The sequence below is a fragment of the Sphingobacterium puteale genome, from assembly GCF_050986225.1.
GTDB lineage: Bacteria > Bacteroidota > Bacteroidia > Sphingobacteriales > Sphingobacteriaceae > Sphingobacterium > Sphingobacterium puteale.
Window position 1 is genome coordinate 6,689,885 of the sequence record NZ_CP158959.1, and the last position, 57,671, is coordinate 6,747,555.

Sequence of the window (57,671 nt, forward strand, 5' to 3'; positions counted from 1 at the left end):
CAAGCAAAGTAAATCTCACAGACGGTCAGATTGCTGATAAAATAGCTCATCTATTTGATATGACTCCTTATGGTATCGAAACTCGTCTTGGTTTAAGAAATCCAATCTATTCAGAGACTGCAGCTTACGGTCACATGGGACGAACTCCAAGAAAAGTAACGAAAGAATTTGAAAGTTCCACGGGAGAAAAGAAACAAATCGAGGTCGAATTATTCACTTGGGAAAAATTGGACTATATCGAAAAAGTAAAAGAAGAGTTCGGTCTATAAAGGACTAGCTAATAAAATAAAAAAGAGATGCAAGAAATGTATCTCTTTTTTTGTACCTTAATGGTTCTAAACCGTATCATCAATGAAAAGACGCAATTTTTTATTTGCACCTATGGTGCTCGTCACCGCACCCACATGGGCAAATCCAACGCAGTCAGATAATGACCTGCCCCCCAATACAATTATTCATGTTGTTAATTTTTGGCTGAAGAAAGATATCAGTGAAAAAGATAAAAAGGATTTTGTCGGTTTCTTTGAAGAACTCCGCAAAATTGACACGATCAAAACACTCAATTATGGCATTCCAGCACCGACAAATGCGCGAGCAGTTGTTGATAATAGCTTTGACTATACATTGATTGTCACATTCAAGGACCTTAAAGATATCACTATATACGAAACACACCCGATTCACCTGAAAGCAATCGAAAAATATCAGCATTTTTGGACGAAAGTCATGGTCAAAGATACTTCCATCATTAAATAAGCCCGCGTGCTTTTATCTCCAAATATTTATTGACTGAGTTGATCGTTAAATTTTCGGGTGCAGTATAGATCGTTTGAAATCCATTGCGGATGAGCTCTTGCACAATAAGCTGTTTCTCGTAGATAAATTTCTCTGCAATGATCTGGTTATAGATTTCGATGGTCTTTTTCGGAGCGCTTTTGGCTAAATTTTCTACTTCAACATTTTTGAAGACAATAACAACAATGATATGGCTCCGGTTTAGCATGGAAAGGTAATTCATTTGCCTTCTCAAGGAGTCTAGTGTCTCAAAATTAGTATAGAGAAAGATCAGCGAGCGCTTATTGATATGAGCATTTGCATAGCTATAAAGTTTGCCATATTCAGGTTCCTCAAAGTTTGTAGTCACTTGATATAGCGCTTCCGAAATCTTGAGCATTTGGTTATTTCTCTTTTCAGCAGGTATAAACACATTCACATCTTTCGAAAAAGTCAACAATCCGGCTCGGTCCTGTTTTAATATTGTCGCATTTGAAAGAACTAATGATGCATTGATTGCATAATCCAGTAATGTGAGCCCATCAAAAGGCATTCGCATAGCGCGCCCCAAATCTATAAATGAATAGATCGGTTGTGATTTTTCCTCTTCATATTGATTGACCATTAACTTTTTGACCTTCGCTGTAGCCTTCCAGTTCATATGACGATAATCATCCCCCTGAACATATTCCCTGACGTGATCAAACTCCATGGCTGAGCCAATGCGACGGATACGCTTTATTCCTAATTCATTAAGTCTATTGCTCGTCGCCAAAAGCTGATACTTCCTCAATTGAATATATGATGGATAACAGGGAATCTGCTGCGCCTGATTGGTTAAAAACCTTCTCTTAAAAAACCCAAACCGCTTCACCAGAGTGATACATCGGCCAAACTCATATATACCTCTTTGCGTTGGTCGCATCAAATAAGAAATTTCAGTGCTTTGATATGCGGACAAACGCGTAAAAAATTCATTGTTCCGTATCTGCAACTGTATCGGAAATTCTTCCAAGATTTCGATGGAAGCAGGAAATGGATAAAAGGAATTGATCATTAATTTCATCGGATTTTCATCGCCGTTGGATAATTTCTCTGGATATATCCTTGTAATTTCGACACGTCCGTTGCCGGAGAATAATACAATGAAATCAAAAATCAATACCGCCAGCCACAGCCAAAACACAATCCATGCAACAGTAAACAATCCCCTCATAAAAAAAGAGATTGCAAAGAACATCGCTATTCCCAACAAGGAATAGAAAAACTGATTGGTCAGAAAGAGCTGCTTTATTTTCGCCATTATCTTGGAATTTCTACCGAATTAATGATTTGATCTATCACATAAGTCGTTGTAAAGCCTTCCATTTCTCGCTCGGGAGTCAACATGACCCGATGACCTAATACCGCAGCAGCCACTCTTCGAATATCCTCGGGTGTCACAAAATCTCGTCCGCTCAACGCCGCAGATGCTTTGGACGACTCCAGTAGCGCAATAGAAGCCCTCGGCGAAGCCCCCAAAGTTAAGCTCGGATTGGTACGTGTTTTTATGATCACCTGAGCAATATAATTTAACAATTCGTCATGTACAAAAATTGATTTGATCAGACGCTGAAAAGAGAAAATCTCTTCCGCCGAAACCACACTGCCAACTTGATCCTCTTTATTTGATGCTTTTTGTGCATGATGCTCCTTCAAAATTTCCAATTCGTGCTGAAGTTCCGGATAATCCACATTGATCTTAAATAGAAAACGATCCAACTGCGCTTCAGGCAAACGATAAGTTCCTTCATGCTCGATGGGATTTTGCGTAGCGAAAACTATAAATGGAACAGGCAAGAGATAGGTATTTCCATCGACCGAAACTTGATGCTCTGCCATACTTTCAAAAAGCGCGGCCTGCGTTTTCGCAGGAGCACGGTTGATCTCGTCAATCAAAACAATATTAGCGAAAATCGGCCCTTTGCGAAATTCAAATTCATTGCTCTTTAGATCCAGAATAGATGACCCGGTCACATCTGAAGGCATCAAATCTGGGGTGAACTGAATCCGTTTAAAGTCACTACTGATTGTTTTGGCAATTAATTTTGCAGATAAAGTCTTCGCGACACCCGGTAACCCTTCTATTAAAGAGTGTCCGGACGCTAAAATCGAAATCAATAACATATCAATCAATTGATCCTGTCCTACAATAACTTTTTTTACCTCCGACTTTACCTGAGCCATTTTTTCATATAAACCCGATATATCAATTCGGTTTTCAAAAGATATATATTTATCGAAGTCACTCATATCATTTTTGCTTTATGTTTAAAATCTTCTATAATTTCATTGATCTGTCTTAATTGGGTCAAGTCGTGCATTTGTGTTCCCTGCATTCGAATTATTAACCCAATGAGCTGTTGTGTTTCAGCAAGTGGAACACCTGACCGCTCAGCCAATTCTTCACAGAACCCGTTTTCTCTTAACTCCAGTGTATCCATATGAAAACGGCTCCGAAGGTCGTGCAGAAAATAATCTATTTTTTTATCAACCATATTGCCCGGCGTGCCGTTTTCATAATATAAAGTCGCAATTGTTTCACAAAATTCTTTGGAAAGATTCGGCTCCGGTTTGACAATCGCCACCGCACGCTGTTCTCTTTTACTCTTAAACACAAGTAAAAGAATAAGTCCCCCCAACAGCACATACCAAGCTTGTCGTAATCCTTCATTGGTCAATAAAACCCGCAATGGAGTACGATATTGATCCATATTCGCCTTGAAATCATACCAGGCAATCGGTTTATCGTTTAAATATGATAATGCTTTGGCAGCATAAGCATATTGAGAAGCGGAGTTCAGTAAATAATAATTGCCAAATAAATCGGGAGTCAAATGTAGATAAAGTCGACCTTTACCAACGCTCACTTCGACGAAATTAGGTAATAAATAATCTTGATAAGTAATTCCCCCTAAAATAGTCGCATTTTTTGGCAATTTACTAAACACCTCGCTTAAGTCCGATTTAGCATAATGAATTTTAATATTCTCATTGGCCAGCTTCACTCTTAAATGACTTTTAATATCAACACCTTTCTTGTAACCATAGAAATCCTCCACTTTTATGTTTAGGGAATCCAAAAGAGTATAGTCAATCGTTTCAGCGATAATCATTGCTTTCCCCCCTTGAGACACATAGTCAAGTAATTTATTGCTGGCTGCTTCACCCAAGGAAAAATACGAGGTATAAAACAGCAGATTCATTGCAGTTCCCTCTGTACTATCCAGGTATTCATAGAGCGGGCGCTTGACATCTACATTGCGCTGATCAATTATATACTTTAATTCCTGCCGGAGCACATAGGCTCCAAAAGGATTTTTATCTTTTGCATCGAAAGTTCGATCCCAAATTATTGGTTTCTTGCTCGTCATATCAATGACGCCAATCAGTAGCAAAACAGCTCCCAGCAATATCAATCCAAATTTTACTGATCCTTTCATTTAATTTGATTTTGATATTGGTTAAACAGTTGTTCATAATGACTAAAGTCGGACTCTTTTAATTCAAATTGTCCAAACCAGACGTAGTCAAATACCCGGGTACATTCCTCGAAGCCCACACGCAAATCCTTATCTTGGAGCTCATTCGCAAATTCTGCATTTGTTTTACTATGCTTCCATTTGATATAACCTGCTTGTGCCAACTTTTGAATATTCAATAATTGTAGGTAACGAATTCCCAGCGCATAATTTTTCTGCGCGACAGCATCCCTAATATACTGACTGAGATCGCTGTTCATCAAATTTCTTTCCACATACGCCAATGTATCCAAAGCGTCTGCTTCATACTCATGTTTAATGAAATACTGGTTTTTATTGTATAATATCTTATAGAGCATAAAAGCCAGCGCTATTAACGCCAGGAAGGCAAATACATAACCAAATTCTTTGTTAAATTTATATGGATTATCCGGCATGATATCCCCGAGCCATTCCGAAATACGTTGTAAGATACGTTGCAATACACTTATTTTATCTTTGATATTCTCAGAATACACAAAATCATCACGCTCATATCGTTTGATAATTTCCGGATAGGGATCCATCTTAAAAGCGCGTTCTTGGCTATATTTAGGAATAGAATCAAATAAATGCGGATCCCAAAGGTCATCTTTTCTATCCGCTGCTTTAGCCATCGCAACGGAATCCACCATAGCAGAATCCAAAAGGGATGCAACAGAATCTACAGTCACCGAATCTGCAGAATATCTTTCTGAATCTGTCTCACGCGGTTTTGGATCACAGGCGCTCAATGAAAGCATGTATACAAAGAAAAAAACAAATAGTAGCCTATTCATTTCCACCTCCAATCTGATCAATCATCCCATAAATACGTTCCCCGAATTTGAGGTCCTTGGCCGTTTCGTAAATTATCCCATTGGCCAAGACACCGGACATATATAAAAATAACGTAAATAGAGTAATAAACATCCCGCCCAAGGTCATCAGTAATTTCCCCCAGGATGAATCAAAGAAGGCCGCTTCCATCCCCAAAAAATTATAAGATATCAGCGAAACAATTATTAAAGGAATTACAGAGATCATCATAACAGCCATCTGGAAAATAAAATTGACAATATAAGCCGCTACACCATATTGGATCAATTTTTTGCTCAGCATAACATAAGCATCTGTAAAACAGCTTCCCAAATCTGAATAACCTTCACGATAAAATAAAAACGAACTAAATAACCAAATTCCGACCATTGACATTAATATACCAATTGCAAAGCTTCCGATAAACGGGATAAATGCCGAGATTACAGCAACGATGGCGAGTGGTATAAAAACAACGATCAAAGCCAAGATCATCGCAAATAAGAACATAAAATACTTACCTATATTTGCCCTAAAATTTCGTAAGACCTCCTTTCCTGTGAACAATGTGTTTTTACGTTCTTTCAGCAGAATAAAGTATTCGATAGAAATTCCATATACATATAATCCCAGCGCAATTAGAGCCATGATCAGTAATGCAGCCCAGGTAAATCCATCAATATCTTCAAATGAACTACTGTGTGCAGAGAACGTAATTTTTGTAGAAAGGAAATAATATACCAATGCTATTGCTGCTAGCGGTAATGCAGACAGCCCAAATATGGTCGTCACAAAATGTTTATAGATCAATTTAAAAAGATCAATAAAGCTCTGGACAAAATCGCCTATCTTTCGTTCTTTCTGAAATTCAAAATCTACTTCCATTGATATCGTTTTGCTAACCGATAGGGGTTAATAACATAAAAAAATAGTATTGCCAGCAATGACAGGAGTATGATGAATATACTGAACCAAACAGATACGTTATAATATCTTGTTACAAAACCTTCTAATGTACCGGCGACGATAAAAAATGGTATCGTGCTGACCAATACCTTCATGGATGTCTTTGCTGTCTGAACAAAAGAAGCCATCCGGGTATAAGATTTGGGAAACAAAATGCTATTTCCGATTGCAAGCCCACAGCCTCCAGCGACAACAATCACAGAAATTTCAATCGTGCCATGGATCCATATCGCAGACATAGCCTTCCCCATCACACCATATTGGAAAAACATCTGATGGAATGCCCCCAACATAATGCCATTGCTAAACAATATATAGCCCGTACCGATACTCAAAAACAGCCCAAAAGCAAAAGCCATAAAAGCCACACGGACATTATTGATTGTAATCCAGATCGCTGATCCAAAACTACTTCCTTTACCATAAACTGCAGCAGGATCGCCTGCTTTAATGCTCTCTATGGTGGAATCTACATAAAAATCTCCCAAAATAAGCCGAATAAAATCTATATCGTACATCGCCGAAAGGAAGCCAATCGCTGATGCAAGAACAAAAATCAATAGGGAATAAAAAAGCTGCCTACGAATTGACCAAATTGCCTGTGGAATCTCCTCGTTGATAAAAGACTTGAATCTACTATTGGAAGCCTTTCGATCCTTGTAGATTTTTTGATGTGCAGTTACAGCAAGTTCATTTAAATAATTTCGTACCTTACTATTGGGATAAAATGTCTGCGCATAAGCAAGATCATTTGTTAGCTCAATATAGTTCGATGCCAATTCATCTGGATCTACCTGTATGTTAATTGACAAATTATTTTCAATTAACGTCCATTTTTCTTTATTTCGTTCTACAAATGATGCTTCTCTCATTAATTTTTTTAACTGGCTAAACCAAATATATGAATAAGCTTGAGATAAACACAGCACAAAATGTAAAAATCCAGTATAATCTTGCTAGCCTAGGTTCGAGGATGATCGCATTTGCCATTGATTACTTTATTATTGTCTGTTACTTTTTCTTTTGTATGTTTCTGTTGGATGCATTAAATATCACAAGCAGCGACCCCTATCTTTTCTATGGTATTATAATGGGAATGACATTACCCGCATTTTTTTATACCTTAATTGCTGAAACAGCATTCGGCGGACAAACTATTGGTAAAAAGATTATGAAAATTAAAGTGGTGAAGCTTGATGGTTCACGCGCTGATTTTTATCAATACCTATCCCGCTGGACCTTATCAATCGTCGATATATGGATGACAATGGGCGGCATTGCAATTACCTCAATTGTGCTCTCCAAACATGGTCAGCGTATTGGGGATATTGCCGGAGAAACATCTGTCATTAGTTTGAAACCCAGTCTGAAGCTCAGCGATACCATTTATGAGGAAACTTTTGAAAATCATCCTATTTTGTTTCCTCAGGTCATCAAGTTAAGCGACAAAGACGCCAATGCGATCAAAGATGTCTATCAAACTGCATTTGATAGACGGGATGTAGGCATACTGACCGCCTTAGTTCAACGTTTAGAAACAATTATGGAGGTGAAACATCCCGAAAAGATGACCCCGAATGATTTCGTTCTACAAGTCATGAAAGATCACTATAGCATGTTTAAGGATAAATAGACCTGAATACCCTCTTAAGTTCTGCACTTACTTGGTTAATGCAACCGATATTAGTCAAGTATTACATCTTTTGTAGGTGTATAATTGAATTAGCAGCACACAGCTCCCATTAGAAGGCAAATGGAGATGTACCCATAATTTGTTTTTTGTGAAGAGCGCATTATGGGATTTAAATACAAGAAAGGACCGAATAATCGGCCCTTTATATGTTTTAGCTAGAAAATTATTAAGCTGTTACAGAAGCTGCCGAAGTTGGTATCTGACGATCCACTTTTTTAACTAAACCTTGTAAGACATTTCCCGGACCAACTTCCACAAATGCTGTGGCACCATCGGCGAGCATATTTTGTACAGTCTGTGTCCAACGAACAGCCCCAGTCAACTGTGCGATCAAATTTTGCTTAATAATAGCAGGTTCCGTTTGTGGCTGCGCATCAATATTCTGATAAATTGGACATCTCGGAGATAGAATATCCGTAGCTTCAATCGCTGTCTGCAATTCTACTTTAGCGGATTCCATCAGTGGAGAATGGAATGCACCACCAACATTTAATTTTAGTGCCCTCTTCGCTCCAGCCTCAGTCAATAAGGCACAGGCTTTATCGACACCTTCAATTGATCCTGAGATCACCAATTGTCCCGGACAATTGTAGTTTGCCGCGACAACAACATCATCCACTTTAGCACAAATCTCTTCTACGATGGCGTCCTCCAATCCTAAAATTGCCGCCATTGTTGAAGGTTGCAATTCACAAGCTTTTTGCATGGCATTTGCACGCTGGGACACCAATTTCAATCCATCTTCGAAACTTAAAGCACCCGCCGCAACCAATGCCGAAAACTCACCCAAGGAATGTCCTGCAACCATGTCTGGCTGAAAAGAGTCGCCTAATGCTTTCGCCAAAATAACAGAATGCAAAAAAATCGCAGGCTGCGTAACATTGGTCTGTTTCAATTCTTCATCCGTACCGGAAAACATAATATCCGTGATACGAAATCCCAAAATATCATTTGCTTTCTCGAATAAAGCTTTTGTTTCTTCATTTAAATTATACAGGTCTTGCCCCATCCCAACAAATTGGGCTCCTTGACCAGGAAATACATATGCTGTTTTCATCTGTTATATTTTTTCTTTAATGGCTGATAAGAGCTTGCAAGCTCGGTTTCATATTTAAGAATTACTGTAATCGCAAATATATAGAATTCTATCAAATATTAATCTTCCGGAACAAAACTCAACGACAACATCTTCCGGGGATCAAATACATCCTGTGCAATCGCCAAAAGGTTTGTACGATCTAAATGTTGTATTTTCTCGATCACTTCATTCAATAAGATAACGCGGTCATAATCCATCACATTCTTTGCCGCCGAAATAATCATACTCATTCTATTTTCTTCCGTCAGGGCAATTTGGCCAATAAATTTCTGCTTTGCCTTCTTCAATTTGATTTCGGAAAGTGGCTGCTCACACAGTTTATGTAGCTCTTTAAATACGAGTCTTTTAGCTTTTTCAACCTTTTCCTCATCGGTTCCCAGATAGATGCTAAATAATCCTGTATCTGAAAAAATCGTGTAATTGGATTCGATGGTATAGGCAATCCCGTATTTTTCCCGGATGGAGAGGTTAAGAATCGACCCCATTCCCATCCCGCCCAACATATTATTCAAAAGCAACAGGCCGGTTTTGCGCTCATCACGGTAGTCGTAAGCCAATGATCCGAGCATATAATGCACCTGATTAATGGGCTTGGGGACCTCAAGTTGCAGCGCTGTAATTGGTTTTACATCATTTCTGGAACGTGAAATTGCATGTTGCTCTATTTCTCCAAAGACCTTATGCAACAATTTCTCGACCTCTCGTAGACTGTAATTACCTGTGATACCGATCACCATCTCATGCGTATCGTAGTTTGAGCGCATAAAGTCTGTGATATCATTCCTTTGCAAGGCTAAAAGCTGATCTTCAAGTCCCAATATATTGTGTCCTAAACCAGAGCCTTTAAACACGAGATCTTCAAAATCGTCGACGATGGATTCTTCCGGGCTATCCAAATAAGAAGCCATTTCATCAACGATAACCGATTTTTCTTTGTCCATCTCCACCTCGGGAAAAGTAGAATGAAAGAAAATATCCTCAAATAAATCCAGCGCCCGGTGGAGATATGGTTGCAATATGGAGGCATGAACACAGGTATATTCTTTTGTGGTATAAGCATTCAGGTCACCACCGACAGACTCCAGATGATCGATAATCTGCTGCGTTGAACGTTTCTCTGTTCGCTTAAATAAAAGATGTTCAATAAAATGAGCAACCCCAAATTTACCCTCCGATTCGTCCCTTGACCCCGCATTGATGACCATACACACATGGGTTACCGGCAAATTTTGATATTGGAATACCACACGGATTCCATTTGAAAGTCTAATGATTTCGTACTCCATTCAGTTTATGAAATTTCTCTAATTGATGTGTTTACGCATAAATTTGCGCGGGTGAAAAGCAAAACCATTTTTCTTATACAGATGAATGGCCCGCTCGTTATGTTCCTCGACTTCCAGCAAGATCATTTTACAATTCTTTGATTCCAGGTAGGAAGTTACAAAATCGACGGCCAATTTTCCAAGCCCCATCCCCCGGGCTTTTTCGCCCACAAAAAGTTCATCGAGAAGCCCGACTCTTCCTTTGAATTCAAAACTAAAGAAATAAGCGACGATCATATAACCCAAAATATCTTCTCCTTTGCGAATCAACCAAGCTTGTCCAAGTTGAGGGTTATTAACAAAAAGATCAAAATTATCAATCGTTGTCTTGCGGTCGATATCGTACCCATCGATGGCATAAAACTCTTCCATCATAGCTACAATAGCCGGGATATCTCCAATTGCTAATTCATCAAACTTAATCATTTCGTATCTGTTTCTGCAAAGCTAGGTATTTTTAAATGCAAAACGGTCATAGTGAAATCACTATGACCGTCTTTTATTCGTTATAAGATCGTTATTATTTACATACGTGGTGGACGCATTCCTCCTGGGAATCTATTTTCCCCTTCAGGATTACCCATCGCAAATTTCTGGAACTTATACGTAAATAACAGCATAAAGTAGCGTCCGAGACGGTTGGTACGGCTATCAGTAGTTAAGAAGCCATCTACCGTACGAGACAGATTTGTTTGTTGATTTAATAAATCAAATGCTTGCAGACGTAATGTCCCACGTTGCTCTTTTAAGAATCTTTGTTCAACATAGGTATTGATAATGAACGGATTGGAAGACAAGCCCTGACCATATCCCTGATTGAAAGATTTAGAGAGATCGGCGCCAAAAATAGTATTCTTCAGAATATTGTATGAACCAACTAAGGTTGGTGTCCAAGTCTGAATATCACTATTTCGCTGTAACAGACTATTTTCTGTATGTGTAAACTGGTAACGAACCCCGGGATTGATTTCCAGATTCTCAGAGGGGTTATAACGGAACATTAGTCCCTGAGTCAGGACGAAATTACGAGCGACGTTTTTCTGTCCGATATTGTCATTTTCATCAATTGAAGAATAGCCAACGGTTTTATTTACTGAAATCCCCCCCATCAACATCACGTTAAAGGTTTTTTCTTTCCAGGATTTACCATAATGATAAAATGAATTGATCGCATACGGACGATCTCCAGTCTCGTTTAAATAGCGTGTCTCTGAGATCAATGCCGAATCAATTTTTCCTGTTGTGGGATCTTGTTGAATAGGGCCGTAGTACGATTTGTTTAAGCTAACAATTTTATTGTCTGCCAGTGAACCATTTAGGAACACAAAGAAATTGTTTCCTTTCTGAAAGTCATTTTTGCGAAATCGTAGTTTCAAATCGTGGTTAAATTCTGGACTCAGACTCGCATTTCCATAAACAATATTTGTCGAGCTTGTGCTCAGATTATATGGCAATATTTGCGATACACCTGGTTCTGTCGGAGATCCAGAGTAGTTTACGCTTAAATTGGATTGACGTGAAAATTTATATTCAAAACGAGCGATCGGCATCCAGTTCATATTCTTGCGGGAAATCGGAATAATCTCACCCGAATTAATCGCTGATCCTGTCAATTGGGAGGGTTGACCAGCCACACCCACAGAGTACGTCACTTTATCATTGCTGAAGAGATAGTTCGCTCCGATTTTATGCGTTGTAAAAGCATAGTCATAATTATAGTCAAGGTTTAGCTTCGCATTTTCAAATGCGTTTTCAATAATACTGCTATCCTTATCATAACCTATTTGAGTGATATTATTGTCGTATTTATTTTTGTTAAAATCATAGGTTATCTCTAATTTTCCGTTTTTGGATAGAGGTTCAGTATAATTTACCGAAGCTCCGGCATTCCAGCTCTTATTGAGCGCATCCTGAACCGTACGCTGGTAAATGTTACTCATGGGTTTGTTGATATTGGACGGGTCGTAAATATACCTGTCGAGTATCTGATTTACGTCTTTATCTGTTTTGGCATTATTGTAATTGAAATTGAAAAACAAGTTACGTCCCTTGTCATTCAGTTTACGGTTATATAAACCACTGATCCCAAACCTTGGCGCGGTGGAATTTGTTCCAGTTGTTAGTACTTGCTTATTATCCAAAACATTACTTAAATAAGTAATAGAATTGGTTATCGCATTATTATTCCCGTCATCATAGCCAAACTGTGGCACTAGCTTAATGTAATCCTTCGCGGTGGGCTTCCACTCTACGTTTGCCTCAAAACGATGATTTCCGCCAATGGTATTTGAATTTGCATCTACGCTATCCGCCTGCGACCGACCGGGCGTTGCATTCACAATATATCGTTGCGAGAGTGTTGTATTATTGCTATGGCTATAACTATAGCTACCATAGGCTGTCAATTTATCCGAAAAATCCTTACGAAAATTAAGTCCGATGGAGCCTATTTTGGTCAGACCGTCTGAGCCACCAAACATACCGCCGCCGCGACGTCCACCACCACCCTGGCCGCGCCGGGCACCGCCACCTGTGGTATTAAAATCAAACAGGGGCGCATTGGTGTTGTTTAAATTTCCGAGAACAGAAACCTGCTCGCCTTCGCGCATTCCCATCCACATTCCTGTTGCCTGATAACGGTCTTCGGTACCGTAGCCTGCACGGAGTGTCGTCATATGACCTTGGTTGTATTTAGGATCAATCTGAATGTTCAGTACTTTTTCGGAATCGCCATTCTTATTTCCTGTAATATTGGCCATGTCCCCGTAGTCATCGATAATCTGCATTTTTTGGATAATATTGGCAGGAAGGTTTTGAGTGGCGGTTTTTACATCTCCACCAAAAAAGTCCTTACCATTGATCCGCACTCGTTTCACCGATTCTCCCTGAGCAGTGACATTACCATCTTTATCCACCTCCACGCCCTGTAGTTTTTTTAAAGCATCTTCCGCAACGGATCCATCACGTAATTTCAGGTCCTTCATCGTGTACTCTAGGGTATCACTTTTCACAACTACCGTCGGCACCCCATCCACAACGACTTCCTCAAGCATTTGAGAATTCTGTTGTAAAGTCAGACTTGGGATAATGTATTTTACCTCTCCCTTCGGAAAGCCGAACTCTTTTTCAAAACGTTCAAAGCCTAAATTAGAAACAGTAATCTTAAATGTATCTGCCTTGATCTTATCAAAGATGAAAATCCCGGCCATATTTGAACCTGCAGTCATGGAATCCAATTTTGAAGTCAACCTAACTGTTGCTCCCGCAATAACGCGGTTTTTATCGTCTTTCAACATTCCTTGTACACTTCTCGTCTGACCATATACGGTGCATCCTGTTAACATACTCAACAAAAAAAGCATGAAGCCTCTCATAATACTTATTTTTATATTTCTATAATTGACAAATTCTTGACTGAATGATCCTGTTTTATTTAACCCATTCCTCCGCTGTCCATGCTCAACAGCACATTCAATATCTTTACAAAAGAAGAGATTATTAGTGTTAATTAATGTAAAAGGGCATTATTCACACAGAAGTTACAATGCAAAACTCTAATTTTATTTGTACTTTCGTTCATTTACAGAATAAAAGATGCTACTATCATATTATCAAGATCAACAGGTTGAAGCCGGATGTGACGAGGCAGGTAGAGGTTGCTTGGCAGGACCGGTCTTTGCGGCAGCAGTAATTTTCCCTGCCGATTACCATCATGAGCTTCTAAACGATTCGAAAAAACTAAGCGAAAAAAAACGCATGGCATTGCGCCCGATTATTGAACGGGAAGCACTCGCCTATGCTGTGGCGAGTGTCTCAGCGGAAGAAATAGACCGCATTAATATTCACAATGCCAGTTATCTTGCCATGCATAAAGCATTGGATATGCTACAGATAAAAGCAGAATATATTATTGTGGATGGAAACAGGTTTATTCCTTACCAAGAAATCCCCCACTCGTGCATCATAAAAGGTGATGGCAAATATCTTTCTATTGCAGCGGCTTCCATCTTGGCTAAAACCTACCGAGATGAATACATGGACAATATTGCTTCGGATTACCCCGCTTATGATTGGCTTAATAATAAAGGCTATCCGACAGTAAGACACCGGACTGCGGTGCTTGAATACGGGTCAACACCACATCATAGAAAAAGCTTTAGAATAACTGATCCACAGCTCAAATTATTCTAAAGCTTCAACCTTTAAAAAAGAAACAGCTGTGCTATGCAGCTGTTTCTTTTTCTGTCTCCCGTAACGAGAAATATGCTGCTGCCACTATTCCTAATCCAAGGATAATCGATGATATTAAAGTCAAAAGATTCCCCATCTTATGTGATTCCGGATCAAAGATAAATTCGACTTTATGTGTTCCTGATGGCAGCTGTAAAGCTCTCAGCAAATAATCTGCACGGATAATTGGTATTTCTTTTCCATCGACATACGCCTTCCATCCTTTATCATAAAAAACTTCAGAGAATACCGCAAATGCGTCATTGGTAGCTGTGTATTCGTACTGCATTTTATCAGGATGGTACGATGTCAGTTTAATTTCCCCTGTTGTAGCCGAGCTGGACGTTTTTGCTTTGATTTCATTCTGATACTGTTGATTCACAAAAGCTTCTTTACGTGGATCAAAAGAGCTGATCGCCTGCATTTCTTCCGCATTTCCTTTTACAAAGGTTATTTTATCCACAAACCAGGCATTGCCAGCCGCTGTACTCCGTCTCACGATACGCTGCGATTGATTTTGAGGATCTGTTGTGATCAAGTAACGCACATTGAACATATCCAGCACATCTTCATTGAGCGCTCCGTTGAATTGATTCTCCAAGATTTCCTGAAAACGCATTAATTTAGCGGCATGATACCCCCCTAATGATTTATGGTAATAGGAAGGACGGGCATCAGAAAATGGATCTGTTGTCAGGTCAAGGACGCGATAACTTGGGTCTTTATCCATCAAGATCAATTGGTCAACCTCACGTTGCTGGAATACCTGCTGTGCAGTCGCTCCCTTCTCCATAAAAGATTTATCATTCAAAAAGCGTTTATCTACGCTCCACAGATCGAATAGGAACAAGACAAGCAAAATCCCCAATAATGCCCCTTCACTGACTTTCCTTTTGAGGTAAAACCAAACAGCCCCAAATGTGAGCAATACAATAACAAAGGAACGATAGGCATCCTTACTTGCGATATCTTTACGGTCCAAAACCAGTTGATTCACCATCTCTGTCGCAAAAGATTTATCACCAATCTGTTGTGTGAAAGACTCTATTAAATTATTATGACCGGCATTTCTAAAATTCAAGAACAGATCCGGCAGCAAACCGATCAGCAGACAAACTCCACCGATACCAACAAAAGTATACAGCACTTTCTTGTCCAGGTTTGGAATTTCTTTGGCCCGTGTTAGCAACTCATTTACTGTCATAATAGCCATCAGCGGCACTGTAATTGAAACGAGTACCAAGATGGATTCCACGGCCCGAAACTTGTTGTACATCGGGAAATAATCAAAAAATAGATCCGAAACCAGTGTAAAGTTCTTTCCGAATGACAAAAGCAAGGCTAATACAGTGGTCGTCAGTATCCACCACTTTAGGCGGTTCTTAACAATGACAAGTCCCAGAATGAACAAGAAGAAAATGCCAGCCCCAAAATACCATGGCCCTGAAGTAAAACGCTTATCACCCCAATAGGTCGGCATTCCTTGCGCCATCTGTCCTGCCTGAACCGCAGATGCCCCCCCTTTTTCCATAAAGAACTTGGCTACATGTGACTTTTCATCCAATTGACCACCACTTGCTCCCCCATAAGCATTAGGAATCATAAAGGTCATGGTCTCGCCGACACCTTGGCTCCACTCGTAAGCGTATTCCTTATCAAGTCCTTTTTCTTTTGTATTGTTATTATCGACCTTTGTAATGTTGGCATGCCCGCGTGTACTCAGTTTACTATACTCCCAGGTAGGCAATAAAATAGAAGCGTTGACCATCAAAGCAATGATAACCGCAATCACTTGTCTCCCCGAGGCGATAAAGAACTCCTTTAGTTGTTTTTGCTTGATCGCATCGACTAAGATAAAAATAACGTATACCATCAAGGCCATTAACAAGTAATAAGTCGTCTGTAAGTGATTGACACGGATCTCTAGAGAGAGAAATAAAGCCAGCAGTACCGGCCCCCACAGCCTGCTTCCACGGTAACACATGATCACCGCAGCGATGACGGGCGGTATAAAAGCGATAGCATTGGCCCGGGTGATATGTCCTGCCTCTATATAAATAAAGTTGTATGATGTAAAGGCTATTGCCACTGCGCCCACCGCGGCGAGCCAGGGTTTGATGCGTAATACGCTAAAAAGAAAATAAGCCCCCAAAAGATAAAACAACACAGTGTCCATTGGGCTTGGAAAAACAAATTTGACGGCTTTCAGCATATAAGTGCCGATGTTATTTTCGTTCGCTTGCCAGATCTGATAGGTTGGCATTCCTCCAAACATGGAATTCGTCCACATAGGAGCTTTCCCATCTTTGGCTTTATAGTCAAATAATTCTTTTTGCCCAGCTTGCGCCTGCACCACATCCGATTGAGCAAGAGTCTTTCCCTGCCAGACGGGCGTGAAATAAAAAAATACGAGCACAATGAATAGCGCAATAACGATTAAATGTGCTGAATTTACCTTAAACCAATTTTTCATTTATCCTCTTAGGTTGTTTACAAGTCTTAAAAGCCAAACTTAGATAAATTTGTTTTTATATACAATTATAATTATGACCAATCTATTAAATATGCCTCGCTTGATCCTAGAAAGAAAAGATCACAGAAAGTGTAAGGCCAATCGCGCGATTTCCTCACTTAATTAATACCGTAACGACAGTTCCTGAAAATGAAATGAGACGCCTTTTGCAAAAAAGGCCCTAATTAAAATTAGGGCCAATCTGGATTTATTTCATCTTAACGGCAGTTCCCGTTGCCCCGACCATCATCATTCCGCCTGTTCCTACAGTCTGGAAATCCAGCCGAACGCCTACGACAGCATCGGCTCCTAACGCCCTAGCGCGGTCTTCAAGCTCACGCAATGCTGCCTCACGGGTTTCCTGAAATGCACGCTCATAAGAATTAGAACGACCACCAAAAAAATCCCTAAAACCGGCCATCATATCTTTAATGGCATTCGCTCCAAGAACAACCTCTGAAGAAACAATCCCCAGATAACGATCGATCTGGTGCCCCTCGATAATACTTGTTGTTGTTAATAACATAATTTTTATTCTCCTTTTTGAATTAACTTATTAATATTGGACAATTCGCCAAAAACAACCAAGATGTCACCTTCTGCCATTACTGTTTCAGAGGTGGCAATACCAGATGCTTCCTTTTGTTCCTTGGTAATTCCGTCCTTAATTGTCTCTGTAATCTTCACTGTTGTCAATACGATAATTTTATAAAGGTTGGTCAGATTGGCCTCCCGCAATGTCATTCCAACATAACGCTGTGGCACCTTTGTTTCTACGATGGAATACCGATCTGATACCTTAAATGAATCAACAATATCAATATTGTCCAACCGCATTGCCAATCGCTCTGCGGCTTCTTCCTCTGGCATGATATATTCATTGATCTCCATAGCTTCCAAAACTGTCTTCTGTAAATCAGATACGATACGGCCAATGATACGTTTTACTTTTAGTTGCTTTAGGAGTGCAACTGTCATGAGCGATGCGCCTTCATCTTCTCCAATGGCGACAATGACAGCATGAGCGTCTTTTAAAGGCAGCGAAGATACAGCCTCCCGGTCTGTAGTATCTAGGCATACTGTATGCGTGATCTTATCTTTGAGCTGCTCTACAATAGTTAGATTTCGATCCGCACCGATGACTTCATGACCGAGTTCGGTAAGATGGACACCCAATGAACGTCCGAAGTGCCCTAACCCTAAAACAATATACTTCATAACTCAAACTAAGATAAATTTATTTTATTTGCAAGTCTAATCGCTTTACAAATAGACGCACTTTGATCTTTTGTATATTTATACAGAAGAAAAAAATTAAAACAGGATCTTTTCTTCCGGAAATATAATATTTCTACGGGTCGTATTTTTAATAAATGCTACCAACAAGGTCAACATGCCTACACGACCAACCAGCATGGTCACGACTATGATCAATTTTCCCCCCATACTTAAGGAAGGCGTTATTCCCAAACTTAATCCGCAGGTCGTATATGCCGATAAGGATTCAAAAAGCAAATCTTTCATGCTTTTGTCCGGATCGGTAAAAATAAGAACAAAAAAACTCAGCCCAACGACAAGGAATGACAATAGGATAATCGCAAAAGCCTTATTCACGGATTCACTCGCTATTCTCCTTTTAAAAATTTCAATATATTCTTTTCCTTTTGCCAAAGAAATGATATTCATAAAAGATAGCGCCACTGTCGTCACTTTTACTCCACCTCCAGTAGACCCCGGAGAAGCTCCCACCCACATCAATACCATAATCAGAAAAGTAGTTGGCGCGCCGACGAAACTCAGATCAATGCTATTGTAGCCCGCCGAACGCGCAGCATTTGCCATAAAAAACGATGTTGCCCATTCTCCGTCAAAACCTTTTTCCAAAGAAAGTGTATTCTTGCGTTCTAAAAAATAAAAGAACAGCGTTGCTGCAACAATAATTATCGCATTACATAGCAATACTAATTTGGAGTTAAAACTAAAGCTCCACGCCTTATGTTTGTAATTTTTCTTCGTAACCAAACGGTGATACCAAAGCAATATTGACTCCTTAACGTAGGTATAGAAGTTCAGTACAATTCCAAAGCCTAATCCACCAAGAATAAACAACGAAGAGAGCGCCAGCTGAAATGGATAGTTGAACTTATAGGCCTCATTGGTGATTCCGCCAGATAAAATAGAGAATCCAGCGTTACAAAATGAAGAAATGGAATGGAAGATGGAAAAGAAAATCATACTCCCCATATTAGGGAAATTAGCCTTTTCAAGGGTACTAAAGATCAATACCGCGCCTAGAAATTCAAACAATAGTGTAATAAATATCATGGTCAACAAGGTCTTGATCACCGAGGCCACTTTATTTTCCCCCAATATTTCGCCAAACATCAATTGGTTTTTGAATGAAAATCCGCCAGAAAAAAAATAGCCAAAGAAACCCGTAAAGGTCATGATTCCGAGTCCGCCGACTTGTATCAATACAATAATAACGGTCTGGCCAAACATGCTAAAGTTGGTCGAAATATCTGCTACGGATAATCCAGTTATACAGACAGCACTGGTCGCCATAAATAAGGCATCGACAAAACTGAGCGGAGCTTCTATTGTTGTTCGCGGTAGCATCAATAGGACTGTCCCGATCAGGATAAGCACAAGGAAACTGATGACAAACAGTATGGTGGGGTTAAAATAAAAATTATCGAAAAAGAGGGTACTTTTGGATAGCTCAGCGATAAAAATAATATAAATACCCAAGTAAATCCACTGCTCACGGGAAAAAACAGCTAGTGCTTCAATTCCGGCAAAACGGGCTATCAAAATAAAAATAAAATAAATCAGGATGAGCAGTCCGGAGTAATGTTCGACGGCAATTTTTTTCAGCGCATAAATGGATGATGACTCCCGCAACGCAATCATAAAAAAAAGCACAAAAAATAAGTAATGAATTGTCTTGCCCAGTAATATGCCCAACATCGGGTCTGTGACATAGCCTACGTTGAAAATCACAATTGCAGCACAAATCATGCTGGCGTACAACATGATCTTATCTACTAGACCGTTTTTATATTTGAAAACAAATCGAACAAAACTTAATATCGAATCTATCATTATAAACCGCAAACTAAGATAAATTTGCCTTTATTCAAAAATCTATCTGCATCTTCTCCTCCTATGGGCAGGCTATTTCCACGTGAAACGGAATCTGCCGAGGCTTTTGCTCCACCCCTGTCCCCTAATCCCCAGGATTTTCTTTCTCCAATTCCTTTTCAGCCTTCTCTCGATCCCGTTTTCGTTTTTCTTCTATTTTAGCGGCTGCTTTTGCCTCCTCTTCTTTTTCCTCCTTTAGCAATTCTTCGGCAGTTTTATGCTTTTTAAATATCCCCGAGAATAATTTCTTCGCTTTCTCCACTCCGCTCACGACCTTCTCAACACGATCAGCCGTATTCATTAATTTTGCCTCGCGCTCTGGTCCTAAACCAACACATTGCTTGATACCCATCAGCAAACTTTGCCACATTGCTTTAAAGAAAGGATGATAGGGATCCCTATGTTTGTTGATATGCCCTATCGTGTATTTACCATACAGGTCGGGGTTGCCGGGATTGAATAAAACCTGATTGACCATGAAAGAAAGAAAGCCTTTCTTTTCCCTGCGTCCGTCGTCACCTGTTTCAGAGAGTATATTAACCTTTAGATCATTGTAATCCATTTTAAACGTTCCTTTACTCCGGTAATCATTAGCCCAGATATCAAATACGATTTGTCTCAGGTTACCAGACTTAACCTCAACATTCAGCAGTGGCCGAATCATTTTATTAACAACTGTTAAATCCATCTGTCCAAGACTCCCTTTGTAGGTATAAGCTCCAACTTTAGAGGTCATATCAAAAACAAAATTGGTTACGAGCTTTCCTGAATTCATAAAATTAGTGCTCAGATTAGCCCGCATGAGTTTCTGTTTCAACAGCTTTGTGGAATCGTTGGTCACATTCAATATTGTACCGTAGGTATGATTGAAAGTGATGGTTCCTATCTGGCTATATTTATCGCTCATCTCGGAATAAGAAATGCCAATATTATCCAAGATCAGCGAATCAATTCCCAACCGGGTTGACATCTGCATCAATTTCATGTGTGGCGCATTTCCGATCTGCCGGGTGGCAGGACTTTTATAATGCTTATCGCTATAAATAGAAAGGTGCCCATTCTTTAAGAATGCTTTTTGTGCATAAACCTTTTTATCTCTGGAAAGCTGTCCAAAATTGAACTCCTCCAGTTTAAGGGTATCCATTTTAAAAACAACATAACTCCCCCCTTCTCCTTTCTTCTTGTAGTAAGCTGCTTTATTTAACGTCGGTTGGTAAGCCACTTTAGTCAAAAGGACATTTCTTTTTTTACTATTGATCTTAAGCTTATCAAAATTGATTTTATAAAATCCATCCGGAGTTTGATAAGTAAAGCCAGGCACTTCAATGTCGATCATCTTCGTATGATAAAAACGCTGACTATCTTGTTCCGAAGTTGAATCAATAAGAACGTCATCAATCCGCACTTTCACTTTTTTTATTTCAAAGTCCTGATGTACACCCTTTTGCACCTGTGTATATTTAAAATCTATATTATTCAAGTTAACAGCTTCAACGTGAATCTTCTTTAAATTATCTTTTATCTTCTCATACAGGGGTTTCTTAGGACCCGGGCTTACCGTATCATTATAACTGTGCACCTCATTGATAACATGTATAGTAGGCGTATCTACAGTAATATCGTGTAAAAAAAGCTCTTTATCCATCAGCACCTTACGAATGCCAAAACTTTTAATCTTAAGCTTGTTGATGATTATTGCATAACGATTGTCCGGAGCCTTTTTCAGAAGCTCCAATTTCTTATACACTATACTATCAGGAATTAAATGAAGGTTATCAATGGTCAGATTCCCCAATGCCAGATTAACATGGATATCGTCATAGTGAACTGTATACAGGCTATCAGTTGCCTGCAAAACCAACTGTTTTATTTTGGTATCCAGCAGCGGTTTCCATTTATTGCTAAAATACATGATGCTTCCGGTCAAAGCCAGAAGGGTAAACACAACAATTCCAATGATCCACTTAAAAATAGGCTTCATAAAGTCGTAATCTCTTTGTAATTTAGTCTTTATTTTATTGAATAGCAAACAAGATCAATTCCCATTTTGTTTCAACCACTATTAAATAAAGCAAATATGCAGCTCCGAACACGACTTTTTTTATTTCTTATACCTTTTTGGCTACTTGTGTTCTATTCTTGTTCAGATTCCAAACCCGAAACAGGCTTCTATTTTTGGAAAACGGTCTTTAAAATTGACACCATGGAACATCGCGCATTAAAAGAAATCAAAGCCAAATCCATATATACACGAATTATGGATATAGACTTTGACCCATCCGGTGTCCAGGCGATCCCAATTAGCCCCGTTACCTTTTCCCAGCCAGTCCCTAAAGAACAAGCGTTAATACCTGTCGTGTTTATCAATCAACGTATTTTTTCAGAAATGGACAGTTTACAGATAAGGGCTTTGGCCAATAAAATTGTCCCTTTTGTCTCTGCAAAAATTAAGCAGGCCGGCAAAGAAGAATTTAACGAATTGCAACTGGACTGTGATTGGACTCAATCCTCACGGGACAAATTTTTCTACCTGCTCAAGTACCTACAAGAATTACCTGATTTAAAAGGCATTGTCGTCAGCTCGACACTAAGGTTACATCAGGTTAAGAACACTGTTACAAGTGGTATCCCACCAGTAAAAAAAGCAACATTAATGTGTTACAACATGGGCAACTTGCGCCAATTCGGAAACCAGAATTCTATCCTGAATCAACAGGACCTAAATACCTATTTAGGTGGTACGCTGCGCAATTATCCAATTGAAATGGATGTTGCTCTTCCCTTATTTCAATGGTTTGTCGTCTTTAGAAACAATAATTACATCGGCATTTCAAAATATATTAGCGAGCAGGATATTAATAATACGGCTTTATTTACCCCTAATCCGAACAGTAACTTATATATTTTAAAGGTTGACCTCCCTAAAGCAAACCTCAAAAAAGGAGATGTCGTGCGGTTTGAGAAAGTAACACAAAATGATCTTTTGCAAACGGCAAAATTTTTGAGAGGAGAGTTAAAAGGGAAAAAACACCAGATTATTTTTTATCATTTAGATCAAGCTACATTAGCAAATCATGACAATGTCGAGTTACAGGAAATTATTCGTGCTTTCTAGCACTACTATTGCATTCTTCTTTGGGGAAATTGCAACAAATATTGCTTGTGGTCCCGAAGTGGATCCCTATGACAACCAGACGACTTACTATCTTCCAAATCTTGAAGACAACGGGTTTTCTGCATTTCAATACATCCCTTATCAATTTCTTTACACCGAAGAAGCTCCAGTTAAGGAAAGTCTCGTTAACAGCGAAGCGTGGGCAAAACACTTGGGGCCTAGAGTGAATGCAAATGATATTGAACAATTAATGTACCGCAGCGATTCGGCGACGGCTGATTTGGCCAGTAATCAAAAAAGATCATCCTGGAACAATCTTCCAGACTCCGTCAAAGGAAATACATTTTTACAAGCCTTAATTGATGGTAAGCATGAGCCTGAGCGAGCTTACTTTGTTTTCACAAAAAAACAGGAGCCTATTACAAATGTTCAGCATAATTACTGGGATCCCGATACGCGGAATTTTAAAGAGATCGTACAATATGCTGAACTCGCCGAAGCGCAGATCAATAAGCATAAAAAAAACAGTTTTCTTTTTGTGCGTTATGCTTATCAGGCTGCACGCTTATATCTATTCGGTCAGGAATATGGAAAAAGTATTGCTATTTATGAAAATTACCTACAGCCTATTAAAGGGAATGATGCGATTCTGAATTGGGCACTTTCAAACTATGCTGGCGCCGTCCGTAAAAATGGAGATGGAGCCAAAGCCGCCTACCTTTTCTCCAAATTATTCACTGCAAGTCCCGAACGACGTGTTTTAGCCTACTCAAATTTTCATTATATCACAGCTTCCGATACTGAAATTTTTCAATATGCAACTAATGATGCTGACAAATTTAACATTAACGCCATTATTGGTTTCGGTACAGGAGACCGCACCATGAAATATTTAAACGCGTGTTACCAGCTTGATCCAGCCAATACAGTAAATGCTGTTTTGCTAGGAAGAGAAGTCAATAAAATAGAAGGCGACATGAATGAGTCTTTTTATATCGGCTATGGCGAAAACTTTAATTATTATTCCCGAAACGAGGATAAAAACACGGTTAAACAACATTTGGATTCCCTACGCAATTTTGCTTTAAACCTTTATCAGGACAAAAAATACGTCCAACCACAGCTCGGTTTGATTACTGCAGCCTATTTAAGTTGGATGAATAAAGAAAATGATCTGGCAAAAAAATATCTTTCCCTGGTAAAGGAGCGTGATCTAAACCCTAAACTGGCAGATCAATATCAGATTACGGCGTTACTTACGCAGTTAGCCGACTGGCAAACCAGCAAACAGATTGACCAGCCAAAGCTTGTCAAAACATTAGCGTGGCTGGAGGAGAAAGCTCAACGGGACAGCAAAAACTCAAGCAACAAAAAGGAATGGAGCTATAGTGCCTTCGAATACAGCAACTATAGTTTAATCGCCAGAAACATACTCCAGAATCTCGTCGTTAAACACTACCTCAGCACACAGGATACTGCTATGGCGAGTTTGGCTGCTGTTAAAGCAGATATCTTCTATAATTATGGTGTCGCAAAGGATTCTCTTGAAGACAACATGCAATGGTCCACCATGCACTTTTGGGAAAATAGTCTTACACCCAAAACATTATTAAAAATAAGAACTTTATTGTCCGACAACACACAGCAAAACACATTGTCCCGTTTTTTACTTGAAGATATAAAGCATTTCAATAGAGACTATCTGACCGAGCTTTTAGGTACCGCATATTTACGGGAACTAGACTTCCAAAACGCAGCCAAAACACTACAGGCACTTCCTAAAGACCACAAAATAAAAGAAATAAAGAATTCTTACAGCGAAGACGAAAATAATATTATACCCAGCCCATTCATCGTCACCATCAATGATTATCCCAAGAAATACGGAAAAGAGAATACAACCAAGTTAAAATATGCTGAACGTATGGCGCGATTGGAAAATGCCATAAAAAGCGAAAAAAACAATCAGAAGAAAGCAGACTATTATTTTCAGATGGCTACAGGAATTTATCAGACCAGCACCTACGGAAATGCCTGGTCATTAGTTTCTTATGACTGGTCATCCACAGACAGTCATGCCGCCTCAACGATACACTGGCAACGGAATTATTTGCAGACAAAATCAGCAAAGGAATGGTATTCCAAAGCCCGTTCACTGAGCTCAGATAAAGGATTTAAGGCTAAATGTACCTTCATGCTTGCAAAATGTGAACAGAAAGATTTCGCTTATACGGATGAAACACGCTGGCAATATTATGACTCCCCTTTGAAAAATCCGTTCTACCGCTTTTCGCTGCAGAATAAATACTTTAAAGAGCTAAATACACATTATAAGGACACGCCTTTTTTCAATATGGCTTCAAAGGAATGCACCTATTTAAGGGACTACCTGAATCTAACACAAGCCATAAAATAAACACGCCTGTCCTTTTAAATACAGAAGAGGCTTCCATATATGTGAAGCCTCTTCTGTATTAAGCTCTACTATCTTCATTATGATATATACTGAGATAACTATCGTAGCGTGAAGGTTCAATCTTCCCATCCTCCACGGCTTCCATAATAACACAGCCGGGCTCGTTGATATGTCTACAATTATTGAATCGACACTGGTTCATCAACGCGCGCATCTCCGGGAAAAAGTGAGACAGTTCTTGTTTTTCGATATCTACGATTCCCAATTCGCGAATGCCGGGCGTATCAATCAGCTTTCCCCCAAATGGCAAATCAAACATTTCTGCAAATGTCGTTGTATGCTTTCCTTTGTCAGACCAGTCTGAAATTTCACCCGTTTTCAGACCATACTCAGGTACAATTGCGTTGATCAATGTCGATTTACCCACACCAGAATGTCCCGAAACCAATGTAATTTTATCCTGAAGCAGCCCCTTGACAACATCAATATTCTTTCCAGTTAGGGCTGATACCTCATAACACAGATATCCTATTCGTTCATAGATAGCTTTATATTCGGCTAATATCTCTAGCCCCTCATTACTAAAAAGATCGAGTTTATTAAAAATAAGCACCGCTGGTATGCCGTAAGCTTCGGTCGTTACCAAAAAACGGTCGATAAAACCCAAAGAAGTTGGTGGAGAAGCCAAAGTGACCACCAGTAAAGCTTGGTCCAAGTTTGCTCCGATAATTTGCGTTTGTTTGGAAAGATTCACCGACTTTCGGATAATGTAATTGCGACGGGGTTCCAGCTCGCGAATGACAGCACTTTCAAGATCCGGCTCTATATCAAAATGCACCCAATCGCCGACAGCTACCGGATTGGTCGTTTTAATCCCCTTGGTACGAAATTTTCCTTTGATCCGGCAATCATATCTTTTGCCGTCTTCGCCCAAAACCTGATACCAACTACCCGTAGACTTTGTTACCAATCCTCTCATAGAACCTGTTGCATTAAATGTGTCATAGCACAAAAATCGGAAAAATTTATTAAACTTACGGTTTGATGAATTTCTTACCTTTGTAAGGAGACTAAAATTCAATTTTGTGAAAAAACTATTTCTTTTAGATGGAATGGCTCTGATATATAGAGCATATTTTGCATTGAGCAAGACCCCGCGCATCACCTCGACAGGGTTGAATACAGGGGCAATCATGGGATTTACCAATACACTATTGGAGGTATTGAAAAATCAGCAACCTTCTCATATAGCAGTAGTGTTCGACACGGATGCTCCTACCGCACGCCATATTGAATTTGAAGCCTATAAAGCACATCGCGAAAAAATGCCCGAAGACCTTGCGGCATCTATTCCTTATATCTACCGTCTGATTGAAGGATTCAATATCCCGATCATTACAATGGACGGCTATGAAGCGGACGATATCATCGGAACATTGGCGAAAAAAGCAGAACAAGAGAACTTCCAAGTCTACTGTATGACACCGGATAAAGATTTTGGTCAGCTTGTCTCGGACAATATTTTTATTTACAAACCGGCACGCATGGGCAATGGGGCTGAAGTACAAGGCGTCAAAGAAATTCTCGAAAAATGGGAAGTTACCGATGTCTGCCAAGTCATTGATATTTTGGGTCTATGGGGGGATGCTGTAGATAATATCCCGGGAATTCCGGGCATCGGAGAGAAAACGGCAAAGAAACTTGTTCAGGAGTTTGGCTCCGTTGAGGGAATAATAGCCAACGCCGATCAGCTTAAGGGCAAAATGCGTGAAAACGTTGAAAATTTCGCCGAACAGGGACTGATCTCAAAAAAACTAGCAACAATTCTATTGGATGTTCCAGTTGAGCTTAACGAAAAAGCATTGGAACTTGAGGATCCGAATAAAGAGATTCTCGAGCCGCTTTTTGCTGAATTGGAATTTAGAACGCTCGGGAAAAGAGTATTTGGAGAAGAATTCTCCATCCTTGAGAAAAGTGCTCCTGTAAATGGGCAGATGGATTTATTTGCTTTACAGACAACAACTATAACCACAAGTACAGCTATAGAAATAGAAGCATCTCATGAAAATATTGTTCTAAACAATATCCATAATACGACACACGAATACATGTTAGTAGATACTCGTGATGAACAAGAAAAACTTGCCAAGGAGCTAACCACAAAGGACAGCTTTTGCTTTGATACTGAAACAACAGGATTAGACGCGAATCTTGCTGATATTGTCGGACTTTCTTTTTCGTTTGAAACAGGAAGAGCATATTATATCCCTACACCAGCTAATCGGGAAGAAGCACAGCGAATCGTCGACATCTTTAAACCAGTGCTTGAAAATCCGGCCATTGAAAAGATAGGTCAGAATATCAAATACGATATTCTCTTATTGGCAAGATATGGCGTTAAGGTTCAGGGGACCTTATTCGATACCATGCTGGCGCATTACCTCATTGACCCCGATACGCGGCATGGCATGGATGTACTTGCAGAGAACTATCTAAATTACACCCCAGTCTCCATTACTGAACTCATTGGAGAAAAAGGGAAAAAGCAAGGAAATATGCGGGATGTTGATTTCGAAAAAATCAAAGAATATGCAGCAGAAGATGCGGACATTACTTTGCAGCTCAAAAACATTTTTCATCCCCTTTTGGTAGAAACGGACACCTTAAAATTGGCTCAGGATGTAGAATTCCCACTTGTATACGTGCTTGCGGAAATAGAACGCAATGGCGTAAAAGTGGATGTCACTGCCCTTGCTGAATTTTCCAAAACATTGGAACAGGACATTAAGGACCTAGAGCATGCTATATTTGAAAAGGCAGGAGTTAATTTTAATATTGCATCTCCGAAACAATTAGGTGAAATACTGTTCGATAAACTCCGTTTGGATCCAAAGGCAAAAAAAACAAAAACAGGGCAATATAAAACGGGAGAAGATGTTCTATTAGCGTTAGCGCACAAATCGGACATCGTTCAGGATATTTTGAATTTTAGACAATTACAGAAATTAAAATCAACTTATGTAGATTCATTACCGGAGCTGATCAATCCAGAAACTGGTCTGATTCATACATCCTACAATCAAGCCGTCGCAGCCACTGGCCGCCTGAGCTCTACCAATCCCAATTTGCAGAATATTCCGATTCGCACGGAAAGAGGCCGGGAGGTGAGAAAAGCATTTATACCGCGTTCGGAGGACCATGTGATCTTATCCGCTGATTATTCACAGATTGAATTGCGCCTAATTGCGGAATTGAGTAAAGATCAAAATATGCTGGAAGCCTTTAATCAAGGCCATGATATCCACCGTGCTACGGCAGCAAAAGTGTATAATATGGCTTTTGATGAAGTGACATCAGAACAACGGCGAAACGCGAAGGCCGTAAACTTTGGGATTATTTATGGTCAATCCGCCTTTGGTCTATCCCAAAATCTAGGTATCTCACGCAAAGAAGCAGCGGACATTATCAATGAATACTTCAACCAATATACGGGTATAAAGAAGTATATGAGCGATGCTGTTGAATTTGCGAAAGAGAAAGGTTACGTTGAAACAATTTTAAAGCGTAGACGTTATTTGAGAGATATTAATTCGGCAAACATGACGGTTCGTGGATTTGCTGAACGAAATGCGATCAATGCACCGATTCAGGGCTCAGCAGCAGATTTAATCAAGATTGCTATGATTGCGATACAAAAAGAAATCGAACAACAGGGACTCACGGGTAAAATGATTATGCAGGTACATGATGAACTGGTCTTTGATGTTCCGAAACAAGAAATCGAAGCTTTCAAAAGCATTATTCTGGATAAAATGACAAATGCCATAAAAACCACAGTTCCATTGGTTGTCGAAATCGGAGAAGGTAAAAATTGGCTTGAGGCACATTAATTTTGTTATGACTAAAAAAATCATTTATTTATTATTGTTCTTATCGTCGTACTGCTTTACGACTATTCAAGCACAAGAAGATAAACCCGTATTTTACGAAAAATTAGATCAGGGATTGATTCGTTTCCATTTTGATAAATATTATTATCTGGCAGCAAAAGACTGCGAATTCAAATCAATTGAACGCGTTAGCAAATTTGATTTCACAAAACAGATTTTTGATGGGGAATTCCGTGACTTTGCGCCCAATGGTGGTCGTATGCTGGTTGGCAATTATAAGGAGGGAAAAAAAGAAGGCCTTTTTCAGGCTTTTCACCCAAATGGTGTGCTGAAATGGGAGATAAATTTTAAAGACAACTATCCTGTTGGCGATTGGAAATATTATTATCCCGATGGTAAACCGTTATTGACGATCTCCTATGGTGATTTTGGTTATTTCATCAAAGATTACTGGGATAACCGGGGAAAACAGGAAGTTGTTGAAGGTGAAGGAAACTATGAATTTGCAATACCTTTTGAAGGCTTCACTGAATTTGGTTACGATTTTTATCTTCGCAAAGGTAAAGTAAAAGGTGGTAAACCGCAGGGAAATTGGAACACCTACTTTTACAATGTGGGGCAGCAACCCATTTACGCAATGACACAACGATTTGCCAATGGGAAAATCACCACAACCTACGATGATAATGGAGAACTCCCAAGCGAAGATTTTCAGTCGTTGAGTATTTTGCCCTACGACTATTTTGTCCGTGCAGAATTATTACAGAGTAAATCCTGTAATTTTGATGACTATTCAAATTTCTATACGTTTCTTGCCAAACGCTTTACCGATGGCTTCAATAAAAGTGGAATTGAAGTTACCGGCCAATTAAACTTTTCCTACGACGTTGAGGTCAAGAAAACAGGGATAGCCAATTTACGGAGTCTTAAATTGAATGTAAACTCAGATAATGAAAACTATCTTAATATTTTGAATCGCATTGCCAAAAGCATAGATTTTTATTTCCCTACCTACAAACAAGATAAACCTCAGGACGATACGATTAAAGTTTCTGGAAGTGTTGCAACAGCAGGTGATGGAAATGTCTATACGCATTCAATTAAAATTGAAAGAGAAATCGACAATTCGAGTAAATAATTATCTTTGCAGAAATAAATAGATATGAAATTCCATAAAGAAGGATATACCACCTTAGCGATTGCTATACTTATTATCTTTATCATCAATGCCGTTGCGGATTATTATGATGCGTCACAGTATGTAAAATGGTTTATATATGCCCTTTCGGCATTCCTATTCATCACTGTTGTCCAGTTTTTTAGAAGCCCCAAGAAAGTCGTTAGTCCACAAGATGGTACAATCTTATGCCCCGCAGATGGAAAAGTTGTAGTTATCGAAGAAACCGAAGAAAACGAGTATTTTCATGACAGAAGGATACAGGTCTCCATTTTCATGTCTCCTGTCAATGTGCATGTGAATCGAAACCCCATCAGTGGTCTGGTCACTTTTTTCAAATACCATCCGGGAAAATTTTTGGTTGCCTGGCATCCAAAATCCTCTACAGATAACGAAAGAACGACTGTCGTGGTGAAAGACAACGCAGGCAGAGAAGTTCTTTTCCGTCAAATCGCCGGCGCATTGGCCCGTCGCATTGTCTGGTATGTAAAAGAAAATGATCAGGTCGTTCAAGGAACCGAGTTCGGTTTTATCAAATTTGGTTCGCGTGTCGATCTATTTCTACCGCTGGGAACAGAAATCAATGTGAATATTGGCGATAAAGTTACTGGGGCCAAGACCATTATCGGAAAATTTTAACAATTTATTAATACCATAATAAGTAACTTAGGCTCCAATTAGGGGCCTTTTTTATTCAACAGATGAATTTTAGACAATTATTATTGGCAAACTCCGCTGGCGTTGGTATCGCAATATCCACCATCAGCTTCTATTATAAACATGATCTTCAGACCGCGCTGATTATATTTTTTGTTGCACTTGTGGTCTGCTTTCTTCTATTCAATTATCTGTTCGAGAAATACATCTATCGCCGTCTCAACACCATGTATAAGCTAATTCACAACCTCAAGCTCGGCAAGGACCTTAAAGATGCAATTGGTGAACACGTCAGTGAAGATCCCATCACAGATGCCGAGAACGATGTCAAAGCCTGGGCGAAAGATAAAAAAAATGAAATTGAACAATTAAAATCTCAGGAGAAATTTCGGCGTGAATTCCTATCCAATATCTCACATGAATTCAAAACGCCCCTCTTTGCCACCCAAGGTTACATCGAAACCCTGCAAGATGGATTAATGGAGGAGGATATGGAAATGGCAAAAAATTTCTTGGACAAAGCAGCACGCAACCTCGACAGATTAAATTACCTGATTCAGGATTTAGATGAAATATCCAAACTGGAATCTGGCAAAATGGTCTTGAATATAGAAAAATTTGATATTGTAGACCTGATCAAAGACACTTCGTATTCATTGGAAGACAAAGCCAAACAGCACAATATCAAAATCGAGTTCAAACCCAAGGCCGGGACACCACATTGGGTCAAAGCCGACCGCAATAAAATACATCAAGTACTATATAATCTGATAGACAACTCACTCAAATACGGAAAAGAAGGCGGGACCACGAAAATAAAAATTTTCCCACTTTTTGAGCAAGTACTCATAGAAATCACAGACGATGGATACGGCATCGAAGAAAAGAACCTCAACCGGGTATTCGAACGATTCTTTCGAACAGACAAAAGCAGATCTAGAGATATTGGCGGATCCGGCTTAGGTCTCGCTATTGTAAAACATATTATTGAAGCCCATCAGCAGAATGTAAATGTGCGCAGTACCGAGGGTATTGGAACCACTTTTGGCTTTACTTTACAAAAAGTTCAGACTGGAGATTAAACAATTGATGACACTTTTGTGTTTAAACAAAACCAATGTTAACATTAACTTAACATTAGGGTATTATTTTTGCAAAAATAAATTTAAGATATGTCTTTAAATAGCATTTTTCAATACTTCGTTCCAAAGGACAAAAAATTCTTCCCTTTGTTTGAACAAGCAGGCAACAATTTGATCGAAATGTCTCAATTGTTAAAAGATATTGTTAACTCAAACAATCCCGAAAAGAAGAAGGAGTTCACACGCAAGATGGAAGACTTGGAGCACAGAGGCGACAACATCACCCATCAAATTCATTTGGAACTAGGCAAAAACTTTATAACTCCTTTTGACCGTGAAGATATACACTCACTGGCAAGTTCATTGGATGATGTAGCGGACTTTATACATGGCGCTGCCAACAGAATGGATTTATACAAAGTAGAAAAAGCAACAGAGCCAATGATCGAAATCGCGGATCTATTGGTAGAAGCCACGGAGCATGTCTCAAAAGCAATCCACGAACTTCGTGACTTAAAAAACATTCGCAACATTACTGATTCGTGCGTACGTATCAATAGTGTTGAAAACAAAGCAGACTATATTTTTGACAAAGCGGTGGCTGATCTTTTTGAATTTGAAAAAGATGCGATCTCACTGATCAAACACAAAGAGGTATTATCCGCAATGGAAGATGCAACAGACAAATGCGAGGATGTTGCTAACGTCTTAGAAAGTATTCTGGTTAAAAACGCATAATCATTCGATCATTAGTGCATAAAAATTCTACGAGATTATGATGTCAACATTACTCGTTGTTGTGATTGTCCTAGCGATTGCATTTGACTACATCAATGGATTCCATGATGCCGCCAACTCAATTGCGACAGTTGTATCAACAAAAGTTCTCACACCGGCAATGGCTGTATTATGGGCTGCCATATTCAACTTTGCTGCTTATTTCTACTTTACAGACCATAAAGTGGCCAACACCATTGCCAAAACGGTACTGGAAGAATATATTACCCTTGAGGTCATCTTTGCGGGCTTACTCGCAGCAATTGGCTGGAACTTGTTTACCTGGTATTACGGAGTACCATCAAGTTCATCACATACTTTGATTGGAGGGTTTGCGGGATCAGGAATGGCCTATGCTTTCATTCTTGGAGCAGATCCTATTCATGCCATTAATATCGACGCGACTTTAAAAATTATCGCTTTCATTGTTCTGGCCCCAATCATTGGTATGACCATATCCATTATCATTACGCTCATAGTAATCAACTTGGCGAAAAACTCCCGTCCTAGTGTTGCCGAAAAATGGTTTAAAGTATTACAGTTGGTTTCTTCGGCAGGCTTGAGTTTTGCCCATGGAGGTAATGACGCACAAAAGGTAATGGGTATTATCCTTGTAGCCATGGTCGCTGGCGGTTATATGGAAAACACGGAACATATGCCTGAATGGATTCCATTGACTTGTTACGCAGCAATTGCAGCCGGAACAATGAGTGGTGGCTGGAAAATTGTGAAAACAATGGGAACGAAAATTACGAAAGTAACACCATTAGAAGGGGTATGTGCCGAATCTGCGGGAGCCGTTACCTTAGGGATAACCGAACATTTCGGGATTCCGGCATCTACAACACACACAATCACAGGTGCCATTATCGGTGTCGGTGTTGTCAAGCGTGTATCGGCTGTCCGCTGGGGAGTTACCATCAGTTTATTATGGGCTTGGATACTGACAATTCCGGTGTCGGCTTTGCTTGGCGGGCTGTCTTTAGTTATCGTTCATTATTTACTTTAGAAAGAATTTCTTAATTTTTTTCTTAAAGCTATTGAAACAAAACAAAAATTTGGTACTTTCGTACCGGATTTTTGTTTTGTTGTTTCACATTAAATACTTAATTTAGTACAAAATATAGCAAAAACAAAAATTTAACATAATTTTAAGACTTTGGCACGGCAATTGTACTGTTCCATGTGTTAAGACAAGAGAATTTAAAGTTTGAAAACAATTAAAATTAATAATAACCTTAAAAACAAGAGTATGAACTATTCTACAATTAAAAAAACAGCTGTTGCTGCTACATTAGTTGCCGCTTTAGGTTTCGCTGATACAGCACAAGCTCAACAAGTATTCGGTGGTAGATCACAATACAGAACTTGGTCTATCGGAGTTCAAGGCGGTATCACTACTCCTAATGCTTTAATTGGTGGTAACAATAACTTCGGTCAAAAAGTTGGTTACTTTCAAAACAAAGTTGGTGAGTACTATGGTTTGACAGTACGTAAACAATTCTCTCACCTTTTCGGTTTAGAAGTTGAAGCGAACCGTGGTAAGATCAAAACTTATAACCATGATGAGTCTGGTCCTGCTTTCGAAGCTGGTTCTGGTTCAAATTTAGGTCGCGCTCAATCAGCTGAAACTAAAGTAAACTGGGCTGCTAGCTTAAACGGTGTATTCCAATTGGGTACTATTGACTTCTTGAGAAGAGAAAATGCAGTTAATTTCTATGCTAAAGTAGGTATTGGTACATTCGCTTACAATCCTATCCAGTACTCTAACAATGAGTTCGGTGGAACTGTTGTTTATGATCAAAAATGGGGTGAAGACGTATTAGGGGATCGTTCTCCTTCCAACCCACGCGACAAAGATTACCGTTTAGGTATGATCGTTCCAGTAGGTGTTGGTGCTAAATTCAAATTATCTGAAGTTGTTGCCTTAAACTTAGGTTACACAATGAACTTCACGGATGAGGCATTATTGTACGGACCTGGTAGAAACGGAACTACAAAACAACGTTTCGCTAACGTATACGGTGGTTTAGAATTCACTTTAGGTTCAAAAGACAAACAAAACTTGACTTTTGCTAACCCAGTTGCTACAATGTATGATGAATTGAAAGATCCTTCATTGAGAAACGAAGTTGAAGCATTGAAACAACGTGTAAGCACTTTAGAAGGTACTGTTAACACATTAAGCGCTGATGCTGATGGTGACGGTGTATCTGACAAATTTGATAAATGTCCTAACACGCCAGCTGGTACTCCAGTAGACGGTTCAGGATGTCCTATCAAATTCCCAGAGCCAGTTGTTAACAATGTAACTTCTAACGGTTACTATGCTCCAATTCAATTTGAATTTGACAGCTCAGTGTTGAAAACTGAATCTTACTCAACTTTAGACAAATTGGCAAAAGAAGTACGTGATAACAATTCATCTGTAACTTTAGACGGTTATGCATCTGCAGAAGGTTCTGAAGCTTACAACTTGACTTTGTCTAAAGACCGTGCTAACTCTGTAAAACAATATTTAGTAAATGCTGGTGTTTCTTCATCAAGCATCACTGCTAACGGTTACGGAGAGAAAAACCCAGTTGCTTCTAATTCAACTGAAGAAGGTCGTGTTCAAAACCGTCGTGTTGAGATCAAAAAATAATCGTATATAAAATTTATACCATTATATTAAAAGCCGGCTCTAGAGCCGGCTTTTTTATTTTGACAGTATTTATCCTTAACTTTGTGGATGATATCCAATTTGTGGAAAATTTGTTCAAGCAAATTAGATAAGAAATTAGTATTTTGATTTAAGGAACAGAATACTGGTTTTAAACTTTTGAGAATGGAAGAGGATTTTGAATTTGAAAACCCCGAAGAAAGAAAAATCTCGGTGGACAGATATGAGGAAATGCTTCGAAACGAGGATCAGTATTTTTTTGACTCCAAGGCTTTCGAAGGAATAATAGACTACTACGCTGAAAAAAATGACCCTGTAAAGGCTTTACAAGTAACAGAATTTGCGATAAGCCAACATCCTTTTGATATTACCTTCCTGTTGAAGCAGGCCCAATTGTTTTCAACAATTCAGCAATACCGGAATGCATTGGCTGCCTTGGACAAGGCGGAACTACTGGAGGCTTCAGAAGGCGATATATTTTTGATTAGAGGCGGTATACTGGGAAGCATAGGACAGTTTGATGAAGCATTGGATCAGCTATTCAAAGCATTGCCCTTATTGGACAATAAGGATGAAGTCTACTTTCATGTTGCGATGATTTTTCAGGCGCAAATGAATTATGACAAAGCTATTGTCTATTTAAAGAAAGCGCTTGAACTTAATATGGACTATCAGGAAGCTCTCTATGAGCTGGCTTATTGCTATGATGTGCTTGACAGACAAGAAGAAAGTATATCTTTTTATAAAAAATATATTGACTCCGATCCGTATTCGTATTATGCCTGGTATAATTTGGGTAACTCTTATCATAAAATCAGCAAATTCGAAGAAGCATTGGACGCTTATGACTATGCCATATTGATCAAAGAAGACTTCTCGTCGGCTTATTTCAACAAAGGAAATGCACTTGTCAACTTAGACCGCTACCAGGAAGCGTTGGATGTCTATAAACAAACCTTCGAATATGAGCAGCCTAGCGCCGACACGTATTGTGCCATAGGGGAATGCTACGAAAAGCTCGAACAAATGGAAGAAGCTCGAAACTACTATAAAAAAGCCGTGAAGCTAGATGCCGAACTAGCGGATGCCTGGTTTGGTATCGGAGTTACACTGGATTTTGAAGAACGTTATTTTGAATCGCTTCATTTCTACAAAAAAGCTTTGGAACTGGAAGACACAAATCCAGATTACTGGTTCGCCATCGCAGATGCAAGGTATAAACTACAGCAAATTGATCAAGCTGAGGAAGCTTATAAGAAAGTTGTTGCACTAAATCCATCCGATATTGATGCTTGGCTAGATTATTCGTCTATCCTATTCGAACAGAGCAAAATGGATGAAGCCATCAATGTGATGTCGGATGCGATCACACAAAATCCTGAAGCAGCGGAATTATACTATCGTGTAGTGGCTTATCTATTTGCTAATGGACAATACAATGAAGCTTTAAACTTTTTGGAATTAGGCTTAGCTACAAATCCCGAAAAGCATTACATTCTCTTTGACTACCTCCCCCAATTACAGGGAAATCAAATCATTACTGAGATTGTAAAAAAATACACAAAACCAAAAAATTAAAACAGGAAACAGATAGGTATACCCTTTGGCAATCTTTCAGATTTAACTGAAGGTATATAATTAGATTGAGCGTACACCTCAAAGAAATATTAAACCATTCGATGAAAAAATTAGGTCTGATAGGATATCCGCTGGGGCATTCATTTTCCAAGAAATATTATTTAGAAAAATTTGAAAAGGAACGTATTGAACATATAGATTATGATCTATATCCAATTGAACGCATAACAGATTTCCCCCCAATTTTTTCGAATAAGGACTTCTATGGAGTAAATGTTACTATTCCCTATAAAATAGAAGTCATGGATTATCTTGACGAACTGTCAGAAGAGGCCGAGGCCATACAGGCAGTAAACTGTATCCGTATTCGGCACCTACCTGACGGCAGGCCCCATCTTAAAGGTTACAATACGGATGCTTATGGCTTTGAAGCTTCACTAAAACCACTTTTGGTTCCTCACGATAAAAAGGCCCTGATTCTAGGAAACGGAGGAGCGGCAAAAGCAGTAACTTATGCTTTGGATCAATTAGGCATCACATACAAACTTGTGAGCAGAACCAAACAAATAGACAACTATACCTATGATGAGTTGGATGCCTCAATATTAGCTGATTATACATTAATTATCAACTGTTCTCCCGTAGGCACTTTTCCCAATATAGCAGAATTTCCTCGCTTACCTTATGAATATATAAATGATCGTCATTTGCTTTATGATCTTATCTATAATCCAGAAGAGACAACCTTCCTAAAGAAAGGCAAAGAAAAAGGTGCTCGAACTAAAAATGGGTATGAAATGCTACTGCTTCAGGCAGAGAAGAATTGGGAAATTTGGAATAGCGAATCTTTCTCTATTTAGAGAGCAATAAAAAATGTAATTTTACCATATGCTAACGATCAGAACATTCACATTTAATCCATACCAAGAAAACACTTACGTATTATATAATGAGCAGAGAAATGCCATTATTATCGATCCTGGGATGTATGGTGAAAAAGAGCAGTCCGAGTTTTTGACATTTGTCGATCAACATAATCTCAACCCCCAATCGTTATTGAATACGCATTGCCATATTGATCATGTTTTGGGCAATTATTTCATTCATGAGAGGTTTGGTCTTCTTCCTAAATTTCACGAGGGTGAACTACCTATTTTGGTAGCGGTTCAGAACTATGCTCCTCAAATGGGATTCCGTTATGACATTTCTCCTATTGGAGAAGCATTTTTAAATGATGGAGACAATATCCAGTTAGACAATGACGAATTAGAAGTGATCTTAGCGCCCGGTCATTCACCTGCTCATATCTGCTTCTATTCTGCTGCACAAAAATTTTTAATCGGTGGGGACGTGCTTTTCCGCAACAGCATTGGCCGTACTGACCTCCCCGGAGGGAACCATCAGCAACTTTTGGATAGCATCAAACAAAGACTCTATACGCTACCGGATGATACTGTTGTCTATCCTGGTCATGGTCCATCAACAACAATAGGATTTGAAAAGAACTCCAATCCATTCATACAAGGATAAGATATGAACCTGCCTCTTCTATTTGCCAAAAGATACCTCTTTTCAAAAAAATCGGTCAACGCAATCAATATCATTTCGTCAATTAGTGTGATCGGGGTTATGGTAAGTAGTGCAGCATTGATTATACTCTTATCCTCATTCAATGGCATGGAGGAACTGATTCTATCTATGTATGGTAAATTCGCTCCTGAAATAAAAATAGAGCCTCACAGAGGAAAGCTTTTTACAACAAATAAACCGATTTTTAATGAGCTTCGAAAAGATACAAATGTAGTTCATTATACTGAAGTTCTAGAGGAAAAAGTATTACTTCAATATGCAAATCGACAATATATTTCAACGATAAAAGGAGTCGAACCTCAATCGCTCAATAAAAGCATTGGCGATAGTATACTCGTGGACGGAGCTTACCGACTCATGCAAGACTCGACCAATTTAGCTATACTTGGAGCAAGCGTTCAAGCCAATCTTGGTATATCCATGCAAAATGAACCCGAACTAATCCAGGTTTACTCACCGAGAAAAGGAGTCAAAAACAGCTCCAACCCTGCAGAAGAATTTAATATTAGAACTATCAGCCCCAGTGGAGTTCTTAGATATCAACAGGACTTCGATAATTTTATTATTACACCCATTTCATTCGCCAAAGAAGTGCTCGGCGAATATGATCGGGTTTCATCCATCGAATTCTATCTGAAGACAGGTACTAATATTAAATTATTTGAACAAAATCTTCAAAAAAAGTTAGGCACAGATTACATCGTTAAAAACCGCGAAGAACAAAATCCAACGTTATATAAAAACGTGCGTGTAGAGAGATGGGTTGTGTTTTTTATATTAACATTAATTAGTGTTATCGCCATTTTCAATATTGTTGGTTCATTGACAATGTTGGTATTGGACAAACAAAAAGACATGACAGTCTTAAAAAGTCTAGGCGGAAATAACAATTTAATTCAGCGTATTTTCTTTTATGAAGGACTAATGATAGCAATTATCGGTTGCGTTTTGGGTTTATTGATCGGTGCAATATTTAATTATATTCAGTCGACCTATGGTATTATACGAGTTGAAGATGGAGCGAACACAATTTTAGACAGTTATCCCATGGTCAGCAGATGGAGTGACTATGCCTTGGTATTCACTACTGTTACCGGTATTTCAGGTTTAGTGTCCTATTTCTCTGCAAAAGTGAGCGTAAAAGAGCTGAACAAACTAAAAGCAACGGATTAATAGCGTGCACTTTTGGAACGGCTTTGGCTACCTTTCGTAATTTGTTGAATTAAACTCCCCCAAGCAAAAGGATTTAACAATGGGTTTGCATAACGCTGGTTGATAACTTTATTATTCATTGTGTTAAAACTCTGTGCGTTATTGATCGAGCGCATTTCATTGCCGTCGCGAGGTACGACAGCCGCCATGGCGGACAACGATTCATAGGAGAGCGATCTTCTTGCACGGACTATATTATCTTCAGATACATCCAGATTCATAAATGCAATATTAAATTCTTCGATACTTGCCCAAGGATAGGGGGTTACCATTGGCAATTCAGTTACCAAATTTTGCATGACGATATTAGCGGTATATTTGTCGCCGGAAACTTCAGGAATAGTTATGGTAAGTGGATCGAATCCGACGGAAGTAAAACGAATTGTATCCCCCACGTGAGCCACAAAAGAAAAATAGCCCTCATTATTCGCAGCAACCGCCTCGTTACGGAAAGATAAGTTGGTTACTGTGGCATAACCAACAGGAAGCCCGGATCCCACGGTAGTTACAATACCGGAATATTGAATAATCTTCTTTTCTTGCGCTTTCAAAACCGAAGAGTCAAAAAATATAGATAGAACTAATAATATAGGGATCAGCAACTTCATAGAACAAATTTACACAAAACCGGCTGAGTTAGCCGTTAAATTGTGTTAATAGATAAACTAATTGACCGAGGGCATCGTCGCATCAGGAGAGTCCGGATCGGTAAGGTTGATGGCTTCTACCGCAGTAACCTCTGGTACAGCTTTCTTGATCGCTTGCTCCAATCCCGCTTTAAAAGTCATGATGCTCATTGAACATGAAGCACAGGCGCCCAATAGTTTTAATCGCACGACATTATCTGCTGTAATCTCTTCAACACTCACATTTCCGCCATCAGTTTCCAAATAAGGTCTCAAGGTATCCAATGCTTGCTCCACTTTTTCTTTTAAAGTCATACTCTTTATTAAATTCATTGATTGTATATGTAAAGATAATCAAATATTTTAAAATCTGTATTTTTCCTCTTCATACGCAAGAGAAAAACAACAAGATCATGACAATACCGCTACTAAATTGCATTCAACGAGTTAAAGAATGTTAATAAAAAATGTTGTTTTTGGGATCAAATAATTATTAAACTATATTGCACAGTAAAATTTAATTGATTAGTATAACAAATTCACTTATCTTTGTAAAATGTTTTTAAATAGGCGTATAGCGGCTATCTGTGCCGGCATGATGTTTCTATTGGTGTTTACCGGTTGCAAGAGTAAATTTGAGAAATTGCGCGCAAGCAATAATATAGCTCAAAAGTATGAAGAAGCCGTAAAACTATATGAGAAAAAGAAATATACAAAGGCATTAGTTTTGTTTGATGACTTGCGGACAAAATTCCGCGGACAAGCTGAAGCAGAAAATATCTACTACTATTTGGCTTTTGCCAATTACCGTCTCAAAGATTATACTTCAGCGGCATATCACTTTAAGGACTTTGCTGATGTTTACCCGAATAGCGCGCGGGCAGAAGAATGTCGTTTCATGCATGCTTATTGTTACTATTTGGATTCACCCCGGTCAACACTGGATCAGGCAAACACGAAGAAGGCAATAGATGCCCTACAGCTTTTTGTCAACCTGTATCCCGAATCTGAACGATCTAAAGAAGCTGCAGATCTTATCCAAAAATTACGGGACAAACTCGAGCTTAAGGCTTTTGCCAATGCTAGGCTCTACTATGACATGGGATTGAATGATGATTATAGAGCCGCTGTCATTGCGTTACAAAATGTACTAAAAGAATATCCCGATACAAAATATGCTGAAGAAATTGAATTCCTAACGCTAAAAGCACAATACATCTTCGCTTCGAAAAGTATTCTGCAAAAACAGGAAAGCAGATATGACGAAACATTGGATTATTACCGTAGCTTTGCTAGCGCTTATCCCAATAGCAAACATATGAAAGAAGCGGAATCTATCCGTGAAGATTCGGAAAAAGGAATTAAAACAGCTGCTTCTCACATGAAAGAATATAACAAAGCGGTAGCTGAGCAAGAAGCTTATATAAAAGAACAAAAAGCGAAAAAAGAAAAAGAAAATACCCAAAAAGATGAGTCAAAAAAATAACAATTCAATTCCAAATTCTACAGTTACACGTGACTTAAGAAAATTGGACAAAGGAACTGACAATATCTATGAGTCCATTGTAGTTATTTCTAAACGCGCAAATCAAATTGCAGTAGATATTAAAGAAGAACTAAACGGAAAACTTGCTGAGTTTGCAAGCAATAACGATAACTTGGAAGAGGTATTCGAAAACCGCGAACAAATAGAGATTTCTAAACACTACGAGCGCATGCCCAAACCTACTTTGGTAGCAATCGATGAGTTTTTACATGACAAAGTGTACTACAGAAATCCCTCGAAAGAGCAAGACTAATCCCAAAATCCACGATGACTTTAGCTGGGAAAAATATTGTAATTGCTGTATGCGGCAGCATTGCCGCATACAAAATTGCAAATCTAATTCGTCTGCTCATAAAAGCGGATGCCCGGGTTAAAGTGATTATGTCTGAGGAAGCCACAGCTTTCATTACCCCGCTTACGCTTTCTACACTTTCCAAAAATCCGGTTTTAATTGACTATTACCAACCAAATACAGGTGAATGGAATAATCATGTGCAAATCGCACTGGAAGCTGATTATATACTCGTAGCTCCTGCAACAGCAAATACCATCGCTAAGATGGCTAACGGACTCTGTGATAATCTACTTATGGCAGTATATTTATCAGCAAAGTGTCCAGTGTTCTTTGCTCCGGCAATGGATTTAGATATGTGGAAACACCCATCTACACAATCCAATATTGCCAAACTTCGAACTTACGGCAATATAATCATCCCTCCTGAAAAAGGGGAGTTAGCCAGTGGGTTAATAGGAGAAGGACGTCTTGCCGAACCAGAGGAACTTTTCCGCTTTTTAGCAGATTTTGCCAAAGAAAAACTTCCCCTATCGGGCCTAAAGGCGCTCGTATCAGCTGGACCAACGCATGAAGCCATAGATCCTGTCCGCTTTATTGGCAATCATTCCAGTGGAAAGATGGGCTTTGCCATTGCCCAACAATTAAAGGAACTCGGCGCCGATGTCACATTAGTTTCCGGACCTACTGCACTTCCTCATCCCCAACAAATGACAGTCATCCCTGTCACTTCCGCAGCCGAAATGCTTGAAGCCTGTGAAAAATATTTCGACGATGCTTCTATCATTGTCATGAGTGCCGCAGTTGCGGACTATACTCCTATCGAAGTGGCATTTCAGAAAATAAAGAAGAAAGAGAATGAATTTTCGATCGCTTTAAAGAAAACAACGGATATTCTCGCAACTTTAGGCAACAAAAAGAAGAAAGAACAATTACTGATCGGATTTGCCTTAGAGACCAACAATGAGCTGGAAAACGCCAAAGACAAATTAGTCCGAAAAAATCTCGATTTTATCGTGCTCAATTCCATGCAGGATCAGGGAGCCGGATTTGCTACAGATACCAATAAAGTCACGATTATCAATCGTTCAGGCGAGAGCAGTGTGTTTCCTCTGAAATCGAAGGAAGATGTGGCAAAAGATATTTGTTCGCTCATCTTACAACATATTCCTTCGAAAATATAAAATCATTTCTGGAATTCGAGCGGCATCTCAGTTCTCTCCCTCCTAGAGATTCACAATTCTTAGTTCCTTAGGGTAGTAGTTATTGATCCTATTCGGTAAGACTTTCATCCATCCCAATGACATGCCTTTATACTTCGCAAGTGTCCAGCCTTTAATATCAGCAGAAATATTCTCTGGGGTCACATTCTCCTTTCTAAGATAGTTTTGAGCTTCTCCCAGCGAAAGTTCAAGATGTTGGAAGTTAGTATTCAATACATTACTTAATGCCAATGCGTGGCTTGGAATCAGTTCCTTTCGACTGAGCTTTCCAATATTAATTCCAGCATTTTTGAGATAGAGCACATTCTGTAGATACTTCAAATCATTTTCATATACTTTTGGGAATATATAGAGATCATCGTGATGGATAAACGGTAAAAATTCATCCACATCTAGCAGCCAAGTGTCCAGAACTCCCTTTGGCACGTCAGACTTTTCAGGTTTTATCCGTTTTCTATTAAATGTAGATTGCTCAGCTATTTTGCGCAAAACAGTAATAAAAAAACCTTCGCCGCCTAATTTATGCGGGTAAAAACGGTACCCATGCGCTGCATGTTCGGCCGATTTTGTATGTTCAATGCCCCAATCACCATCAATTGCGATCTCAATAGACTCAAAGTCTCCCGTTCCTATCAGCCAATCCGCTATCTCTTCATTTTCCTCTTCAGAATAAGAGCAGGTTGAGTAAAGGAGGTACCCTCCGGTCTTCAATGCAGCAATACTTTCTGCCAATATTCGTTGTTGTCTTTCACTACAGAGTTTAACATTCGCTTCCGACCATTCATCTATCGCATCCGTATCCTTTCTAAACATTCCAGATCCAGAGCAAGGTGCGTCCACAACCATAAGATCAAAATATCCCGGTAATCGGTCAAAAGCCGAAGGGTCATTATTGGTAACCACCGTATTTGCGTTTCCCCATTTTGTTAAGTTATCCTGTAAGATATTGACACGCGTCTTAATAATCTCATTGGCAACTAGTAGGCTTTCAGGATGTAAACTACTGTTTAGCAAAGTAGACTTTCCCCCGGGAGCTGCACAGAGATCCAGCGCATAAACTGGCTTAGCTCCTATCTCCAACCGACGAATAATATGGTCTATAAACATAGACGATGCATCTTGGGGATAATAGCCACCAGCGTGAAATAAAGGATCAAGCGTAAATAGAGGGCGTTCCTCAAGATAAAAAGCGCTCTCGCACCAAGGTACCATGCCGCTACTCGGAAAGGGACATTCCCTCAATTTTTGAGGGTTTAACCGTATTGCCGTTGCCCGTTTGCCCTCTTCATGTACGCTAATAAATCCTTCGGTATCGAATAATGGATTTACACCCAGTTTTTTCACTAATGAATTTGGCAGAAAATTACTCATGTGTCCTAATAGTTTGGGCTAAAATTAATATAAATAAAAATGAAGTCAAAATAAGTAGTAAATTACGGGAAAGAGTAAATTTGTGTCATGAAAGATCTCAAGAAATATGCTATTATCCCGGCGACACCAGAAGAACTGTATCTCGCCCTAACAACCGAAATTACGGCCCGTCTTTGGACTGGCGATCTTGTATCGATAGATGCGACAGTAAATGGTGAATTTTCCTTGTGGGATGGAGCAATTACAGGCCGGTTCCTGGAATTAGAACCTTCTACGAAAATCGTACAGGAATGGTATTTTGGAGAAACTGATAGCCCTTCAATTGTTACATTAAAGTTGCATGAGCACAAAAAAGGGACATCATTGGAGATTAGGCAAACCAATATACCGGATGAAGATTACGAAAATATTGCTGAAGGTTGGGAAGATCCCTATATTTCTTCCCTAATTGATTTCTATACGGAAGAATATTAATTTTTATGAATATCTTTAGAAAGCCCAGTTTTTTTTAAGCTAGGCTTTTATTTTGCTTTATTTAATAAAGAACGTAACCTTTGCCTGAACTCTTTCTCCAATACCGAAAACAGAAAACATCCCTTGCGATAAGTTCTTTTAAGCACTTTAACATTCCATTATAAGATCTCCTTGGGCCTTATAGCTAAAAGAATAGCCTAGCTTCATCCTTTGTACCTTCCAGTTTCTACATTGGCCTTCAGTCCGGGAAGATCACCGTAGTAGGTCGAGAAAACAAAGCTGATGAGATGGGAAACGATACAGAAGAATATAATACGAAACACCTTTTGCAAAACCATTATAATCTTACAGCTTCTCATAGCGAACATGGAGCGGGGGCATAGTACCGGCAAAGGGAGGAAATGGACCGGAGGATAAATAAAGGTCTTTGGGGAGCATCCAAACGAAAGAAGCCCTTGACTGTTTCCAGCAAGGGCTTCCGTGTAAAAAAAGGCACCGACCTACTCTCCCACCTGTTACGGCAATACCATCGGCTCTGGCGGGCTTGACTGCTCTGTTCGGAATGGGAAGAGGTAGACACCGCCGATATAGGCACCTAAAGTTTTTTTATAGTATCAAGCTGTCAGACATGAGTATTTAGACTTTCCCGTGAAAGTGTATACCCATCCTATAGCTCACTCTATATTGACATATATATTGAAAGAGTTCTGTTTCCTTTGTTTCAAAAATTAAAGAGGAAGACAACAGTGTCTGTCTGCTTGAGAAAGCTTCGGGCTATTAGTACCACTTGGCTTTGGTCTCTCAACCTTTACACCTATGGCCTATCAACGTAGTCATCTCCTACGACCCTATTAGGAAGTCTCATCTCGTGGCTAGTTTCGCACTTAGATGCTTTCAGCGCTTATCTATTCCAGACGTAGCTACCCTGCCGTACACCTGGCGGCATAACAGGTTCACCAGAGGTCTGTCCAACCCGGTCCTCTCGTACTAAGGTCAGATCCACTCAAACTTCCAACGCCCACAACAGATAGGGACCGAACTGTCTCGCGACGTTCTGAACCCAGCTCGCGTGCCACTTTAATGGGCGAACAGCCCAACCCTTGGGACCTTCTCCAGCCCCAGGATGTGACGAGCCGACATCGAGGTGCCAAACCTCCCCGTCGATATGAGCTCTTGGGGGAGATCAGCCTGTTATCCCCAGCGTACCTTTTATCCTTTGAGCGATGGCCCTTCCATACAGAACCACCGGATCACTATGTCCGTCTTTCGACCCTGTTCGACTTGTCGGTCTCACAGTCAAGCAAGCTTATGCCATTGCACTCCGCGTACGGTTACCAAGCGTACTGAGCTTACCTTTGAAAGCCTCCGTTACCTTTTTGGAGGCGACCACCCCAGTCAAACTACCCACCAAACAATGTCCTCCACATGATGGAGTTAGAAACCGGATACAGAAAGGGCGGTATTTCAAGGGTGATTCCATGACTCCTGGCGAAGCCACTTCAATATCTCCCGCCTATCCTACACATCCTGTACCCAATCTCAATGTTAAGCTATAGTGAAGGTGCATGGGGTCTTTCCGTCCCGTTGCGGGTAATCGGCGTCTTCACCGATACCACAATTTCACCGAGCTCATGGCTGAGACAGCGCCCAGATCGTTACACCATTCGTGCAGGTCGGAACTTACCCGACAAGGAATTTCGCTACCTTAGGACCGTTATAGTTACGGCCGCCGTTTACTGGGGCTTCGATTCAATGCTTCTCTTGCGATGACATCCCCTCTTAACCTTCCAGCACCGGGCAGGTGTCAGGCCTTATACTTCATCTTGCGATTTTGCAAAGCCATATGTTTTTGTTAAACAGTCGCCTGGGCCTTTTCACTGCGGCTGCTCATCACTGAGACAGCGCCCCTTCTCCCGAAGTTACAGGGCCATTTTGCCGAGTTCCTTAGCCATGACTCACTCGAGCACCTTAGGATTCTCTCCTCGACCACCTGTGTCGGTTTGCGGTACGGGTCTTCATAACCTGAAGCTTAGCGGGTTTTCTTGGAAGTCTGTTTACCTGCTCTATCAGCGCCACCGGAGCTTTGCTGTACTATTGGGTTTCAGCTAGAGTTGCGGATTTGCCTACAACTCCAATACCTACGCCTTTCAACGAACTATTCCGTCAGTTCGCGGCAGTGTCACTACTCCGTCACCACATCGCAGTTATCAAGAGTACTGGAATATTAACCAGTTGTCCATCGGCTTGCCCCTTTCGGGTGCGCCTTAGGTCCCGACTGACCCTGATCCGATTAACGTTGATCAGGAAACCTTGGTCTTTCGGTGGGCGGGTTTCCCACCCGCCTTATCGTTACTTATGCCTACATTTGCTTTTCCATAACCTCCACACAGCATTACCACTGTGCTTCCCCGGCGATGGAATGCTCCCCTACCAGATGCATATCTTTCAATGCAAATCCATAGCTTCGGTACCGTTCTTGATGCCCGTTTATTATCCACGCCCGGCCGCTCGACTAGTGAGCTGTTACGCACTCTTTAAATGAATGGCTGCTTCCAAGCCAACATCCTAGCTGTCTGGGCAACCGGACCTCGTTAGTTCAACTTAGAACGGATTTGGGGACCTTAGCTGATGGTCTGGGTTCTTTCCCTCTCGGCCTTGGACCTTAGCACCCAAAGCCTCACTGCCGGCCATATCTGATAGCATTCGGAGTTCGTCTGGATTTGGTAGGATTTGACTCCCCCGCACCCAATCGGTAGCTCTACCTCTATCAGACTCCATGCCGACGCTGTTCCTAAAAACATTTCGGGGAGTACGAGCTATTTCCCAGTTTGATTGGCCTTTCACCCCTACCCTCAGGTCATCCGGAAACTTTTCAACGTTTATCGGTTCGGTCCTCCATTACATGTTACTGCAACTTCAACCTGCCCAAGGGTAGATCACAAGGTTTCGCGTCTACCTCATCTGACTATGCGCCCTATTAAGACTCGCTTTCGCTTCGGCTGCGTCCCTGAAGGACTTAACCTTGCCAGACAAGAGTAACTCGTAGGCTCATTATGCAAAAGGCACGCTGTCACAGAATCTCTCTGCTCCAACCGCTTGTAAGCACACGGTTTCAGGTTCTTTTCACTCCCCTGTTCGGGGTTCTTTTCACCTTTCCCTCACGGTACTGGTTCACTATCGGTCTCTCAGGAGTATTTAGCCTTACCAGATGGTGCTGGTGGATTCCCACAGGATTTCTCCGGTCCCGCGGTACTCAGGATACCACTATGCCAATATTCTTTACCTGTACGGGGCTCTCACCCTTGTCGCGCAGTTTCCCACCTGCTTCCAGTTCATAGCATTGTACAATCTCGTGGTCCTACAACCCCGACCATGCCGTAACATGATCGGTTTGGGCTCTTTCCCGTTCGCTCGCCACTACTTGGGAAATCATTGTTATTTTCTTCTCCTACGCCTACTTAGATGTTTCAGTTCAGCGCGTTCGCGTTTTATACGACTATTCTTCAAATAGTCAGGTTGCCCCATTCGGAAATCTCTGGATCAAGTCGCATTTGCCGATCCCCAGAGCTTATCGCAGCTTATCACGTCCTTCTTCGCCTCTGAGAGCCTAGGCATCCCCCGTGTGCCCTTATTTACTTTCTTCACCGGCATAGCCTTTTGCTACTATGCGGCTGCTTTTGATATATATACCCGTATGCTACGCAAAGATTCGTCCGGCATTCACCGGGGGTCTCCTCTTTACATCAGACACATACACGTATTGTCTCTACTGTTGTCTTCTCTTGTAATTTTTTTTCTCTTTCAATATGTCAAAGAACTCTTTTTTTAGTAACCAGTAGTTAGATGTTAGTATTTAGACTCCTATATATCGCTATACCGTCATCTTCATACTAAATACTTGATACTATGTACTAAGAACGTGGAGAATAACGGATTCGAACCGTTGACCCCCTGCGTGCAAGGCAGGTGCTCTAGCCAGCTGAGCTAATTCCCCTTTTTAATTTCGTAGTCCCGAGCAGATTTGAACTGCTGACCCCTACATTATCAGTGTAGTGCTCTAACCAACTGAGCTACGGGACTAGCTATTCTGTTCATCTATCTCTCTCAGGGACCGCTCCATCCGGGGCGGGCACTTTCTTCTGATGTTTTATTCTTTTTCAATCATATGTAACGTGACGAGTACCGGTCCGCGATACTCTAGAAAGGAGGTATTCCAGCCGCACCTTCCGGTACGGCTACCTTGTTACGACTTAGCCCCAATTATCGGTTTTACCCTAACACGCTCCTTGCGGTCACATGCTTTAGGTACCCCCAACTTTCATGGCTTGACGGGCGGTGTGTACAAGGCCCGGGAACGTATTCACCGCGTCATTGCTGATACGCGATTACTAGCGAATCCAACTTCATGGGGTCGAGTTGCAGACCCCAATCCGAACTGTGAATGGCTTTTAGAGATTAGCACCATATTGCTATGTAGCTGCCCGCTGTACCATCCATTGTAGCACGTGTGTAGCCCCGGACGTAAGGGCCATGATGACTTGACGTCGTCCCCACCTTCCTCTCTGCTTGCGCAGGCAGTCTGTTTAGAGTCCCCACCATCACATGCTGGCAACTAAACATAGGGGTTGCGCTCGTTGCGGGACTTAACCCAACACCTCACGGCACGAGCTGACGACAGCCATGCAGCACCTAGTTTCGTGTCCCGAAGGACGGATGCGTCTCTGCATCCTTCACTAACTTTCAAGCCCGGGTAAGGTTCCTCGCGTATCATCGAATTAAACCACATGCTCCTCCGCTTGTGCGGGCCCCCGTCAATTCCTTTGAGTTTCACCCTTGCGGGCGTACTCCCCAGGTGGATAACTTAACGCTTTCGCTTGGACGCTGGCGGTCTATCGCCAACATCGAGTTATCATCGTTTAGGGCGTGGACTACCAGGGTATCTAATCCTGTTCGATCCCCACGCTTTCGTGCATCAGCGTCAATACCAGCTTAGTGAGCTGCCTTCGCAATCGGAGTTCTAAGACATATCTATGCATTTCACCGCTACTTGTCTTATTCCGCCCACTTCAAATGGATTCAAGCCCGTCAGTATCAAAGGCACTGCGATGGTTGAGCCACCGTATTTCACCCCTGACTTAACAGGCCGCCTACGCACCCTTTAAACCCAATAAATCCGGATAACGCTCGGATCCTCCGTATTACCGCGGCTGCTGGCACGGAGTTAGCCGATCCTTATTCTTCCAGTACATTCAGCCAGATACTCGTATCTGGGTTTATTCCTGGACAAAAGCAGTTTACAACCCATAGGGCAGTCATCCTGCACGCGGCATGGCTGGTTCAGGCTTCCGCCCATTGACCAATATTCCTTACTGCTGCCTCCCGTAGGAGTCTGGTCCGTGTCTCAGTACCAGTGTGGGGGATTCTCCTCTCAGAGCCCCTAGACATCGTCGCCTTGGTAAGCCGTTACCCTACCAACTAGCTAATGTCACGCGAGCCCATCTCTATCCTATAAATATTTAATCAACCGGACATGCGAACTGTTGATGTTATGCGGTGTTAATCTCTCTTTCGAGAGGCTATCCCCCTGATAGAGGTAGGTTGCTCACGCGTTACGCACCCGTGCGCCACTCTCATTAACTTAAAGCAAGCTTTAAGTTAAATCCCGTCCGACTTGCATGTATTAGGCCTGCCGCTAGCGTTCATCCTGAGCCAGGATCAAACTCTCCATTGTAAAATGAAGTTTTTGATTCCAACTATTTATAATAATCAGAATTCTTTTTTTTATATCTCTGATCTTGGACCGAATTGAACTATTCTTGAATTTGTTCATGACTTTCGACTTTCGTCTGTCTACCCGTCACGCTTACATGATTGTGTTTTCTTAAAGAACTTCTCTCGCTTCAACTTCCGTATCCGCTATATCCCGATGGGCACCAGCCCCTCTTTATCTTTTTTTGTTCCCCTCCGTTTCCGTTGGGACTGCAAAGGTAGAAATCTTTTCGGAACTTCCAAAAAACTTTTAAAGTTTTTTTCTTTTCCCTTTTTTCGATTTCCGCGTTTAATTCTCATTAAACCCTTCTTTTTTCATGGATACCTGCTCTCGCGGTAACCGTCCCTCCCTTGCGGAGTGGTGCAAAGATAGGGAGTTTAATAACAAACTTCCAAGACTTTTGTTCTTATTTATTTCGTTTTGCCGCTAACTGGCTGTGAACTTGGGGGATTATTTTTCCAAAAGAGGACTCTCCGCGGTCCGAAAGGCCGGTTATCCGCGGATCTGCGGCAGACTCTGGGGCACAACGGGGGACCGGGGCGGCGACCGGAGGACTGGAAGAGGATACAGAACGCCGTGAAATCCCAGGCCGGTCACTTGCATCCTTGAACGGAGCATCGGCGGCGCCGGCGCTTTTTTTTTTCCAGAAGCACAGGACCGGCCAACAGAGATCCCTAGGGGGATCCCGTGGGAAGGCCGGAGGACTGGAAGCAGACGTGGACAAAACAGTAAACCCGCCGGGAAGACAACAGGACAAAACAAAAAAATCCGATGAGCCGGCCCCACCCGGACTGGGGAGACCGAATCATGGGCAGGCATAAGAATCGCAGCCGGGCAGTCCGCGGAGCCCATAGAAAAATAAGGCAACAATACCAACAACAATGTCGGTAAAGACCCTATGTTTAGTTAAGTTTTATTTAGGTTTTGTTTAGGTTTAGTTTAGGTATTCTTTAGGTAAAAGCTAACCTATACCTAACTAAATCCTAATCTAAGTCTAGATTATTTCTAAACTATTATAAAATTGATACCTGAGCAGATCATAACATAAACTAAAGACGGAGATGCGACATGAACGATAGTAGGACTGTGGTTGCGAGCCGTGGACCTGGATCAGAATATTTACCAACTTAAACATTGTATTTCTTATCTAACGCAAAAACACTTCATTAGGATCAAGCTAAGCAAACCACAATTCATCACCGAGGGCAACTACAACTAGTCAGAATCAGGTAAAACACATAAAAAGGTAGAGGAGAAGCTACCGCTTATCAAACTAACCCGAGGAGCTTAAAAGAACAACAGCAGGACATGGCATCCTAAAAATCAGAAATGCTCGTGGTCCCACGGCATCGATAGCAGCAATTACACTTAAGTAAAAACTTAAAGGACGCACGCTGTACAAAAAAACAATGATTTTGTCTGCTTTCTGGTCTATCAAACTTGATCTAGATCAAAAAATTACGAAAAGGGATCACATATATACAAGATGTTAAAGATATTGAATACTTTTATTCTAAATAAACATCATATTGGTCATGATAGATTATAACGAGCTTTTAAAACAAGTAGAGCACTATTCTAATACTTATATTGTAGAAAACATATCTTCTTGTCATTGTTTTCACAACAGCCTACACACACATTCAGTAGTACAGGCGGCAGAAGAGATTTCGTCGTTCTATAAGTTAAACGATGAAGATCATTTTATTGTGATCAGTGCTGCTTATTTTCATGATCTAGGCTATGTAGAATCTGACAACGCGATTGGCCATGAGAAAAGAAGCGTAGAAATAGCTTTGGACTTTCTGAAAGATAAAGACATATCCGAAGATGTTAAAGAAAAAATCAAAGGTTGCATCCTTGCGACGAGAATGCCTCAGGACCCAAACAATCTACTGGAACAGATTCTTTGTGATGCCGACCTGTTTCATTTTGGTAATGACGACTTTGAAAAGAGGAACAAACTTATGAAAGCCGAAGCGGAAGCTGTATTGGGAAAAGAAATTGACAAAGATGTCTGGCGTGCAGGTACAATAAAACTTTTGGCCGGCCATCATTACCATACGGATTATGCGCAACAAAAGCTCAATGCAAAAAAAGAACAGAACTTAAAAGAACTCGAACGAAAACAGGAAAAATCCAACGCCAAGAAAAAAGAAGACAAAAAAGAAACAAAAAAAGAGAAAGACAAAAGCGCCAAACCCGAACGTGGCATAGAGACGATGTTTCGGATAACATCGTCCAACAACCAGCGCCTGAGCGACATGGCTGACAATAAAGCGAACATATTATTAACCGTCAATTCCATTATTCTATCCGTTGTCATTGCGGTACTGTTTAGAAAATTAGATAGCAATGAGCATCTGATCTTTCCAACGATTATCCTCACTCTAATTGTTGTGGCAACTATGGTGATGGCCATATTATCGACTATACCCAAAATACCCGCTGGAAAATTTTCAAAACAGGAGATTGAGGATAAAACCGTCAATCTATTATTTTTCGGAAACTTCTACAAAATGAAACTCGACGACTATAACGAGGGGATGCAAAAAGTAATGATCGACTCCGAATTTTTATACGGCATGCTTACAAAAGATGTTTATTCCCAAGGCGTCGTTCTGGGCAGAAAATACAAGTTATTACGTTATTCTTATGGAATCTTTATGTTTGGCTTGGTCATCTCTGTTATTTCTTTTGTTATTGCAACACTCTTATAAAATGGATACTGCTCTTCTAACCGCATTATTCCTTAGATTATTTTTTGAATGAAAAAAAAAGACCTATATATCAACAGAGATATCAGTTGGCTTTCCTTTAATGACAGGGTACTTAACGAAGCTGGACGCCCGGCAGTACCATTGTTGGAGAAATTACAGTTTCTCGCTATTTTTTCCTCAAACTTAGATGAGTTCTACCGTGTACGGATGCCCGTATTAATGGCTTGGAAGAAAATTAAAAAAAAGACTACTGACCAGGTCGTCCCGAATCTTGACATTGGGACGTATAAAAAAGCATCCAAAATTATCCATAAACAACAGGAAAAATTTGGACTCTTTTTAACTGATATTATTCAGCAGTTAGCTGCGGAAAACATTATCCTAATCTATAACCAAGAGATTCCATTAGCGGTAAAATCTCTTGCCGCAAAATATTTTTTTAGCACGATTGCTTCTTATCTGCAAATCATTCCTGTTAACGAAGAATTCTCTTTTTTTCCGATCAACAACCGTCTGTACTTTGCTCTGACAGACAATAGTGCGTCTGATCTGTTCATTGTCAATATACCCGCAGATCGCATTAATCGGTTCTTCACCTGCCAGGTCAATGCCAAAACATATGTTGTCTTCATCGACGATATCATTAAATTATTTTTACCCAACTTCATAAAAGACAAGAGTTTAAATTTCTACACCTTCAAAATTACCCGGGACGCTGAGCTTAATTTGCAAGATGAATTTGAGGGTGATATTGCTCAGAAAATAGAGGCAGAAGTCAATAAAAGAGATCTTGGTTACGCAACCCGATTCTTACATCAGCCGGGTTTTCCAGAACAGCTCATCGAAAGACTTGCGGTTCTTTTTGACCTGCGGAAAAGTAGTATTGTCGCCGGAGGTTATTACCATAATCTAAAGGACTTTTTCTCCTTCCCAATAAAAGAGGAAGCATTGTCCTTCCCGAAACAGCGACAGATAGAGGTACATCAGGATTTCGAACATTCCCTTTTTGATCAGCTCGATCAGAAGGATATATTGATCTGTACTCCTTATGAATCGTTTGATCCCATTCTTCGATTTTTTAACGAAGCGGCTATCGATCCTGAGGTTGTGGAAATCCACACGACACTCTATCGAATTGCCGGTGATTCGCATATCGCCCAAGCGCTGGCCACTGCAGCAAAGAATGGAAAGAAAGTAAATGTGTTTGTTGAATTAAAAGCACGTTTCGACGAAGCCAATAATATACATTGGTCCAGAATTATGAAGGAACAGGGGGTAAGAATCAGTTATAGCATTCCTAATCTCAAAGTGCATGCTAAAATTGCACTTGTCAGACGAAAAGATGGAAAAGAAAGCGCACTATTTGGGACTGGCAACTTAAACGAGAAGACCGCCACCGTATATACTGACTATTTTTTGATGACATCCAACCGTTTACTGACAGCGGAACTAGGTCAGCTATTTGAGTTTTTACCCAATAGAAAGAAACCAAGCAGTCCAACAGATATTTCATTTCGGCACCTATTGGTAGCGCAATTCAATCTAAAGCAGACTTTCATCGGGCTGATCGACGAAGCAATCGCTCAGCTCAGCCAAGGAAGAACTACTTTGATAAAAATTAAGCTAAACAATTTAGAGGAAGAATCGTTAATCAATAAATTGTATGAGGCTAGCCAAGCAGGTGTAAAGGTACAATTGTTGGTCAGAGGAATATGCCGGCTTAAGCCTCAAGTACAAGGTTTAAGTGAAAATATCAAAGTTAAACGGATTGTAGGTCGCTATTTAGAACACGGGAGAATCTTTATATTTCGGTACGGCGATGATACAAAGGTATATTTAGGTTCCTCAGATTGGATGGATCGCAATATCTACCGTCGGATAGAAACCTGTTTTCCAGTACTGGAAACAGTATTATCCAAAAAGATTCAGCAGCTCTTCGAAATCCAGTTCGCTGACGATATCGAAGCTACTTTTATTGACGACCTAGGGCAAAACATACCTATAGCACATCCGCTTGGCAATAAATCGCAGCAACAAATTGTTGATTACTTAAACAACTAAATTGATGAAAAACTCAACACGACTATCAGTTTTTGCTTTGGGAATAATTTCCTCGGTATTAATAGCTTGCAACCCCAGTAACGCAAACAAAGAACGCACAGCTCATTTTACGGACACAACAACAGACAAAAAACCGCAACAGGCAATTCCTTATCAATTGCTGTCCGGCGAAAAGATAAGTTTACCCAACGAGCTGCTCGAAATATCAGGGATCGCATTTTTAGAGGGGCAGGATGAAGAGATTTATGCCATTCAAGATGAACAAGGATTACTTTTTAAATACCATTTGCCTACTCAGAAGCTCACATTCAGCCAATTCGGAAAAGATGGTGATTACGAAGACATTGGTATTAGTAAAACACATTTCTTTGTTTTAAAGAGCAATGGCAGTGTCTATTCCTTCCCAATGACAGATAAAGATAACATACAGGCGGTCGCTGAGCAAAAAGACATTCTTCCTAAGGGCGAATATGAAGGACTTTATGTCGATAAAGCAGCTAACCTCGCTTATGTTCTCTGCAAAGAATGCCGAGTAGACAAAAAACAATCACAAACAACCGGATATATTTTTTCCATTGGAACGGATGGCAAATTCAGTCCAAAAGGCGAATTTGCCATCCAAGTCGATGAGCTAAAGAAACTTGATCCCAAGATCAAAAAGACCTTCAAACCGTCAGCGCTTGCAAAGAAAACCGATAGCAATGAATGGTATATTTTATCCTCCATTGACAAGGCGCTCGTTGTAACGGACGAAAACTTCAAGGTCAAATCCTTAACGCCGTTGGATCCAAAGCTATTTCCTCAACCAGAAGGGATCAACTTTGATTCAAAATCCAATCTTTACATCAGCAGTGAAGCCGGTGATCAGGACAAAGGAATCATTTATAAATTTGAAAAATAATCAGCATGCAACGGGTCTTACCATTTCTTTTACTTTTTTTTACCGCACAAGCTTATTCTCAGCAGAAGAACAAGTCGACCTTGTCAGCTGAAGCATACAAAGACAAGTCTTTGACGCAAGCCGTGATAAAAGATAGTATTACTGTTGTCGCAAATGCAAAGTATGGACAGGCGGGCAAATTTAAAAAATCATTTCTGGGAGAAAACTACCGCAAAGAATGGGCTGCCGAAACCTCATTACCCATACTTCAGCTATCTAAATTATTCGGAGGTCTAACGCCGGTCAAACAAGGAGGGGGCATGCAATCCGTGTCACTTCGATTGACAGATCCAACAGGAAGAGAATGGGCCCTTCGATCAGTAAATAAACGAACAGAATCTTTGATTCCAGAAGAATTGCACGGAACCTTTGTTCAGGATGTCCTGGACGA

At 40.3% G+C, this 57,671-nt stretch carries 44 protein-coding genes, 2 tRNA genes and 3 rRNA genes (2 of these 49 running past the window's edge); 25 read left to right on the forward strand and 24 right to left on the reverse strand.

Translation table 11 applies throughout. The features are described from left to right. Together metK and ABTV71_RS27710 are read left to right on the forward strand one after the other, a co-directional pair. Positions 1 to 269: the final stretch of a methionine adenosyltransferase gene (metK, locus tag ABTV71_RS27705; protein ID WP_121121133.1), read on the forward strand. 985 nt of this gene lie to the left of the window's left edge; 269 of the gene's 1,254 nt are visible here — the last part of the coding sequence; its start codon lies off the left edge, out of view; it ends in the stop codon at positions 267 to 269. An 82-nt stretch (positions 270 to 351) separates the two neighbouring features. Then, complete coding sequence (locus tag ABTV71_RS27710; RefSeq protein ID WP_220700006.1) at positions 352 to 756, forward strand: Dabb family protein; 405 nt, start codon at positions 352 to 354, stop codon at positions 754 to 756. Here the strand turns inward: ABTV71_RS27710 and ABTV71_RS27715 are convergent. From ABTV71_RS27715 to ABTV71_RS27740, 6 genes are read right to left on the reverse strand one after another with little or no spacing between them, the layout of a single operon-like run. After that, positions 749 to 2,077: a DUF58 domain-containing protein gene (locus ABTV71_RS27715; protein WP_433901765.1), complete on the reverse strand. Its 1,329-nt coding sequence runs from the start codon at positions 2,075 to 2,077 to the stop codon at positions 749 to 751. The two genes, ABTV71_RS27710 and ABTV71_RS27715, sit on opposite strands and share 8 nt — an antisense overlap. Beyond that, the gene (locus ABTV71_RS27720; protein WP_433901766.1) at positions 2,077 to 3,066 is read right to left on the reverse strand and encodes an AAA family ATPase; all 990 of its coding nucleotides are present in this window, start codon (positions 3,064 to 3,066) and stop codon (positions 2,077 to 2,079) included. Before ABTV71_RS27720 ends, ABTV71_RS27715 begins: the two co-directional genes overlap by 1 nt. Next, entirely contained in the window at positions 3,063 to 4,256 is a 1,194-nt protein-coding gene (locus ABTV71_RS27725; RefSeq protein ID WP_433901767.1) for a DUF4350 domain-containing protein, read from the reverse strand. The genes ABTV71_RS27720 and ABTV71_RS27725 overlap by 4 nt, the downstream gene beginning before the upstream one ends. Next, positions 4,253 to 5,113, reverse strand: a complete 861-nt coding sequence (locus tag ABTV71_RS27730) for a DUF4129 domain-containing protein (RefSeq protein WP_433901768.1) — start codon at positions 5,111 to 5,113, stop codon at positions 4,253 to 4,255. Before ABTV71_RS27730 ends, ABTV71_RS27725 begins: the two co-directional genes overlap by 4 nt. Continuing rightward, a complete protein-coding gene (locus ABTV71_RS27735) occupies positions 5,106 to 6,017 on the reverse strand; it encodes an ABC transporter permease (protein ID WP_433901769.1) in 912 nt (303 codons plus the stop codon). The genes ABTV71_RS27730 and ABTV71_RS27735 overlap by 8 nt, the downstream gene beginning before the upstream one ends. Beyond that, the gene (locus ABTV71_RS27740) at positions 6,008 to 6,970 is read right to left on the reverse strand and encodes a stage II sporulation protein M (RefSeq protein ID WP_121121143.1); all 963 of its coding nucleotides are present in this window, start codon (positions 6,968 to 6,970) and stop codon (positions 6,008 to 6,010) included. The genes ABTV71_RS27735 and ABTV71_RS27740 overlap by 10 nt, the downstream gene beginning before the upstream one ends. A 29-nt stretch (positions 6,971 to 6,999) precedes the next feature. Between ABTV71_RS27740 and ABTV71_RS27745 the strand changes: the two genes are divergently transcribed. Next, the gene (locus ABTV71_RS27745; RefSeq protein ID WP_433901770.1) at positions 7,000 to 7,731 is read left to right on the forward strand and encodes an RDD family protein; all 732 of its coding nucleotides are present in this window, start codon (positions 7,000 to 7,002) and stop codon (positions 7,729 to 7,731) included. Between the two features lie 226 nt (positions 7,732 to 7,957). Here the strand turns inward: ABTV71_RS27745 and fabD are convergent, their stop codons facing one another. The 4 genes from fabD to ABTV71_RS27765 all read right to left on the reverse strand — a co-directional run bounded on the left by fabD (position 7,958) and on the right by ABTV71_RS27765 (position 13,589). Further along, positions 7,958 to 8,848, reverse strand: coding sequence for an ACP S-malonyltransferase (gene fabD, locus ABTV71_RS27750; protein WP_121121147.1), 891 nt, complete (start codon positions 8,846 to 8,848; stop codon positions 7,958 to 7,960). A gap of 98 nt (positions 8,849 to 8,946) precedes the next feature. After that, positions 8,947 to 10,176 (reverse strand): M16 family metallopeptidase, encoded by a 1,230-nt coding sequence (locus ABTV71_RS27755; RefSeq protein WP_121121150.1) that lies wholly within the window; start codon positions 10,174 to 10,176, stop codon positions 8,947 to 8,949. A gap of 18 nt (positions 10,177 to 10,194) precedes the next feature. Further along, complete coding sequence (locus ABTV71_RS27760; RefSeq protein ID WP_433901771.1) at positions 10,195 to 10,641, reverse strand: GNAT family N-acetyltransferase; 447 nt, start codon at positions 10,639 to 10,641, stop codon at positions 10,195 to 10,197. Positions 10,642 to 10,739: 98 nt separating this feature from the next. Then, complete coding sequence (locus ABTV71_RS27765) at positions 10,740 to 13,589, reverse strand: outer membrane beta-barrel protein (protein WP_433901772.1); 2,850 nt, start codon at positions 13,587 to 13,589, stop codon at positions 10,740 to 10,742. A gap of 220 nt (positions 13,590 to 13,809) precedes the next feature. Here ABTV71_RS27765 and ABTV71_RS27770 point away from each other — a divergent pair, with 220 nt between their 5' ends. Further along, positions 13,810 to 14,406, forward strand: a complete 597-nt coding sequence (locus ABTV71_RS27770; protein ID WP_121121156.1) for a ribonuclease HII — start codon at positions 13,810 to 13,812, stop codon at positions 14,404 to 14,406. A gap of 31 nt (positions 14,407 to 14,437) precedes the next feature. Here ABTV71_RS27770 and ABTV71_RS27775 read toward each other — a convergent pair whose 3' ends face one another. From ABTV71_RS27775 to ABTV71_RS27795, 5 genes are all read right to left on the reverse strand, one after another. Next, positions 14,438 to 16,918, reverse strand: a complete 2,481-nt coding sequence (locus ABTV71_RS27775; RefSeq protein ID WP_433901773.1) for a YfhO family protein — start codon at positions 16,916 to 16,918, stop codon at positions 14,438 to 14,440. 247 nt (positions 16,919 to 17,165) lie between these two features. Beyond that, positions 17,166 to 17,483, reverse strand: a complete 318-nt coding sequence (locus tag ABTV71_RS27780) for a YbjQ family protein (RefSeq protein WP_104383460.1) — start codon at positions 17,481 to 17,483, stop codon at positions 17,166 to 17,168. A 5-nt stretch (positions 17,484 to 17,488) separates the two neighbouring features. Continuing rightward, positions 17,489 to 18,175 carry a potassium channel family protein gene (locus ABTV71_RS27785; protein ID WP_121121160.1) on the reverse strand — a complete coding sequence of 229 codons (687 nt, stop codon included), beginning with the start codon at positions 18,173 to 18,175 and terminating at the stop codon, positions 17,489 to 17,491. Between the two features lie 96 nt (positions 18,176 to 18,271). After that, positions 18,272 to 20,062: a TrkH family potassium uptake protein gene (locus ABTV71_RS27790; protein WP_433901774.1), complete on the reverse strand. Its 1,791-nt coding sequence runs from the start codon at positions 20,060 to 20,062 to the stop codon at positions 18,272 to 18,274. A gap of 124 nt (positions 20,063 to 20,186) precedes the next feature. Then, a complete protein-coding gene (locus ABTV71_RS27795) occupies positions 20,187 to 22,082 on the reverse strand; it encodes a hypothetical protein (RefSeq protein WP_433901775.1) in 1,896 nt (631 codons plus the stop codon). A 222-nt stretch (positions 22,083 to 22,304) separates the two neighbouring features. Between ABTV71_RS27795 and ABTV71_RS27800 the strand changes: the two genes are divergently transcribed. Both ABTV71_RS27800 and ABTV71_RS27805 read left to right on the forward strand, forming a co-directional pair. Next, the gene (locus ABTV71_RS27800) at positions 22,305 to 23,216 is read left to right on the forward strand and encodes a hypothetical protein (RefSeq protein WP_433901776.1); all 912 of its coding nucleotides are present in this window, start codon (positions 22,305 to 22,307) and stop codon (positions 23,214 to 23,216) included. Then, positions 23,176 to 25,632, forward strand: a complete 2,457-nt coding sequence (locus tag ABTV71_RS27805) for a hypothetical protein (RefSeq protein ID WP_433901777.1) — start codon at positions 23,176 to 23,178, stop codon at positions 25,630 to 25,632. Before ABTV71_RS27800 ends, ABTV71_RS27805 begins: the two co-directional genes overlap by 41 nt. Positions 25,633 to 25,690: 58 nt before the next feature. Here ABTV71_RS27805 and rsgA read toward each other — a convergent pair whose 3' ends face one another. Beyond that, positions 25,691 to 26,611 carry a ribosome small subunit-dependent GTPase A gene (rsgA, locus tag ABTV71_RS27810; protein ID WP_433901778.1) on the reverse strand — a complete coding sequence of 307 codons (921 nt, stop codon included), beginning with the start codon at positions 26,609 to 26,611 and terminating at the stop codon, positions 25,691 to 25,693. Positions 26,612 to 26,717: 106 nt separating this feature from the next. Here rsgA and polA point away from each other — a divergent pair, with 106 nt between their 5' ends. The 11 genes from polA (at position 26,718) to ABTV71_RS27865 (ending at position 40,218) form a co-directional block, all read left to right on the forward strand. Further along, positions 26,718 to 29,522, forward strand: a complete 2,805-nt coding sequence (polA, locus tag ABTV71_RS27815; protein ID WP_433901779.1) for a DNA polymerase I — start codon at positions 26,718 to 26,720, stop codon at positions 29,520 to 29,522. 7 nt (positions 29,523 to 29,529) lie between these two features. Beyond that, positions 29,530 to 30,660, forward strand: coding sequence for a toxin-antitoxin system YwqK family antitoxin (locus tag ABTV71_RS27820; RefSeq protein WP_433901780.1), 1,131 nt, complete (start codon positions 29,530 to 29,532; stop codon positions 30,658 to 30,660). 24 nt (positions 30,661 to 30,684) lie between these two features. Continuing rightward, positions 30,685 to 31,338 carry a phosphatidylserine decarboxylase family protein gene (locus tag ABTV71_RS27825; RefSeq protein ID WP_121121172.1) on the forward strand — a complete coding sequence of 218 codons (654 nt, stop codon included), beginning with the start codon at positions 30,685 to 30,687 and terminating at the stop codon, positions 31,336 to 31,338. Between the two features lie 62 nt (positions 31,339 to 31,400). After that, the gene (locus ABTV71_RS27830; RefSeq protein ID WP_121121174.1) at positions 31,401 to 32,438 is read left to right on the forward strand and encodes a sensor histidine kinase; all 1,038 of its coding nucleotides are present in this window, start codon (positions 31,401 to 31,403) and stop codon (positions 32,436 to 32,438) included. Between the two features lie 90 nt (positions 32,439 to 32,528). Then, positions 32,529 to 33,176, forward strand: a complete 648-nt coding sequence (locus tag ABTV71_RS27835; RefSeq protein WP_108634567.1) for a DUF47 domain-containing protein — start codon at positions 32,529 to 32,531, stop codon at positions 33,174 to 33,176. A gap of 37 nt (positions 33,177 to 33,213) precedes the next feature. Further along, entirely contained in the window at positions 33,214 to 34,224 is a 1,011-nt protein-coding gene (locus ABTV71_RS27840) for an inorganic phosphate transporter (RefSeq protein ID WP_108634566.1), read from the forward strand. 201 nt (positions 34,225 to 34,425) lie between these two features. Next, positions 34,426 to 35,859: an OmpA family protein gene (locus ABTV71_RS27845; protein ID WP_433901781.1), complete on the forward strand. Its 1,434-nt coding sequence runs from the start codon at positions 34,426 to 34,428 to the stop codon at positions 35,857 to 35,859. Positions 35,860 to 36,042: 183 nt separating this feature from the next. Beyond that, positions 36,043 to 37,455, forward strand: a complete 1,413-nt coding sequence (locus ABTV71_RS27850; RefSeq protein WP_433901782.1) for a tetratricopeptide repeat protein — start codon at positions 36,043 to 36,045, stop codon at positions 37,453 to 37,455. Positions 37,456 to 37,556: 101 nt separating this feature from the next. Further along, positions 37,557 to 38,315 (forward strand): shikimate dehydrogenase family protein, encoded by a 759-nt coding sequence (locus tag ABTV71_RS27855; protein ID WP_433901783.1) that lies wholly within the window; start codon positions 37,557 to 37,559, stop codon positions 38,313 to 38,315. A gap of 28 nt (positions 38,316 to 38,343) precedes the next feature. After that, entirely contained in the window at positions 38,344 to 38,985 is a 642-nt protein-coding gene (locus ABTV71_RS27860) for an MBL fold metallo-hydrolase (RefSeq protein ID WP_433901784.1), read from the forward strand. Positions 38,986 to 38,988: 3 nt separating this feature from the next. Beyond that, entirely contained in the window at positions 38,989 to 40,218 is a 1,230-nt protein-coding gene (locus tag ABTV71_RS27865; RefSeq protein ID WP_433901785.1) for an FtsX-like permease family protein, read from the forward strand. Here the strand turns inward: ABTV71_RS27865 and ABTV71_RS27870 are convergent. Beyond that, positions 40,215 to 40,865, reverse strand: coding sequence for a hypothetical protein (locus ABTV71_RS27870; protein ID WP_433901786.1), 651 nt, complete (start codon positions 40,863 to 40,865; stop codon positions 40,215 to 40,217). The two genes, ABTV71_RS27865 and ABTV71_RS27870, sit on opposite strands and share 4 nt — an antisense overlap. Before the next feature lie 57 nt (positions 40,866 to 40,922). Next, positions 40,923 to 41,198 (reverse strand): NifU family protein, encoded by a 276-nt coding sequence (locus ABTV71_RS27875; RefSeq protein ID WP_121121188.1) that lies wholly within the window; start codon positions 41,196 to 41,198, stop codon positions 40,923 to 40,925. 241 nt (positions 41,199 to 41,439) lie between these two features. Here ABTV71_RS27875 and ABTV71_RS27880 point away from each other — a divergent pair, with 241 nt between their 5' ends. From ABTV71_RS27880 to coaBC, 3 genes are read left to right on the forward strand one after another with little or no spacing between them, the layout of a single operon-like run. Next, positions 41,440 to 42,369, forward strand: a complete 930-nt coding sequence (locus ABTV71_RS27880; protein ID WP_104383443.1) for an outer membrane protein assembly factor BamD — start codon at positions 41,440 to 41,442, stop codon at positions 42,367 to 42,369. Beyond that, positions 42,353 to 42,682 carry a DNA-directed RNA polymerase subunit omega gene (locus ABTV71_RS27885; protein ID WP_121121190.1) on the forward strand — a complete coding sequence of 110 codons (330 nt, stop codon included), beginning with the start codon at positions 42,353 to 42,355 and terminating at the stop codon, positions 42,680 to 42,682. The genes ABTV71_RS27880 and ABTV71_RS27885 overlap by 17 nt, the downstream gene beginning before the upstream one ends. 14 nt (positions 42,683 to 42,696) lie before the next feature. Beyond that, on the forward strand, positions 42,697 to 43,905 hold the full coding sequence (gene coaBC / locus ABTV71_RS27890) for a bifunctional phosphopantothenoylcysteine decarboxylase/phosphopantothenate--cysteine ligase CoaBC (RefSeq protein ID WP_121121192.1): 1,209 nt from the start codon (positions 42,697 to 42,699) through the stop codon (positions 43,903 to 43,905). Positions 43,906 to 43,947: 42 nt separating this feature from the next. On the opposite strand, the gene ABTV71_RS27895 is transcribed toward coaBC, so the two are convergent. Continuing rightward, positions 43,948 to 45,315, reverse strand: coding sequence for a methyltransferase RsmF C-terminal domain-like protein (locus ABTV71_RS27895; RefSeq protein ID WP_433901787.1), 1,368 nt, complete (start codon positions 45,313 to 45,315; stop codon positions 43,948 to 43,950). An 87-nt stretch (positions 45,316 to 45,402) separates the two neighbouring features. On the opposite strand from ABTV71_RS27895, the gene ABTV71_RS27900 reads away from it, so the two are divergent. Continuing rightward, positions 45,403 to 45,789 (forward strand): SRPBCC domain-containing protein, encoded by a 387-nt coding sequence (locus ABTV71_RS27900; RefSeq protein ID WP_433901788.1) that lies wholly within the window; start codon positions 45,403 to 45,405, stop codon positions 45,787 to 45,789. A gap of 487 nt (positions 45,790 to 46,276) precedes the next feature. On the opposite strand, the gene rrf is transcribed toward ABTV71_RS27900, so the two are convergent. The 5 genes from rrf to ABTV71_RS27925 all read right to left on the reverse strand — a co-directional run bounded on the left by rrf (position 46,277) and on the right by ABTV71_RS27925 (position 51,520). Beyond that, a 5S ribosomal RNA gene (gene rrf, locus ABTV71_RS27905) occupies positions 46,277 to 46,388 on the reverse strand. Positions 46,389 to 46,547: 159 nt separating this feature from the next. Next, positions 46,548 to 49,431: ribosomal RNA gene (locus ABTV71_RS27910) — 23S ribosomal RNA — on the reverse strand. Between the two features lie 278 nt (positions 49,432 to 49,709). Further along, positions 49,710 to 49,783 (reverse strand) — tRNA-Ala (locus ABTV71_RS27915). A gap of 12 nt (positions 49,784 to 49,795) precedes the next feature. Further along, positions 49,796 to 49,869, reverse strand: a tRNA-Ile gene (locus ABTV71_RS27920). 121 nt (positions 49,870 to 49,990) lie between these two features. Continuing rightward, positions 49,991 to 51,520, reverse strand: a 16S ribosomal RNA gene (locus ABTV71_RS27925). The 16S, 23S and 5S rRNA genes sit together here with 2 tRNA genes alongside, the layout of an rRNA operon. Positions 51,521 to 53,094: 1,574 nt before the next feature. Between ABTV71_RS27925 and ABTV71_RS27930 the strand changes: the two genes are divergently transcribed. The 4 genes in view from ABTV71_RS27930 to ABTV71_RS27945 are tightly spaced (at most 48 nt apart) and all read left to right on the forward strand, a layout consistent with a single transcriptional unit that may run on beyond the window. Beyond that, positions 53,095 to 54,279: a Pycsar system effector family protein gene (locus ABTV71_RS27930; protein WP_433901789.1), complete on the forward strand. Its 1,185-nt coding sequence runs from the start codon at positions 53,095 to 53,097 to the stop codon at positions 54,277 to 54,279. A gap of 48 nt (positions 54,280 to 54,327) precedes the next feature. Next, positions 54,328 to 56,340: a polyphosphate kinase 1 gene (gene ppk1, locus ABTV71_RS27935; RefSeq protein WP_121125465.1), complete on the forward strand. Its 2,013-nt coding sequence runs from the start codon at positions 54,328 to 54,330 to the stop codon at positions 56,338 to 56,340. Positions 56,341 to 56,344: 4 nt separating this feature from the next. Then, complete coding sequence (locus ABTV71_RS27940; protein ID WP_433901790.1) at positions 56,345 to 57,241, forward strand: SdiA-regulated domain-containing protein; 897 nt, start codon at positions 56,345 to 56,347, stop codon at positions 57,239 to 57,241. Positions 57,242 to 57,246: 5 nt separating this feature from the next. Further along, on the forward strand, positions 57,247 to 57,671 hold the start of the coding sequence (locus ABTV71_RS27945; RefSeq protein ID WP_433901791.1) for a BamA/TamA family outer membrane protein. Its footprint extends 2,185 nt past the window's final position; only the first 425 of its 2,610 coding nucleotides appear in the window; its start codon is at positions 57,247 to 57,249; the stop codon falls past the right edge of the window.

What these genes read in the sequence shown, in the direction of transcription:
- ABTV71_RS27800 (WP_433901776.1), top strand. Translation starts at nt 22,305, where the DNA reads ATGGAACATCGCGCATTAAAAGAAATCAAAGCCAAATCCATATATACA.
- ABTV71_RS27770 (WP_121121156.1), top strand. Translation starts at nt 13,810, where the DNA reads ATGCTACTATCATATTATCAAGATCAACAGGTTGAAGCCGGATGTGAC.
- ABTV71_RS27875 (WP_121121188.1), bottom strand. Translation starts at nt 41,198, where the DNA reads ATGACTTTAAAAGAAAAAGTGGAGCAAGCATTGGATACCTTGAGACCT.
- ABTV71_RS27745 (WP_433901770.1), top strand. Translation starts at nt 7,000, where the DNA reads ATGAATAAGCTTGAGATAAACACAGCACAAAATGTAAAAATCCAGTAT.
- ABTV71_RS27885 (WP_121121190.1), top strand. Translation starts at nt 42,353, where the DNA reads ATGAGTCAAAAAAATAACAATTCAATTCCAAATTCTACAGTTACACGT.
- ABTV71_RS27820 (WP_433901780.1), top strand. Translation starts at nt 29,530, where the DNA reads ATGACTAAAAAAATCATTTATTTATTATTGTTCTTATCGTCGTACTGC.
- ABTV71_RS27725 (WP_433901767.1), bottom strand. Translation starts at nt 4,256, where the DNA reads ATGAAAGGATCAGTAAAATTTGGATTGATATTGCTGGGAGCTGTTTTG.
- ABTV71_RS27775 (WP_433901773.1), bottom strand. Translation starts at nt 16,918, where the DNA reads ATGAAAAATTGGTTTAAGGTAAATTCAGCACATTTAATCGTTATTGCG.
- ABTV71_RS27765 (WP_433901772.1), bottom strand. Translation starts at nt 13,589, where the DNA reads ATGAGAGGCTTCATGCTTTTTTTGTTGAGTATGTTAACAGGATGCACC.
- ABTV71_RS27880 (WP_104383443.1), top strand. Translation starts at nt 41,440, where the DNA reads ATGTTTTTAAATAGGCGTATAGCGGCTATCTGTGCCGGCATGATGTTT.
- ABTV71_RS27795 (WP_433901775.1), bottom strand. Translation starts at nt 22,082, where the DNA reads ATGAAGCCTATTTTTAAGTGGATCATTGGAATTGTTGTGTTTACCCTT.
- ABTV71_RS27740 (WP_121121143.1), bottom strand. Translation starts at nt 6,970, where the DNA reads ATGAGAGAAGCATCATTTGTAGAACGAAATAAAGAAAAATGGACGTTA.
- ABTV71_RS27835 (WP_108634567.1), top strand. Translation starts at nt 32,529, where the DNA reads ATGTCTTTAAATAGCATTTTTCAATACTTCGTTCCAAAGGACAAAAAA.
- ABTV71_RS27850 (WP_433901782.1), top strand. Translation starts at nt 36,043, where the DNA reads ATGGAAGAGGATTTTGAATTTGAAAACCCCGAAGAAAGAAAAATCTCG.
- ABTV71_RS27805 (WP_433901777.1), top strand. Translation starts at nt 23,176, where the DNA reads ATGACAATGTCGAGTTACAGGAAATTATTCGTGCTTTCTAGCACTACT.
- ABTV71_RS27900 (WP_433901788.1), top strand. Translation starts at nt 45,403, where the DNA reads ATGAAAGATCTCAAGAAATATGCTATTATCCCGGCGACACCAGAAGAA.
- ABTV71_RS27715 (WP_433901765.1), bottom strand. Translation starts at nt 2,077, where the DNA reads ATGGCGAAAATAAAGCAGCTCTTTCTGACCAATCAGTTTTTCTATTCC.
- fabD (WP_121121147.1), bottom strand. Translation starts at nt 8,848, where the DNA reads ATGAAAACAGCATATGTATTTCCTGGTCAAGGAGCCCAATTTGTTGGG.
- ABTV71_RS27730 (WP_433901768.1), bottom strand. Translation starts at nt 5,113, where the DNA reads ATGAATAGGCTACTATTTGTTTTTTTCTTTGTATACATGCTTTCATTG.
- ABTV71_RS27860 (WP_433901784.1), top strand. Translation starts at nt 38,344, where the DNA reads ATGCTAACGATCAGAACATTCACATTTAATCCATACCAAGAAAACACT.
- rsgA (WP_433901778.1), bottom strand. Translation starts at nt 26,611, where the DNA reads ATGAGAGGATTGGTAACAAAGTCTACGGGTAGTTGGTATCAGGTTTTG.
- ABTV71_RS27865 (WP_433901785.1), top strand. Translation starts at nt 38,989, where the DNA reads ATGAACCTGCCTCTTCTATTTGCCAAAAGATACCTCTTTTCAAAAAAA.
- coaBC (WP_121121192.1), top strand. Translation starts at nt 42,697, where the DNA reads ATGACTTTAGCTGGGAAAAATATTGTAATTGCTGTATGCGGCAGCATT.
- ABTV71_RS27940 (WP_433901790.1), top strand. Translation starts at nt 56,345, where the DNA reads ATGAAAAACTCAACACGACTATCAGTTTTTGCTTTGGGAATAATTTCC.
- ppk1 (WP_121125465.1), top strand. Translation starts at nt 54,328, where the DNA reads ATGAAAAAAAAAGACCTATATATCAACAGAGATATCAGTTGGCTTTCC.
- ABTV71_RS27760 (WP_433901771.1), bottom strand. Translation starts at nt 10,641, where the DNA reads ATGATTAAGTTTGATGAATTAGCAATTGGAGATATCCCGGCTATTGTA.
- ABTV71_RS27710 (WP_220700006.1), top strand. Translation starts at nt 352, where the DNA reads ATGAAAAGACGCAATTTTTTATTTGCACCTATGGTGCTCGTCACCGCA.
- ABTV71_RS27870 (WP_433901786.1), bottom strand. Translation starts at nt 40,865, where the DNA reads ATGAAGTTGCTGATCCCTATATTATTAGTTCTATCTATATTTTTTGAC.
- ABTV71_RS27855 (WP_433901783.1), top strand. Translation starts at nt 37,557, where the DNA reads ATGAAAAAATTAGGTCTGATAGGATATCCGCTGGGGCATTCATTTTCC.
- ABTV71_RS27930 (WP_433901789.1), top strand. Translation starts at nt 53,095, where the DNA reads ATGATAGATTATAACGAGCTTTTAAAACAAGTAGAGCACTATTCTAAT.
- ABTV71_RS27720 (WP_433901766.1), bottom strand. Translation starts at nt 3,066, where the DNA reads ATGAGTGACTTCGATAAATATATATCTTTTGAAAACCGAATTGATATA.
- ABTV71_RS27755 (WP_121121150.1), bottom strand. Translation starts at nt 10,176, where the DNA reads ATGGAGTACGAAATCATTAGACTTTCAAATGGAATCCGTGTGGTATTC.
- ABTV71_RS27785 (WP_121121160.1), bottom strand. Translation starts at nt 18,175, where the DNA reads ATGAAGTATATTGTTTTAGGGTTAGGGCACTTCGGACGTTCATTGGGT.
- ABTV71_RS27825 (WP_121121172.1), top strand. Translation starts at nt 30,685, where the DNA reads ATGAAATTCCATAAAGAAGGATATACCACCTTAGCGATTGCTATACTT.
- ABTV71_RS27895 (WP_433901787.1), bottom strand. Translation starts at nt 45,315, where the DNA reads ATGAGTAATTTTCTGCCAAATTCATTAGTGAAAAAACTGGGTGTAAAT.
- ABTV71_RS27830 (WP_121121174.1), top strand. Translation starts at nt 31,401, where the DNA reads ATGAATTTTAGACAATTATTATTGGCAAACTCCGCTGGCGTTGGTATC.
- ABTV71_RS27790 (WP_433901774.1), bottom strand. Translation starts at nt 20,062, where the DNA reads ATGATAGATTCGATATTAAGTTTTGTTCGATTTGTTTTCAAATATAAA.
- ABTV71_RS27780 (WP_104383460.1), bottom strand. Translation starts at nt 17,483, where the DNA reads ATGTTATTAACAACAACAAGTATTATCGAGGGGCACCAGATCGATCGT.
- ABTV71_RS27840 (WP_108634566.1), top strand. Translation starts at nt 33,214, where the DNA reads ATGATGTCAACATTACTCGTTGTTGTGATTGTCCTAGCGATTGCATTT.
- ABTV71_RS27735 (WP_433901769.1), bottom strand. Translation starts at nt 6,017, where the DNA reads ATGGAAGTAGATTTTGAATTTCAGAAAGAACGAAAGATAGGCGATTTT.